This window comes from Morganella sp. BCCO 40_0007 (assembly GCF_032989665.1).
GTDB lineage: Bacteria > Pseudomonadota > Gammaproteobacteria > Enterobacterales > Enterobacteriaceae > Morganella > Morganella sibonii.
The window spans coordinates 115,344-173,014 of the sequence record NZ_JAVBIN010000013.1; the positions used below are offsets into that span (position 1 = coordinate 115,344).

Here is a 57,671-nt window from a genome sequence, read left to right on the forward strand (position 1 = left end):
CTGTAACTCATCGCGCAGTCGCTGAATCAGGGTATTTTCAGACCAGTAATAGCCCGGTTTTTTGGTGAGATAATCGAATTCTTCCGGCACCGGCTCTAACTGCCAGGCGGGACGGGTATATTTCAGCACGCTGCCTATCTGGGCAAATGTCAGATTGAGTTTCAGCAGATGGTGCGCCATCCGCATTCCCTGGGCATTCCCCTCAAACTGACATAAATCGCGGCGCAGCTGACAGCGCAGATTATCCGCCTGCGGTGAACCGGTCAGGCGCAGTGCGGCAATCTGACAGTGATCTTCCCCGCCGGTCTGCGGTTCACCCAGCAGACTGCCGAACCATTTCTGAATCGCTGCCTCGCCGAAATGGCCGAACGGCGGGTTACCGATGTCATGCATCAGACACGCCATTTCCACCACACTTTCAAAAGCATCGGTGCGCTCATCCAGGCCGTATTCTTCCAGCTGTTGTGACTGTTTCAGCTGACTGAGGATGGTTTTGGCGATATAGCGCCCGACCTGCTGCACTTCCAGAGAGTGAGTGAGACGGCTGCGGACAGCGGAATTCTGCTCCAGCGGAAAGACCTGGGTTTTCTGTTGCAGACGACGGACAGCGGCGGAATTGATGATGCGCCCGCGATCACTTTCAAATGCCTGATTCACCAGAAACTCTTCTGCGGATTCCGCCGCTGAAGCACCAAACTGGCGGTGGAAATTCAGCTTCTTTTTAAAATCGATCACCGGCACGTCGCCTCCGTCTTTTTATCCGCACGGGAAAAGACACCGCCCGCCGGGATTCAGTGATAAACTGTTGCTAATCCGTTATTATGCAGTTCAATTTCTATTCAGGGAGTATGACATAATGAAAGTCGGTATCATAGGTGCGATGGAGCAGGAAGTAACCCTGCTGCGTGATCAGATTACCAACATGCAAACCCTCCGCCACGGCGGCTGTGAAATCTATACCGGTCAGATCAACGGTGTTGATGTCGCCCTGCTCAAATCCGGTATCGGTAAAGTGGCGGCCGCCATCGGTACCACCCTGCTGCTGGAGCTGTGCAAACCGGATGTGGTGATTAACACCGGTTCGGCCGGTGGTCTCGCCCCGCACCTGAATGTCGGCGATATTGTTGTCTCCTCGGAAGTCCGCTATCACGACGCGGATGTCACTGCATTCGGCTACGAGCCGGGCCAGATGGCACAATGCCCGCCTGCCTTTACCGCTGATGCCGGTCTTATTGCACTGACTGAGAAATGCATTCAGACGCTCGGCCTGAACGCCGTACGCGGCCTGATTTGCAGCGGTGATGCCTTTATTAACGGTGCAGAGCCGCTGGCGCGTATCCGTGCAACGTTCCCGTCCGTGGTGGCGGTGGAAATGGAATGTGCGGCTGTCGGCCATGTATGCCATCAGTATCAGGTACCGTTTGTGGTGGTGCGCGCCATTTCTGATGTGGCAGATAAAGCCTCTCACCTCAGTTTTGATGAGTTTCTGCCGCTGGCGGCAAAGCAGTCTTCCCTGATGGTGGCGGAAATCCTCGCCAATACTGATTCGCTGAAATGATCAGACGATCATTGCGCTTCGCCGGTCTGCTGTTTCTGCTGGCATCCGCCGGAGCACAGGCTGCGGCACAGCGGGTGATCGCCCTCTCCCCGTCACTGGCGGAGATGGCCTATGCCGCCGGTCTGGGCGATAACCTGGTCGGTGTCAGTGCCAACGCGGATTACCCGCCGGAAGCGAAAAATATCGAACAGGTGTCCAGCTGGCAGGGACTGAATCTTGAACGTATTATTGCCCTGAAGCCGGATCTGATCATGGCCTGGCGCGGCGGAAACCCGCAGCGCCCGCTGAGTCAGCTGGAACATCTCGGGATAAAAGTCGAGTATTTTGATCCGCGCAACCTCGGTGAAATTGCGGATGATCTGGATCGTCTTGCCTCTTACAGTCCGCAACCGGCCCTGGCGGAACAGGCTGCTTCAGATATGCGCAGCGGGATTGAAACCCTGAAAGCCCGCTACGGTGATAAACCGGAAAAACGGATCTTTCTCCAGTTCGGCCAAAACCCGATTTTCACCGCATCCGGCACCACCCTGCAAAGCGAAGTGGTCACACTGTGCCGTGGTAAAAACGTGTTTGCCGACAGCCCGGTTCCCTGGCCACAGGTCAATCGTGAGCAGGTACTGATCCGCAGACCGGCGATAATCCTGATCTCCGGGGATAACCGCGAAGTGGAGAATGTAAAACGCTTCTGGTCTCCGCAGCTTGATGTGCCGGTAATTACGATTAATGCCGACTGGTTCCAGCGCGGCACGCCGCGGCTGTTAAAGGCTGCGGAAGAATTGTGTGAAAAAATAAATAACACCTGATATGAATATATCATGTTAATAATATGCCGCTTATTATGCGGCATATTATATTTTTGTTTTATTTTATTTCACTCTTCATTTTAAATTCTTCCATATTTAATTCACTTTTATATTTCCTGTTATTATTACTTATTTCTCCGTGACTATTCTTATTCCGTAAACCCAAGAAAATTCCTATACCCGTCAGCGTCATAGCAGGCGACAATATTGCAGACTGAAATATAAAACGGACTGTAACGATGATTAAATACCTCAAAGGTGATTTACTGAGATCTGATGCGCAGGCATTGGTAAATGCCGTTAATTGTCAGGGCGTCATGGGAAAGGGAATTGCCTATCAGTTCAGACTGGATTATCCGGTCAACGCACACGCCTATGAAGCTTTATGCAAAGAAAATAAAATAGGCGCCGGTCAGTTGTCAGTTACGGACGAACACGGCCGGAAAGTGATCAACTTCCCGACCCGCGATAAATGGGACTCCCCTTCCGGTTATGAATTTATCGAAAGCGGACTGCGCGAGCTGAAAGCCCTGATTAAAAAACAGGGACTGAAATCCGTGGCCATTCCGGCACTCGGCTGCGGCAGCGGCGGGCTGGATTGGCGTCAGGTGGATAATCTGATCCAGACACATCTCGGCGAGTTAACAGATACCGATATTATGATCTATCCGCCGGTGAAATATATTGATGACAGCATCAGCCCGCATCATGTGCTGGTCTGGTGGATTGATAACTGCCTGCTGATCCCGTCACGCTACAATCTCTATATTGCCATTTATATTTTACAGCGCCTGAACGGCATGAATCTGTTTAATTTCAGCGGCACGATCAGCACGCTGTATTCCGATGATATTGATCGCTATGTCAATGATCTGCGCGACCGGATTGCACACTACGGTATTGATTTTAATACGGTGATCGATGTGCAGATCAAACTGAACCGCGAGCTCCCGGAAAACCCGCTGCCAATCTTTGATCACTACCTCAACCGGGTGATGGGTTCACTCAATCCGCTGACCTACCGTGATCAGTCTCTGCTGCTGGCGATGATGATTGACGGATTATTGCAGGGTAAGGCGATCAAGGAAATCACCACTATTCTGCGCGAGCGCTATCAGGCACGGGATATTGATTTTGTGCTGTTCCAGGCCAAAAACGGCGGATTGCTGAAAGATAATATTTTAGGGGATGTCATTCTTACCCGCTGATAAAAAATCCGGACGTAAAAACGTCCGGATTTTTGTTTCATACCGCGTATTACCCGCCGAGCGAGAAGAACACCACACGCCCGACCGCTTCACCGGCGAAGACACAGATAACCGCCAGTGCCATCATCAGCGTGCCGTTAGTGACCTGTGCATTTTTCTGACACAGCAGACGTCCGGCAAAGAACATTCCCAGTCCGATCAGCACCACACGGATAATATGCAGGTTCAGCAACCCTTCCGGCATAACCCGCGGAGTCATTCCGGCATAGATCGGCTCACCGATGTTACCGGTCAGCGGCAGCGCACTCAGCAGTATCAGCAGCAATCCCGCCACGCCCGCCGCAAGCGCAATCTTCACCACACGCTGAATCAGCACATCCTCACGGGCGTAACCCAGTGCAGTCACCAGCAGCAGCCCGGCAATCATCCCGCCGGTCAGCAGCACGGAACCGAAGAACCCGGTATAGGTAAACAGTCCGCCCCACAGATTAAACAAGGTGTTTGCGTACAGCGCGGACATCACATACATATACACCAGCCCCGCCACTGCACTTAACAGCAGCAGGAAGCCGTTCACTTTCTGTTTTAACAGCAGCAGCGCGACACTGAAGAACAGCAGCGCCATATAAACAGCCGTCGCCCAGACTTCACGGCTCATCCACGAGTCGGAAACGTGCAGCATGGTATAAAACATATGGAACGGATTCCCCATATGGAACAGGGAACCCAGCAGACCGGCACAGCCCAGCAGGAATGAGACGATCAGCGGAACACGCACCCATTTCATCGCGGTGCGGGCATCCGTACAGCCGAACAGGCGGAAGTAACAGAGTAACGTGATCACCAGACAGCCGACCGAAGCCTGCATAAATAAGGTGAATATAACAAGAGGCAGTTCATGCATGATCATTCTCCTTATCCTTTGGTGCCGACAACCAGGTTCGGCCGGGTAACGGATGAGTTAGGCAAACCGCCGATATCGGCATTGGTACCGTATTTTTTGCGCAGTTCGCTGATAAGACCGAACTCAATGGCGCGCATCGGGCAGGAATCCACACACATCGGATTGCCACCCTGCTCCCGCAGATCCAGACAGGTATCACATTTGGTCATCATACCGAGCGCAGGATCAAACTGCGGCGCCTCATACGGACAGGCCCAGGTACAGTAACGGCAGCCTACACACTTGTCATGATCCACCAGTACCACCCCGTCCTCTTCCCGCTTATGCATCGCGGTTGTCGGACAATGGCTGACGCACTGCGGATCGTCACAATGGTTACAGGCAATGGAGAGATGCCAGCGGCGCGGGCGCGGATATTCTCCGGCCTCGATATCATACACACGGCGGAAGTTACGCCCGACCTCAAGATCGTTCTTATCCTTGCACGCCACAACACAGGTTTTGCACCCGATGCAGGCGGCGACATTTATATAAAATCCAACTTGCTTATCCATGTCTGTGCCCCTTATCCGATAATCCGCTGCGGCAGACGCGCATCGTCAGTTAATTGCTCACCGTGCCATTTTTCGATATTACACAGCATCGTGTTCCACCCGGAGGTGCCCAGCCCGGTCGGTACCTGAATCGTCAGGGAGTTATCCGCCCCGGCCATATCGATCCCGGTGGTTTCATCCACATTGGTCCAGCTGCCGTGCGGCAGTGCAACCACACCCGGTTTCATGGTCTGGGTCACCAGTGCCGGACGCAGGATTTTGCCCTGCGGGCTGGTCACCAGAACCGTTTCGCCCTGTTTGATATCCAGACGTTTGGCATCGGAGGCATTAATATAGATAGGGCTCGGCCACTGCTCACGCAGCCACGGCACGTTATCCAGGGTACTGTGTGAACGGCGCAGATAGTGCGGGTTATAGACCTGGAACGGATAATCCCCTTTCTCTTTTTTGCTGAAATCTTTAAAACTGGCTTCATAACCGCTCGCAGACGGGATGTATTCGGCGATTGGCGGTAATTCTGTCCAGCCGCACTCTTTCGCTTTCTCCGTCAGCGTTTCACAGTAGATTTCAAACTTACCGCTTGGTGTCGGACGCGGATTCGCAACCGGATCGCGGATAAAGTCCTCATACGCAATATAACCGTAATTATCATCCGCGGTGCGCTCCACCTGATATTTCCCTTTGGTCAGGAATTCATTCAGCGTGATACGTCCTTCCTGCGGCGTGCCGGTCACCTGCCATTCATCAATATCCGCCTGTGTAATGGTGAACAGCGGCGCTTTGGTAACACCATCTTCGGTAATGATGGTTGCACCGTTGAGTTTGTTGAAGAACTGCTGCTTTTCAGAGATCGGGAAGATCTCATCCACATTGACACCCAGGCGTTTACCCAGCTCTTTCGCAATCCACTGGTCGCTTTTCGCTTCATACAGCGGCGGAGTCACATTCACCGCAGCAATGATTACTTCACGGTTACTCGGGTTAAGAATGGTTCCCTCGCGCTCCCACTCGGTTGTCACCGGCAGGATCACATCCGAATATTTCGCACAGGTATGCGGGACATAGGCTGCGGTCGCGATAAATTCCACACCGCTGCGGTAAGCCTCAATCCCCTGCATAATATTGGCGCGGGTCTGTAAGGTGGCGTTAAACGGATGAAAAATCATCTGAATATTGGCATCCACATCCCCGACACCACGCTGACGGAATTTTTTCTCCAGCAGAGCACGGTTCAGTTCGTTGTGGTTGATTTTCAGACTGACCGGGTTTTTCACTGCCGGTAAGCCGTTCGCACCGGCCATCAACAGGCGGGTGCCGTTGTTCCCGGCGGCATAGTGACAACACGCGCCGGTCATGCGGCCCGGGCGGCCCATATGGCCGGTCATAAAGCCGAGTGTTGAAAATGCCTGAACCCACCCCTCACCGTTATGAATACGCGCCGGTGCCCAGCCGGTTAACAACGCCACGCGCTGTGTGCCGCCAATCTGACGTGCCAGCGAGCGGATATCCGATGCGGAGATACCGCAGATATCTGCCGCCCATTCCGGAGTGGTCGGTTTGCCGGTGTAGGTACCCAGCAGATAATCTTTGAAGTTTTTCTTCGGATCGGCCCCTGACGGCATATTGCTTTCATCGAAACCGACAGTGCAGCGGCGCAGGAATTCCCAATCGATCAGCGGATTTTCCGGGCTGTCCATCTCCAGCAGCGCATGCATTATTCCCAGCGCCAGCGCGTGGTCTGTACCCGGGTTGATCGGATACCAGTCTGCATCCATCAGTTCTGCGGTGGCGGTATAGCTCGGGTCGATACTGATAAAACGCGCTCCGGCTTTTTTCGCCTGATAGTAGTTATAAGTCGGACTGCCCGGGCTGGACCACGCCGGGTTCGCGCCCCACATCACAATCAGTTGTGAGTTACGCATATCAAAACGGTCATTGGTGCCGAACGTGTAGAACCCTTCCAGCAGCCCCAGATGGGCAGGGGTTTCAAACCACGCTCCCCAGGAAGTTGTTCCCCAGTCACCGGTAAAACCGCCTGCGGCAGCGAATACACTCTGAAAATCCGTACCGTTACCGCCGGTAACCCACAGGGATTCATTGCCGTATTGTCCGGTGATACGTTTGGTTTCGGATGCCACAATATCCAGCGCCTCATCCCAGCTGATACGCACCCACTGATCGCGGCCGCGCAGGGTTTTATCCCCGCCGCCCGGTGCCCAGTTTTTGCGTTTCATCGGGTATTTCAGGCGATCTGCCCCGAACACCTGTTTGCGCTGGGAACGGCCGCGCAGACACCCGCGCTGCTGCGGGAAGTCCGGGGAATCGGCCACCACATCATCGGTTTTTTGTCTGATCACCACGCCATCAGCCACCAGTGCTTTATTAACACAGCGGCCGCCGCAGTTATGCCAGCAGGCGACAGGTTTCCACTGCCCTTTGGCGGCTGAAGGTGCCGCCGGGGTGGTCTGTGCCGGTGCCGGGGTGGCGGCATGAAGTTGTCTGCTCAGCGGCAGTGCCGCCATGGCGGATGCTGCCGACGTCCATTTCAGAAATGAACGGCGGGTTACGCCGGTTTTCTGTCTGTCTGACATTGCTCTTACCTCATCATCATGTTTTTAAATTATTATTGTAAGTTTATTAATTCATTGATTTTTTTATAATCATTCCGGACAAAGACTTCCAGAAGCGTACTGAGCTGACGATAAAATCCTGTTTCCGCGTGATTATTCAGTTCACGGCAGAACGGTGTGATAAACGCCAGCAGATGTGCCTGCATAAATTCAGATGAAACCGCCAGCAGTGCGGTAATGCGCTCACATATCGCCTGTTCACGATCAAGTTCCTGTGATGCCTGCTCACTCAGCTTCCACAGGAAATCCAGTTCATAGCCAATATGATCCGCCGCCTCATACTCCGTTTCCGGCAGATGAAAACCGTGCTGCTGATAAAAGGTTTTCACGCTCAGGGTGCTCTCCTGAAACAACAGTTTGTCGCGGGAGACATAAACTGACTCCCACGGCGGTGCAGGCGGTGATTCCGGTCCGATAAACAGACGTGTAAAGTCCCAGTGCAGCACCTCAAAATCAGATGCCCCCTGTTTAAGCATACGGGTGTTCAGATCATCCCGCATGGCATCAAGCGCACTCTGCATGGCGGGCAGCGAGTCATCTGCCGGAAACAGTGACAGCCCCTCATCACGCAGATAAACCAGCAGTTCCGCTGTCGGCTCGTCCGTCAGCAGACGGCGCAGAACGTCATAAGCAAACTGACGCGCATACAGATAATCCGGGTCCCGGTCATCACTGTTCACACATACCTCCGTGGATATCGTCGGGCGAAAATTCAGCGGGCGTGGTGAGTTCAACCCGCACTTCTTTAATCAGGGGATTGCCCTGCTCATCGGCCTCCGCAATATGGGATGTCAGCAGAACAGGCAGTTCAGGGGTGTCCGTCAGGTGCATAATCGATTCAGGACTGAATTGTAAAAAATCGTGCAGGAGATCTTCCCGGAAGGGGACATCTGCTTTGCGCAGCACCGCCGCGACAGCAGCGCAATCCTCACCGAACACCTTCGCACTTTTGAAAAAATAATCGCGGGGAGAAAAAAGGTAATACGGCTCCGCGCTGAGAAACGCGTTGCTCTGATACACCTGGCCGGTGTGTTTGTTCTCCAGTGAGCAGTAATGCACACCGGCGGAAAGCTGATTTTCGAGGGCAAATTTCAGTACCCGCAGACAGGCAAGTTCACTGTCCGCCACCGCCAGACCACCGGCATACCAGTAGTTGTAATAAACTTCGTAAGGCGGATTTTTCAGGGCAAAGCCCCGTTCCTGATAGGCCGGACTGTTGGTCAGCGGGAAACAGAATTCCAGCAGATTGATGCCGTCCACGCCGATAGCATCCAGTTTCACCAGCAAATCATACATCTGCTCTTCGCTGCCCGGGATCACCGGCATTTCCACCATCACATCCGGAAAAATCTCCCGTGCCAGCGCTATCCGGCTGAGCACTTTTTCAATTTTCTCCGGCGGATCATCAATTTTGATACTGAAACGCACCTCTTTCAGACCGGCTGCCGCCAGTGCCAGTGCCGTATTGCGATCCAGCGGATCACCGGCGGTATACAGCCGGGTATGAACGCCGGGCAGCTTCGCCTGTACCGTCTCAAAAAAACGGATGCTTTCCTGACGAAACAGCAGCGGCTCGCCGCCGGTCAGCGCAATGTGAGTCAGCGGATACTCCTCCTCAGCTATCGCATTCACCTCACCAATGGCATCACGCATCTCATGCTGAAAACCATCGTAATTTTCCTGATTCGGATTGAAGCAAAAATAGCAGTCGCGGTGACATTTCAGTGATAAAAATGTGGTGTAACTGCCCTCACCGGTGCGGCACTGCACACACGCGGATGACAGCCAGCGGCTGTGAATACTTTTGCCGTTATTGGCAAAAACCGCCCCCAGCGCTTTGACTTCACGGCGCAGTGCATCCGTTTCCGCCCGGCGGCGGTGTGGCGCTTCAAATGGTAATCCGTACTGCGCAATGGCCTGCTGTGTCTGTTTTTCAATATCGGCATAGCGCCGGACATACCGCTGCAACGCCGCATTATGCTGTAAAACCGGGGTCTGTTCTGTCAGCGGGTAAATCATCGGGATTCCTTAACGTACGCTGCCGGAAACGCTCCGGCGGGTATCACTGGCTGAGATAAAATAGTCCGGTATATTCCTGCATTTATTTCTCATATTTCAGGTGTGACCGATGTGAACAGGTAATATTTTTACATGTTCAGTGTAAATGAGTGAAATACCGGCATATTGAGCGGGATCAAGATGAAATCAATTTACCGCTATAGATATAAATATATAGCGATAATATAGTCAGCCAAGGCTGAATATAATAAAGCCAGGAGAAGGAAATAAAAAATGATTATAAATCAAAATAATAAACTGATTTCAGCACTGCATTAAAATGCCGTAAATGCGATTGATATTTAATAAATAATTAAATTAAAAACTATATAGCAATAAAAAATCCGGATTAAAAATATTAAATAATATATTTTTATTTCATTTTATTAATTCATCAGTTTATCTGACAAATAATATTAGTATTACACCGTTATATAATATAATCCGCCGTATTTATATGCTCCTGTTTCAGCCGGAGATCCTGATTTTTGCAGTGCAGCGGAATAAAATCATCCTGAATGACCGATTTTCTCTGTCTGAGGCCGGATATAAACAATTATCCTCTTTTATTGTATGGGTACAGGTTGCAGACAATAACCCTTCTTTCTTTAATGATACTTATCGGCATAAAAACAAAACGGGCGCAAAAGCGCCCGTTTTCAGGCCGTTGACAAACCCGCAGGGGTTGGCGACGACCGACAGTGGTTGTAAAAATAAACCAGGAAAATCAATTTATTGATTTTCGGCTAATAACACAAAGCAGGAAAAACCACGTTTTATCCTGCTTTGTCAGCAATCTCAAAACGGGCGCAAAAGCGCCCGTTTTATTTGTTATCTGCGGATAAATCAGATACTGAAAGATGAACCACAGCCACAGGTTGTTTTGGCATTCGGGTTGGTCACGATAAAGCGTGAACCTTCCAGCCCTTCGGTATAATCCACACAACCGCCGACCAGATATTGCAGGCTCATCGGATCAACCACCAGCGCCACGCCCTCTTTCTCGATGGTCATGTCGCCGTCATTGATGGCATCATCAAAAGTGAAGCCATACTGGAAACCGCTGCAGCCGCCGCCGGTGATATACACACGCAGACGCAGGTTCGGATTTTCTTCATCCGCGATTAATATTTTTACTTTTTTAGCTGCCGCATCAGTAAATTGCAGAGGCATTGCTGAATCATCGCTCATTTATTACTCCAGACTGGCCGCGACCAGTAAACACACGCAGAAGCTGACCGCTTCCGGACACTACCGGTGATTATCCACCACCTCCGGCAATCGTTCAAGTTTCGTCACACAGAAAGCACAGTATCCACATTATTAATAAGGATATAGTTATCATGAGGATAATGCGATAAGTTGGATTCACCGGCGCTCTCCTTTACAATAGCCGGAATTTCCCGCTCACCGACTGACAGGAGTCCTGCATGAGCCGTTCTGAAAATCTCTATACTGAAGCACAACATTTTATCCCGGGTGGCGTTAACTCACCGGTTCGTGCCTTTAACGGCGTCGGCGGTACTCCGCTGTTTATCGAACGCGCCAACGGAGCCTATATTTATGACGTCGACGGCAAAGCCTATGTCGACTATGTCGGTTCATGGGGACCGATGGTACTGGGACATAATCACCCGGCCATCCGCACCGCAGTCATCAAAGCGGTGGAAAAAGGACTGAGCTTCGGCGCGCCGACCGCCGATGAAGTGGAAATGGCCAAATTTGTCACCGAACTGGTGCCGTCCATGGATATGGTGCGGATGGTAAACTCCGGCACAGAAGCCACGATGAGTGCGATTCGTCTGGCGCGCGGCTACACCGCCCGCGATAAAATCATCAAATTTGAAGGCTGTTACCACGGACACGCCGACTGCCTGCTGGTCAAAGCCGGTTCCGGCGCACTGACCATCGGCCAGCCGAACTCACCGGGTGTCCCGGCAGACTTTGCCAAACACACGCTGACCTGCACCTATAATGATCTCAATTCTGTCCGTGAGGCATTTGAAAAACACCCGCACGATATCGCCTGTATCATTGTCGAACCGGTCGCCGGGAATATGAACTGTATACCGCCGTCAGCGAACTTCCTGCCGGGCCTGCGCGCCCTGTGTGATGAGTTCGGTGCTCTGCTGATTATCGATGAAGTGATGACCGGCTTCCGTGTCGCCCTCGGCGGTGCGCAGGCACATTATGATGTTGAACCTGATCTGACCTGTCTGGGTAAAATTATCGGCGGCGGAATGCCGGTGGGCGCCTTCGGCGGCCGTGGTGAAATCATGGAAAAACTGGCCCCGACCGGCCCGGTTTACCAGGCTGGAACCCTGTCCGGTAACCCGATCGCCATGGCGGCGGGCCTGGCCTGCTTACATGAAATCGCTCAGCCGGGTGTGCATCAGCGCCTGACCGAACTGACGGATATGCTGGCGGACGGCCTGTGCGAAAAAGCCCGTGAAGCGGGTATTCCGTTTGTGGTTAACCATGTCGGCGGGATGTTCGGCCTGTTCTTTACCGATGCACCGGCGGTCACCTGCTATCAGGATGTGATGAACTGCGACGTTGAGCGCTTTAAGAAGTTCTTCCATCTGATGCTGGAACAGGGCATTTACCTGGCGCCATCCGCCTTTGAAGCCGGATTTATGTCTGTCGCTCACAGTGATGAAGATATCCGTAAAACCATCGATGCGGCCGCTTACGCCTTCTCAAAACTGTAATACCGCATAACCCGTCACGCCCGGCATCTGTCCGGGCGTTTTTGTTTTTCGTCTTGCTTTCTTTTTTTTTCTGCTTAAAATTCCCTCTGTTAGCCCACTCTTTTTCCGTATTACCGCGGCTGCTGAACCCGGTAATTCAATTCTGAAAAAGAGAAAAAGATGGATAACACCCGAAACCGCGCCTGGCGCAGATTTAAAAAACGTATCAATAAATCCCGTGATCAGAAGCACGATGCATCGTTATATGATTATCCGGCAGAAAAATGCTGGAAAATGATGTACGGTCGCAGTGAAAAAATGATCCGGGCGGCTCAGTTGGGCATGGCATATCCGCAAATCAGTCAGGCGGTTCTGACGCGCAACGCCTGCGATGAGGAAGATAAAGTATGAATGTCCTGTTTATCTGCAGCCGCAATCAATGGCGCAGTCCGACTGCCGAACATCACTGGCGGAATCACCCGCAGTGGTCAGTTCGTTCCGCCGGTACCAGCCGCAATGCAAAACGCCGGGTTACCCCGGCGTTACTTCAGTGGGCTGATGTGATTTTTGTGATGGAGCAAAAACACAAAAACCGCCTGAAAGCGGAATTTACCCGCCTGTTGGATCACAAACCCCTTCATGTCCTTGAGATCCCAGATGATTATCATTACGGCGATCCGGCGCTGATCGCCCTGCTGGACGATCTGGTGCCACCGTATCTTTCCGCTGACTGAATCTTACCGGATCAGAATTCCCGCTGCTCTGTCAGCCAGCCGTTAAAGCGAACCGAGCACTCATCCTTGTCAGCCAGTCCGGAGGCGATAAAGATATTCTTCTTATTCTCTTTATTCACATACGTGATCCGCAAAACCAGGTTATACGCCGGGTTAGCGGAAAACAGTTTCTTATAGGATTCCGGTGAGCTTTTGGCTTTGTCTGTCAGGGCATCATAAGTTTCCTGTGCAAACTGAGAAATCAGCAATTCCCCGGCCGGTTGAGCAGACAGAATTTCTGTTTTGGTTTTGCTTTCATCGATCTGCTTTATATCAATATGAAGCGTATGCTCCATCACTATCTGCATTTCCCGGTCAACGGAACGGCCGGGTTTGCTGCATTCACTGACAATATCCGGTGCGGCAAATAACGGCGCACTGACCAGTACTAACAGCAACGGCGATAAATATTTCAGTTTCATTCGGCAATCAGCTCCGTATCACCATGATGATAAATTGGCAGCACTGTAACTCTGCAGAAAATTTAACTTAAGGAAAACCTCGCAGTACTGCAACAAAAAAATACGCCTCCGGAGAAAGAGGCGTATAAGATTACGAGCAATGTAATCAAACCTTATAACTGTGAATATTATGCTTTTATAAATGATTGTACGGTGGTCAGCGCCAGCCGGGTCAGTGCGGAGTAAAACGGGCTGTTTCCGTGGGTATCCAGCCGCTGTGCGTAACGCGGCAGCCAGTTCATCAGGTGCTGACTGAGCAGCGTGTTTACTGCCGCCGCCCGCATTTCAGAGGCCAGTACCGCCGCCTGAAATAAAATCAGTCCGATATGGTCAGCCGGTTCCGGATACGGAGTATTGAGTTTCAGTCGTTCCTGTTTTAAAAACGCACTCAGTGCAAGGGTTGAATCCCCCTGCAATAATCCTTCCGCATCCAGATATACCGAACCCCAGGGCGGAGCCGGTAACGCCCCCGGCCCGGCAAACAGTGACTGCCATGCAGATTTCAGCGTTTCTGTGCCCGCAGCAGCCGTACGGCTCAGTTGCAGGCAAAGTGTGTCATCCACCTCACACGGCCACTGCTGTGCAAATCCCGGCAGGGTAAACAGGCGCATGGCAGTCCGGTTGCTGTCATCATCCGGCGGGAACAGATAGCAGATCCCCAGCACGTTAAATGCAGCCGCATAGTGAGCTGTTCTGCTCATAACATCCCCCGTCAGATATGAATGTAATAGAACACATAGCGCAGCATAAACTCTGCCGCGATGGTCAGCAGACAGCCGCTGATAAACCCGCCGCAGACCGGTAAACCGCTGCGTGCTTTTTTCTGTGCCCGCACCAGAGAGATACCGCAGAGTACCACACCAATCACCGCCGCCATCCAGACACCAATCCGCAGCCCGGCAATACTGTCATACGCCTCAATCGGTGACAGCGGAAAGGTGATTGATTTGTGTGTCAGTTGCGTACGCGTCAGGTAATGCGCATAAAACGGCTGATACAGCAGGCGCCCGATCAGACTTACCGCCATCACACTCCACAGCTGCCATAATGATGATAATGACAGTGCGTCAGCAGGCAATGTCATCCCGGCCCGGTGTCCGGCTTTCCGGATCACCATCACCACCAGAACAAACAGGACAGCACCGAGTGTCAGTGTTGTGCCGTAAAACATCAGATAGGTGTTGATGTCATTCCAGGTCAGAATCGAGGTATAGCGGTAAATCGATGCCATACAAAAAATATCCGCCAGCCCGATCGCCATTGCCCCGCCGTATAACAGGAAAGAGAATTTTCCTGTCTTCCACAGCCAGAGAAAACTGACACCAAGCGCGCCGACAAACGCCGCCGTTACCACCACTTCCCGGCTGAGCCAGGCGCTGAACACATTATTAATCGCATTCGGGGCATTGAGCGGCACACCGAGGTGAGTAATTGATGCAACTGAGCCCGCACCGGCGATGCCACAGATAATAAAAATCGTCAGCATCATAAAACGTTTAAAACTGTCTGCCGGGAGGCGGCGGCTGAGATGCACGGCAAACACCCCGCTCACAACGCACAGCCCCGCCGCCGCATTCATCATGTAAGTGAAAATTAAAAGTGACCACTCATTCATTTTTCTTTTCTCTCACTGTTCATATCATCAAAATTTGCGCCCTGATGCGGATTGATCACCAGATTCGGATGTGTAATCGACGGATCAGGCAGCCCGGTCACGTAATCAAGGTCACCGTATTTCGCCCGCAATTCCTCAATCGGCCCGAACTGAATCGCCCCGAGCGGACAGGTGCTGACACACACCGGCTGCTCACCGTTCTGCTGAAGATCAATACAGAAATCGCATTTCGACATTTGTTTCGTTTCCGGATTCATCTGTGGCGCACCGTACGGACATGACCACGCACAGGCACCGCAGCCGACACATTTATCGGTATTGACCATGACGATGCCGTCCCCTTCACGCTTATGCATCGCAGTTGTCGGGCAGTTGCGCACGCAGATCGGGTCTTTGCAGTGGTTGCAGGAGATGGAAAGCGTATAGGCGAACACGTTATTGATCAGTGCACCGTTTTTATTGCGGCTGTAACCGCCGCCTGACATTTCATACACGCGGCGGAAGCGGCGGCCGACATCAAGATTATTTTTATCCTTGCACGCCACCTGACACGCCTTGCAGCCGGAGCAGCGGGCGGAATCAATATAGAAACCTAACTGTTTGTCGCTGACTGCCGGATAAACGATAAATTTGCTCATGCTTTTTCCACCTCAACTACTTTTTCCACCTCAACTAATAGTGTCTGGTGCGCATTGCCGTGGGCGAGCGCAGTACTGCGTGACGAGGTGAGCACGTTGGCACATCCGCCCTGATCGATGCCGTTACTGTCCGGCTGCCACCAGGCACCGGCCTGTAATGCCACCACTCCCGGCATAATGCGCTGTGTGATTTTCACCGGGATCATGGTGATCCCGCGCTCGTTATGCACTTTCACTTTTTCGCCGTCACCGATACCGCGATCCGCCGCATCCGCCGGGTTGATCCACAGCTCCTGGCGCTGCACTTCCTGTAACCACGGGTTGGCAAACTGGGTGGAGTTCGCACGGTTGCGCCCTTTCCAGGTGATCAGCTGTAACGGGTATTTCCCGGTCAGGCTGTCTTCCGGCCCTTCTGTTGCCGGAACATAGTGAGACAGCGCCGGGATCTCCGGATTGTGCATGTCATACAGGCGTTTGGAGAAAATCTCGATTTTGCCGGACGGGGTCGGGAACGGGTTGTTCTCTATATCCTGAATATTTTTCTCAAAGGCCACATTCTGCGTATGCGGGCGATGCGTTAATAAATGGCGGCGTTTAACCAGCAGTTCATTAAAGGTTGGGATGTTATCTTCCGGGCGCTTTTGTGCGGCATCATTAACGAGGAATTCTATCCAGTCGCGATCCGTTTCGTGACCTTCCGTAAATTCATCACGGACCCCCAGTTTTTCAGCAACCTCACACAGCCAGTCATAGTCCGTGCGGCGCTCAAACTCCGGTTCAATGGCTTTTTCAGACAGGATCAGGTAATCACCGTAACTCCAGGTACCGCCGATATTCCAGCGTTCGAGGAAACTGGTTTCCGGCAGCAGCAAATCGGCATATTTGGCGCTCGGTGTAAGATAGAGATCACTGCACACGATAAATTCGACTTTCGATTCGTCCTCCAGCACTTTCGCGGCATGAAGAATATCGGTGTTCTGGTTGGTCATGTAATTACCCGCCATCGAAAACATCATTTTGATTTCGGTGCCGAGTTTGTCTGCATTTTTCAGTCCGTTCTCCGGGGTCACCAGGGTTTTGTCTTCACACGCCTGCACCCAGTTGGTGATATTAATTTTGGCTTTGACCGGGTTATCAAACAGCGCCGGACCGGCGATGGTTTTGCGCAGTTCCGGGTTCAGCGCCATGCCGTAACCTGCCGCCCAGCCGCCGCGCACACCGACATTACCGGTGATGGTTGCCAGCAGCGTGGCACCGCGTGCACTCCGCTCACCGCAGATATGGCGCTGCGGTCCCCAGCCCTGCATCAGTACCGCCGGTTTGGTTACGGCATATTCACGTGCCAGCTGACGGATAGTGTCCGCAGGGACTTTGGTGATTTTTTCTGCCCATTCCGGGGTTTTGGCAACGCCGTCTTTTTTACCGGTCAGATACGCTGACAGCGATTCATTATCCGCGACGCCTTCCGGCATCTGGTCTTCGCTGAATCCCAGGGTGTATTTATCAATAAATGACTGGTCATGAAGATTTTCTGTCACGATGACATACATCATCGCGTCCATCATGGCGTTATCAGTTGTCGGCAGGATCGGTATCCACTGATCGGCCAGCGAGGACGCGGTATCGGAGTAGCGCGGATCAACGACAATAAATTTGGTGCCGTTCTTTTTCATCTTCTGAAAATAGTGGTTGCTGTGCCCGAAAATCGTTTCATTCGGATTATGCCCCCACAGGATCACCAGCGGGGTGTTTTCCAGGGTATCGAGCGTACTGCCGCTGGCGGCGGTTCCGTAGGTATACGGCGTGGCGGCCATGGTGTTACCGTTACTGACCGAGTGATAGTTTTCCAGGAATCCGCCGGTCAGATTAAACAGGCGGCGCAGCATGTTCGCGCCGGAAAAAATCCCGCCGGTCACCCCGGTACTCAGGCTGACAAACCGCGACGCCGGGCCGTATTTATCACTGATGCGCTGCCATTCGGCGGCAATCAGGCTGGTGGCCTCATCCCAGCTGATGCGCTCGAAACGTCCCTCACCGCGCTTACCGACCCGCTTCATCGGGTATTTCAGGCGATCCGGATGATAAATAAATTTCCGGTAACCGCGTCCGCGTACGCAGGCGCGCATGATCGGCATCTCTTCATTCAGATCCGCATCCGGCCGGGTCGTGATGCGGACAGCTTTTCCGTCTTTGATATGAGCGCGGATATCACATTTCCCGCCGCAGTCAAAGCTGCTGCAGGTCGGTACAATGCGCACGCCGTCATCCGCCTGATGAACCGGAATATGTGCCGGATCAGACGGCGCGGATGCAATACTTTCAGAGGCCAGAAACGGGACGGCAGATAATACGGAGCTGACCTGTATAAAACGGCGGCGGCTTATTTCGCCGGGCGCGGCGGATTTTTCATTATGGTGGCCGGATTGATGACTCATAATAGATTTACCCCGAGTGAGAAACACATTGCGGAATTTAACAATCAGAAAATAATAAATATTATTTAATTTTAAATAACCGGAAATAACATCACACCGCCGGTAATCAGTTAATAACCGGTAATAATGATAATCTGAACAAACAGAATGGCGGCAGCAAGATAGTAATAGATTAATATATTGCCGCCATGCGCAAATCAGACAACGACAATTGAATTCCGGCCTCTTTCCCGCTACTGTTAACTGAACGTTTTGTATTTGTTACCGTAAAAATACAGATGCGGCATCCGGTTCCGTTATTATCACAATAAGACCTGTTTTGCGGTGACGGGATCTGATATAACACCCGCCGGTTTTTCCTTTCAGTCAGATACGGAGCACAGCACTTATGAGAAATATTCCGTTAAAAAGCGTGGATAATATCGCGCGGGATGTCATTGCGCTCGGTACAGATTATCTGCCTGATACCCTGCTGGAATATCACGCTCACCGCCGGGCGCAGTTTTTGTATCCGGCCACCGGACTGATTGAAGTCAGCACCGCGGACGGTGAATGGGTGATCCCGCCGTCCTGCGGGGTATGGATACCGGAACAGGTCGCCCATGAAACACGGATGCTGAATGTCAGCACCCGCAGTCTGTATATCGAACCGGCAGCAAAACCGCGCCACGTCGTCAGTTGTGAGGTGGTGAGTGTTTCCCCGCTGCTGCGCCAGTTGCTGCTGGAAGCCGTGGATATCCCGGCGGAATATGATATTCAGGGGCGTGACGGTATGCTGATGCAGCTTATTCTCTGCGAACTGGCACGTATGCCTCCGCTGCCGTTTTTCGCGCCGATCCCGCGTGATGAGAAACTCGGCCGTCTGTGCCGCGAGTTTATGCGCAAGCCGGTGATTACCTCACAGCCCGGGGAATGGGCTGAGCAGCTGCATAAAAGCGAACGTTCTTTCAGCCGTTTTTTCCGTACCCAGACCGGGATGTCGTTTTCAGAGTGGCGGCAGCAGGCGTGCCTGCTTAACTCGCTGTCTCATATTTTGTCCGGGAAATCTATTACCGAAGTGGCCTATGAGCTGGGTTACAACAGTGCAGGTGCATTTTCCATTATGTTTAAAAAACAGATGGGGCAATCCCCTTCCCATTTTAAAAATGACGATTCGGATATCCGCCATTTTTAAATTGTTTTTTAACAAATATAATTTTGTTATGATGTCCGGAATACATTTGATTTATTTTCCTGTTTTCTCTTTTTATGTATTTTGTTTAATTGATCTGAATCAAATTTAAATTTACCTTACTACCACTTTGTGATTATTTACAAAACACTAAAAACCTCAATTAATAATTATTAAACATCAAAGTTCACTTTCATTGATTTCAGGCAATATAAATTCAACCTTTGCTGATATTCTCCTCACGATTTTTTACAAATAAATAAAAAAGAGGATGCGATGAATTTCAGCCGCAGACAGTTCTTTAAGGTTTGTGCCGGTGGTCTCGCCGGAACAACTGCCGCCGCTTTAGGCTTTATGCCGTCAGTAGCAATGTCCAATGTCCGGGAATACAAATTACTCCGTTCAAAAGAGACCCGTAACACCTGTACCTACTGCTCCGTCGGGTGCGGATTGCTGATTTACAGCATGGGCGATGGTGCCATGAATGCCAAATCAGCAATTTTCCACGTCGAGGGTGACCCTGATCATCCGGTTAACCGCGGAGCGTTATGCCCGAAAGGTGCCGGTCTGCTCGATTATATTCACAGTGAGAGCCGTCTGCGTTATCCGCAGTATCGTGCGCCGGGTTCTGATAAATGGCAGCGTATCAGCTGGGATGACGCGTTTGAGCGTATCGCCCGCCTGATGAAAGCCGACCGTGATGCTAACTTCATTGAAAAAAACAGCGAAGGCACTACGGTAAACCGCTGGCTGACCACCGGGATGCTCTGCGCCTCTGCCGCCAGTAACGAAACCGGGATGCTGACCCAGAAATTTACCCGTTCCCTCGGGATGCTGGCAGTCGATAACCAGGCGCGTGTCTGACACGGACCAACGGTAGCAAGTCTTGCTCCGACATTTGGTCGCGGTGCCATGACCAACCACTGGGTTGATATCAAAAACGCCAACGTCGTTGTGGTAATGGGCGGGAATGCTGCGGAAGCACATCCTGTCGGATTCCGCTGGGCGATGGAAGCAAAAAATAACAACGATGCCACACTGATTGTTGTCGATCCGCGTTTTACACGGACCGCATCGGTGGCAGATCACTACATCCCGATCCGTTCCGGAACCGATATTACCTTCCTTTCCGGTGTGATCCTGTATCTGATGGAAAACGGGAAATTCCACGACGAGTATGTGCGCCATTACACCAATGCGCCGTTACTGGTCCGTGAGGATTATGCTTTCAGCGACGGTTTATTCAGCGGCTACGATGCTGAAAAACGCCGTTACGACAAAACCACCTGGAATTACCAGTTCGGTGAAGACGGTTATGCCCTGCGTGACGACACTCTGCAACATCCGCAGTGCGTGTGGAATCTGCTGAAAACGCATGTCAGCCGTTATACCCCGGATATGGTGGAAAAAATCTGCGGCACACCGCAGGCAGATTTCCTCAAAGTCTGTGAAATTCTGGCGTCCACCAGCCCGGCCAACCGTGCGGCCACTTTCCTGTACGCCCTCGGCTGGACCCAGCATACCGTCGGTGCGCAGAACATCCGTACCATGGCGATGATCCAGTTGCTGCTCGGCAATATGGGTGTGGCAGGCGGCGGCGTGAACGCCCTGCGCGGTCACTCCAATATTCAGGGGCTGACAGACCTGGGTCTGCTCTCCACCAGCCTGCCGGGTTATCTGACTCTGCCGTCTGAGAAACAGACCGATATCGGCAGCTATCTGAACGCGAATACGCCGAAAGCCACGCTGCCGGGCCAGGTCAACTACTGGAGCAACTATCCGAAGTTCTTCGTCAGCCTGATGAAATCGTTCTACGGCGATGAAGCAACCAAAGAGAACCAGTGGGGCTATGACTGGCTGCCGAAGTGGGATCAGGCTTATGACGTGCTGAAGTATTTCGACATGATGAATAAAGGCGAAATCAACGGCTATATCTGTCAGGGCTTTAACCCGGTTGCGTCCTTCCCGGACAAAAACAAAGTGGTCAGCTGCCTGAGCAAACTGAAATACCTGATAACCGTTGACCCGCTGAGCACTGAAACCGCGAGCTTCTGGCAGAACCACGGCGATATGAATGATGTCGATACCGCATCCATTCAGACTGAGGTGTTCCGTCTGCCATCCACCTGTTTCGCGGAAGAAGACGGCTCGATTGCCAACTCCGGCCGCTGGTTACAGTGGCACTGGAAAGCGGCGGATGCCCCGGGAGAAGCCCGTACCGATGGTCAGATCCTTGCCGGTATTCTGTGGAAAATGCGCGAACTGTATGAACAGGAAGGCGGTCAGGGTGTTGATCAGCTGATGAAAATGTCCTGGGATTACAAGCAGCCGTTTAATCCGGAATCCGACGAAGTCGCCAAAGAGAACAACGGCGTGGCCCTTGAAGATCTGTATGATGCCAACGGCAATTTACAGGCGAAAAAAGGCGAACTGCTCAGCTCCTTTGCCCTGCTGCGTGATGACGGCTCCACCGCGTCCTCCTGCTGGATCTACACCGGCTGCTGGACCGAACAGGGTAACCAGATGGCGAAACGGGATAACAGTGACCCGTCCGGCATCGGTAATACCCTTGGCTGGGCATGGGCATGGCCACTGAACCGCCGTGTGATCTATAACCGCGCCTCTGCTGATCCGCAGGGTAAACCATGGGATAAGAACCGTATTCTTATCGAATGGAACGGTAAAAAATGGGTCGGTAACGATATCCCTGACTTCAATACCTCTGCACCGGACGCCGGTACCGGGCCGTTTATCATGCAACCGGAAGGTTTAGGCCGTCTGTTTGCCATCGATAAAATGGCGGAAGGCCCGTTCCCGGAACACTATGAACCGTTTGAAACACCGATTGGTACTAACCCGCTGCATCCGGAAGTCGTTTCCAACCCGGCCGCCCGTATCTTTGAGGACGACAAAAAACGTCTCGGAAATCATACGGAATTCCCGTACGTCGGCACGACTTATCGTCTGACAGAACACTTCCATACCTGGACCAAACATGCACGGCTCAATGCTATCGCACAGCCGGAACAGTTTGTGGAAATCAGTGAAACCCTGGGGAATGCCAAAGGGATCAGCAGCGGCGACAAAGTAAAAGTCAGCAGTAAACGCGGCTTTATCCGCGCGGTTGCTGTCGTCACACCGCGTCTTCAGACACTGATGGTGGATGGTAAGCCGGTCGAAACGGTCGGAATTCCGATTCACTGGGGTTTTGAGGGTGCCGCCCAAAAAGGCTTTATCAGCAATACGCTGACCCCGGGAGTCGGTGACGCCAACTCGCAAACGCCTGAGTTTAAAGCGTTCTTAGTTAACATCGAGAAGGCGTAAGGAGGAATTATGTCCATGCAATCTCAAGACATTATCAAACGTTCTGCGACCAACAGCATAACGCCGCCTCCTCAGGCCCGTGACGACAAGTTTGAAGTCGCCAAGCTGATCGATGTATCCACCTGTATCGGCTGTAAAGCCTGTCAGGTGGCCTGTTCCGAGTGGAATGATATCCGGGATGACGTCGGGTTCTGTACCGGGGTTTATGATAACCCGACCGATCTCAGCGCCAAATCCTGGACTGTCATGCGGTTCAGCGAGACCAAAGAGAACGGCAAACTGGAGTGGCTTATCCGCAAGGACGGCTGCATGCACTGTTCGGACCCGGGCTGCCTGAAAGCCTGCCCGTCTGCCGGTGCCATTATTCAGTATGCTAACGGTATCGTTGATTTCCAGTCAGAACACTGTATCGGCTGCGGCTACTGTATTGCGGGTTGTCCGTTCAATATCCCGCGTCTGAATCCGAAAGATAACCGGGTGTACAAATGCACACTCTGTGTTGACCGGGTCAGCGTGGGCCAGGAACCGGCCTGTGTGAAAACCTGTCCGACCGGTGCTATCCATTTCGGCACCAAAAAAGACATGCTGGAAGTGGCGGATGAGCGCGTGCAGAAACTGCAAAAACGCGGCTTTGCCAATGCCGGTATCTACAATCCGGACGGTGTCGGCGGCACACACGTGATGTATGTGCTTCAGCACGCGGATAATCCGGAGCTCTATCACGGGCTGCCGAAAGATCCGCAGATTGATACACCAATCGATCTCTGGAAAGGGGTACTGAAACCGCTGTCGGCTATCGGGTTTATCGCCACCTTTGCCGGACTGGTTTTCCACTACGTGGGGATCGGCCCGAACAAAGAAACGGACGATGAGGAAGAGGAGGAAACTCACCATGAGTAAGAAAAGCAAAATGATTGTCCGCACGAAGTTTATTGATCGTGCCTGTCACTGGACAGTGGTGATCTGCTTTTTCCTGGTCTCCTTATCCGGTATTGCGCTGTTTTTCCCGACACTGCAATGGCTGACGGAAACATTCGGGACACCGGCGATGGGACGTATTCTGCACCCGTTCTTCGGTGTGCTGATTTTCGTCGTGCTGATGTTTATGTTTTTCCGCTTCGTTAAGCACAACATCCCGGACAGAGAAGATCTGCCGTGGATTAAAAACATTATCGAAGTACTGAAAGGCAACGAGCACCATGTGGCGCGTGTCGGAAAATACAACGCCGGACAGAAAATGATGTTCTGGAGCATTATGAGCATGATCTTCGTCCTGCTTGCCACCGGGATCATCATCTGGCGTCCGTACTTTGCGCACTACTTCCCGATGTGGATGATCCGCTGGAGCCTGCTGATCCATGCAACGGCGGCCATCATCCTGATCCACGCTATCCTGATCCATATGTATATGGCTTTCTGGGTGAAAGGGTCGATCAAAGGTATGGTGGAAGGTAAAGTCAGCCGCCGCTGGGCGAAGAAACATCACCCGCGCTGGTATGAAGAAGTGGAAGCCGAAGAAGCTGCTGAGGAAGCGAAGAAGAAGTAAGCTGAAACATTCTGTATGACACCAAAAAGCGCACCTCAGGGTGCGCTTTCAGATTCTGTTTATTTATCCGGTGATGTATTACAAAAACCATCTTCTTCAGAAGAACCGTACAGCGTGATCCCCGAAATATCGATTTCCTTTTCCAGGCGGTGCAAATCATAATTTGCCTGTAAGCGCAGCCAGAATGCCGGGTTGCTGCCTAACGCTGCCGCTATCCGTATCGCCAGTGCCGGGGTCAGCGCCGTTTTACCTGATAAAAACCGGGAAACCGTTGCCGGTGTTACCCCGATATTTCCGGCAAACTGACGGACTCCCACCCCCAGATCAGTCAGTATATTGGCTACGATTGTACCGGGATGTGAAACAATAGCTTGTTTCATCAGTGATAATCCTCCAAATTTAAAATATACGCATCGCCATTTCTGAATTCAAATGTAATACGCCAGTTGGCTCTCACTGTTATTGACCAGATACCCACCCGATCCCCCCGCAGGGGATGTAATTTATAAATATGAATATTTAAATCGTCAATCATGGTTGCAGAATCAATAGCCTGCAAACGATCATTAATTCTGACAGCATCCTGAGCCGGAATCCCTGAAATAACACCGTTTTCAAAAAGTTGCTTAAGCCCTTTGTGTTTGAATGATTTGATCATCATTTCAGCTTCTGTTGCCTGACATGTAACACCGTATCATGGTGTTACTCATCATGCAACAGCTGGGCGTATACCCTAAAACAAAACCCGCCTTACGGCGGGTTTTTCACTGCTTCTCACAGAACAGGGGATTACTGTTCAAACATATCTTTCAGCCAGCCTGGGGCTTCTTCGCCCTGATGCTGAGCCGGGGCCTGCTGTCCGCACAGTGCCTGTGCATCTGTTGTCCAGACCGGTAATGTCCGGGTGACACCCACGCCGTTGCAGACAAAATTGCCGTCCGCATCCACTGCCATCTCTGCGATATCTTCCGGCGGTGTGAGGTTCAGCGCCAGCGGCGGCTGATTGTCCAGATAACGGCCGTAAAGCACCAGCGCACCGGAGCCACCGTACAGGCCGGACGGGCTGTTATCATCCAGTCCCATCCACGAAACGGTGACCTCTTTGCCGTCAATACCGACAAACCAGCTGTCGCGCATCAGGTTGGTGGTCCCGGTTTTCCCGGCCAGATGGTATTTACCGAATTTCGATCCCAGACGACGCGCTGCGGTACCGCGTTCCACTACCTGCTGCATACCGTAGAGCGTCATATACGCAGCCTGCGGGGCAACAGCACGCTGTGCCTGCGGGAAGCTCTGGTAAATCACCGTACCGTCTTCCGCAATCACGGAACGCAGAGCGGACAATGTCGCGCGGTTACCGCCGCTGCCGATGGTCTGGAACAGCTGAGAAACCTGCAATGGCGTCAGGTTTACCGCGCCAAGCAGCATCGCCGGAACTTTCTGGATATTTTTCGGCGGTGCGCCGAGACGGATAAAGGTATCAGCTACCGCATCCAGACCGACCGCCATACCGAGGTTAACCGTCGGCACGTTGATAGAGCGCGCCAGACCATCCACCAGCATCACACGGCCGCTGAAGGTTTTGCTGTCGTTACGCGGTGACCAGGTCCCGCCGCCGCCCGGGACATTGATGGTCAGCGGCTGATCGTCCAGCCAGGTATTCAGACGGTAAGAGTCCGGGATACCGAGCGCGGTAAGATAGGTCATCGGTTTTGCCAGTGAGCCGATAGAGCGCTCCGCTGCCATCGCGCGGTTAAACCCGGCAAACTGAGGCTGGGAGCCGCCGACCATCGCACGGACTTCGCCGCTGATGCGGTCAACCACCACCATCGCGCCTTCCAGCTCCGGTTTTTTACGTTCCGCACGGATAGCTTTCACGCCCTCTTCAACGGCATTTTCAGCCGCATCCTGTGAAACCGGATCAAGCGTGGTGAAGATTTTCACCCCGGACAGATCATCCACTTTATCGCCGAGCTTCTCGCGCAGTTCCTGGCGAACCAGCTGCATAAACGCAGGCTGCGGCGTGATCACACCACTTTTCTCTTTCACACCCAGCGGACGTGCGCTCAGGACATCATACATTTCCTGATCGATGACACCACCCTGGGTTTGCAGGAGTTTCAGCACCACGTTACGGCGCTCAAGCGCATTTTTCGGGTTACGCCACGGATTATAGACTGACGCCCCTTTCACCATACCCACCAGCAGTGCCACCTGGTCGAGGCTCAGCTCATCCACCGGACGGCCGAAATAATAGAGGCTCGCCAGCGGGAAGCCGCGGATCTGTTCATCCCCGCTCTGCCCCAGATACACTTCGTTGAGGTACAGTTCCAGGATACGGTCTTTGTCGTAACGATAATCCATAATGAGTGCCATATAGGCTTCATTGGCTTTACGCACCAGTGTCCGTTCGTTGGATAAGAACAGGTTTTTCACCAGCTGCTGTGTCAGGGTACTGCCGCCCTGTACCGCACGTCCCGCCGTCAGGTTTGCCAGCAGGGCACGTCCGATAGAGGTGATGCTGATACCGTCATGTTCATAGAAATTGCGGTCTTCGGTCACCAGCAGGGCTTTGACCAGCTCATCCGGGAAGCCGCTGCGGGCCAGGAACAGACGCTGCTCACCATTCGCGGACTGCATCATGGTGATCAGTTTCGGATCGAGGCGGAAAAAGCCGAATTCGCGGCCGTTATCCACGTTTTCAATTTTTTCCAGTCCGCTGCTGCCGAAGGTCAGACGGGCGTTGATCTGCCCCTCTTTACTGTCCGGGAAATCAAACGGGCGGCGCAGCATCTGAATGGTATTACCGGTCACAGAAAATTCACCGGCACGGGTGATTTTGGTGACTTTGCGGTACTGCATACCTTCCAGCAGTTTAACCATCTCATTCAGGCTGTAATCCATACCCGGCTCAAGGTTAACGGTGCGTCCGTAAACCGCGGCAGGCAGATCCCAGACTTTGCCGTCCAGGCGGTCACTGATTTTTCCGGCCAGATAAACACCGTAGATCCCCAGCAGGATAGCCATCACAATGCCGAGTTTGACCAGGAACCAGAACCAGCGCCAGCGTCGTTTAGGCGGCTTGTTTTTGCGCCCTTTTTTACTCATGCGCGCAGTATCCTCTTCATCGTCATAATCATCATCCGGCTCGTCATCACCAAATTCATCATCGTATTCAATATCATCGTCATAATCCTCATCCCGGCGGCGACGGCGGTCTGAGCGCCCTCTTTTTTTACCGGCAGAGGCTTTACTGCCCCTGCGGCCGGTGGGTTCACGATCAAAATCAGACATGGTCTCTCCCGTCAGTCTGTCTGCCGCACAGTGATGTGCCGGGCGGGACAGGCGGTTATTTCATCAGTCGCTATTGTCGCCGATTCCGGCAACAGACACAGTAAAAATCCGTTAAACAAAGGCTATCTTTGCATTTACATAAACTTTTTTACACGCTTTGTCGGCAGCGCGTTTGCCGGATCATCCGGCCAGAAATGTTTGGGATAACGCCCTTTCATCTCTTTCTGTACGTCCCGGTAACTCCCGCCCCAGAAGGCTTTCAGGTCAGCGGTCACCTGCAGCGGGCGGTGTGCGGGGGAGAGCAGACTGACCGTCACCGGCAGTCTTCCCTGCGCCACCACCGGCGTTTCACGGACACCATACATCTCCTGAATCCGGACTGCCATCACCGGCGGTTTATCCGCGGCATATTCTACAGGTATCCGGGTCCCGGTGGGTACTTCAAAATGACGCGGGAACTGTGCATCCAGCCATTGCTGCTGTGACCAGTCCATCCGCTGACGCAGCGCGCCGTACAGATCCAGCTTTGCCAGTTGCTGCTGATTGCGCACCCCGGTCAGATACGGCGACAACCACGTCTCAAGCGTGGCGAGCAGTGTATCATTATCTGCGGCAGGCAGTGTCTGTTCCGGAAACAGATCGTGTGCCAGCTGCTGGCGGATAAGTAACTGCTCACAGGCGTCACTGAACGGCAGAACAGACAATCCCTGTTCGCGGACCCAGCTGAGCAGAGCTTCGCGGACAACCTCATCAGACGGTGCCGCCAGCGGTTTGCGCTCAATAATCAGCTGTCCGCAGGTGACCGCCTGCCATGCCTGCCAGCTGCCTTTGTTTTCATCACGGGTAAGACGATTTTCGGTTTTCAGCAGATGCGGTGCCATTTCTGTCAGTTGTGACAGTGCAAACGGTACGGCTTTCAGTATCCGCGCATTAGCCTGCTGATCATTTTGCAGGATCAGCGGGGCGATAAGCCCCGGCTCATTGCCCAGCGGGCTGCTTTCATCCGTGACCGCGCCGGTGCCGTTTGCCAGCAGAAAGGTGCCGCCGCGTCCCCGGCTTCCGGCAATTCTGTCCGGAAAGCCCTGTAATAAGGTACGGCACAGCCAGCCACTGTCCGGATCATGTACCGGTTTTCTGACCGGCAGACCGGCGGCCTGTAATAGCTGTTGCGCCCGCTTATCCCACCGGGCGGAGGGATGAGTCAGATCATGCAGCAGATTACCGCTTCCCTCGCGGGAGGGTTCTTCCAGTGCCGCAATCAGCCGGGCAGCGTAATATATCTGTGCCGGTTCTTCATTAAGTGTGTACAGCCACAATGCAGAGAGGCGCGGTTCCGTGCCGGAAGCCGCCATCGCCTCACCTTTGGCGGTCAGTCCGCCCTGCGGCAGCAGACAGCCCATTTCTGTCAGTAATTTTTTCGCCACCTGTACCGCCACGGCGGGCGGGGTATCAAGCCAGGAGAGCTGAGATACTTCGCGGCAACCCCACTGCGCCAGATTCAGCATCAGCCCGGCCAGGTCACTGTGACAGATTTCCGGTTCACTGTGGGCAGCAGCACGTTCCGCTTCCGCCTGACCGCACAGGTGCAGGCAGATCCCCGGGGCAAGACGTCCTGCCCGACCTGCCCGCTGCGTCATTGATGAGCGGCTGATACGGCTGCGCACCAGACGGGTCAGACCGCTGCGCGGATCGAACTGTGCGGTTTTCTCCAGACAACTGTCCACTACCAGTGTCACACCTTCGATGGTCAGACTGGTTTCGGCGATATTGGTTGCCAGCACGATTTTGCGCATACCGGGCGGCGGCGGTTCAATCGCCTGCTGCTGCTCTTTCAGGGAAAGTGCGCCGTACAGCGGGCAGATAAGGGTATCCGCATCAGTTTTACCGGTCAGTTGTTCCTGTAACCGGCAGATTTCCGCCTGCCCCGGCAGAAATACCAGCACGGAACCTTCCTCCTGCTGATACAGCTGCAACACCGCACGGGCCACCTCACTGATAAAAGGCTGATGTGTACTGAGCGGCTGATAGCGTCTCTCCACCGGAAACGCACGCCCCTCTGCGGTGATCACTTCCGCCTGCGGCAGCAGAGACAGCAGTTGTTCATTATCTAAGGTCGCGGACATCACCAGCAGACGCAGATCATCACGCAGCGAGGACTGCACATCCAGCAACAGGGCAAGGGCGAGGTCGGCCTGTAAATTACGTTCATGGAATTCATCCAGAATAATGATACTTACTTCGGATAATTCCGGATCATGCTGTAACATTCTGACCAGAATTCCCTCAGTAACAACTTCAAACCGGGTGGCGGCACTGACCCGGGTTTCGCTGCGCATCCGGTAACCGACCGTTTCCCCCGGACGTTCGCCGAGCTGTGACGCCAGACGGTGTGCCACGCTGCGGGCCGCGATACGACGGGGTTCCAGCATGATAATCCGCCCGGTGACAGAAGCATCTTTCAGCATCAGCAGCGGCAGAACAGTGGATTTTCCGCTGCCGGTGGGTGCCTGTAACAATACCTGCGGGGCACTTCTCAGTGCCGTACTGAGTGCCGGATAAATGTTACAAACGGGGGAATATGTCACAAAAACCTCATCATTATCTGCTTAACTTTCGACGCACAACATTGTAGCATTGCCGCCCCCTGAAAAGTGCAGTCACATTGACAGGAGTTGTGATGGAATTTCATCCCCCGTTACAGGCGGGCACACTGGTACAGCGTTATAAACGTTTTCTTGCGGATATTATCACGCAGGACGGCCGCACAATTACTATTCATTGTGCCAATACCGGTGCGATGACGGGTTGTGCCACGCCGGGTGATACCGTCTGGTATTCCGAATCCGCTAATGCGAAACGCAAGTATCCGTACAGCTGGGAACTGACACAAACACAGGCCGGGCATCTGATTTGCGTGAATACCCAGCAGGCAAACCGGCTTGTGGCAGAGGCCATTGCGCAGAACCGAATCCCGGAACTTGCCGGGTATCAGACGCTCACGCAGGAAGTAAGATACGGCAGCGAAAACAGCCGGATTGATTTTTTACTGACGGACCCGGAGAAAAAGCCCTGCTATGCGGAGGTGAAATCCGTCACGCTGCTGGAAAACGGACACGGATATTTTCCCGACACCGTAACTTTACGTGGACAAAAACACGTACGTGAGTTACAAGCAATTGCTGAAGCGGGAAATCGTGCTGTTCTGTTTTTTGCTGTACTGCATTCAGGGATTGAGGCCGTATCGGATGCAGCACACATTGATAAAAAATATTCATCACTTTTGCAGAAGGCGTCACAATCCGGAACAGAGATTATTTGCTACAGAATGCGGATAACACCGGATGGCATCACTGCCGGAGAAAAGATACCCTTCTCATTCATGGGGTGAATATCAATTTTTTTAATAATAAATAGGATGTTTTGTAAGTTTCGGAGTAAATAAACACGCGGTTCTTCACACCTTACAAAACTAATGAGATCAAGGGTTGCATTATCCATAATCATCTGCTATCTATAGCGGCCTATTTTTCCCCTCTAAGGGATATTGTCAGACATGCGTGTGTAGGAGAAGCATTATGCAAGAAGGGCAAAAACGTAAAACCTCGTCCCTGAGCATTCTTGCCATTGCCGGCGTGGAGCCGTATCACGAGAAGGCAGGCGAAGAATACATGAACGAAGCCCAGTTGGCCCATTTCAAGCTGATACTTGAAGCATGGCGCAACCAACTCAGGGATGAAGTAAACCGCACTGTCACGCACATGCAGGATGAAGCCGCTAACTTCCCGGACCCGGTTGACCGTGCCGCTCAGGAAGAAGAATTCAGCCTGGAACTTCGTAACCGTGACCGCGAGCGCAAACTGATCAAAAAGATCGAAAAAACCCTCAAAAAGGTTGAGGACGACGATTTTGGTTTTTGTGAGTCCTGCGGGGTCGAAATCGGTATCCGCCGTTTAGAGGCGCGTCCGACCGCAGATTTATGTATCGACTGTAAGACACTCGCTGAAATCCGCGAAAAGCAGATGGCGGGCTGACAGGTTCACCACAGACGGCGCTTTAACAGCGCCGTCCGTTTTTCTGCCTCTTCAGATGATGGAATATTCTGCCGGCTCAGCGCCCGGTTATACCGGCCGCTTCGCACCCTCTCCCTCCGGTGCGCTTCATTTCGGCTCTCTGGTCACCGCACTGGGGAGTTATCTTCAGGCCCGTCATCTCGGCGGACGCTGGCTTCTCCGTATTGATGATATTGACCCGCCCCGCGAAGTCCCGGGTGCTGCGGATGCTATTCTGCGTATTCTTGATCACTACGGTCTGCACTGGGACGGCGATGTGCTGTATCAGTCGCGCCGCCATGACGCTTACCGTGATGTGATTGAACAGCTGAAAGCAACAGGACTGTGCTATTACTGTACCTGCACACGGCATGATATCCACGACAGCGGCGGCCACTACCCCGGTACCTGCCGTCAGCGCGGGCTGCCGCCGGATAATGCGGCGCTGCGGCTGAGAAGAACCCATCCGGTGTACCATTTTACCGATGGTTTGCGCGGAAATGTGTTTACGGATAACGCGACGGCAGAGGAAGATATCATTATCTTCCGCAAAGATAAGCTGTTTGCCTATAACCTGGTGGTGGTACTTGATGATGATTATCAGGGTGTGACCGAGGTGGTCAGGGGCGCGGATTTACTGTATCCCACCTCACATCAGCTCTCATTATACCGACAGCTCGGGCTGCCTGAGCCGCATTATCTGCATTTGCCGTTGATGCTGAGCCCGGCGGCGCGTAAACTCTCCAAGCAAAATCATGCCACCCCGGTGCCGCTCAGTGATCCGCGCCCGCTGTTATGGCAGGCGTTGCAGGTGCTCCGGCAGCCGCTGCCGGAGACAGATCCGCAGTCTCTTTCTCTGACTGAACTGCTGGCATACAGTGTGCAGAACTGGGATATTAGCGCCGTGCCACGTGATGATGTGGTGACAGACCGGGAATAATTCCGCAATATCCCGGGTAAGGCATTCTCAAAAAACCAAGTGTACGATATTATTAGTCGCTTATTTTTTAGATCATTTAATTGTTATACAGAGGTGTACCATTTTAAACCGAGTCGCAAAGTTCTGTCGCAGTCTGATTTCCCGCGAGAATAAAGCAGATTGCACAGAGGCTGCCAGTGAAAGGCCGGCCCCGGATGCTGACCATACGCAGCGGAATCCGTCACCCCGTGAAGCTTCCCCCGCGCGTCCTGCCGCTAAACGCAAAAAACCGGCAAAACATATGGATAACAGCGGGACAGTCAGCGCAACGGTAATTCCCCGCAACAGTCACTCTATTTCCCGCCAGGATATCAGCGAAAATGCGCTGAAGGTCCTGTACCGCCTGAATAAATCCGGTTTCGATGCTTACCTGGTCGGCGGCGGTGTCCGTGATTTGCTGCTGGAACGCAAACCCAAAGATTTCGATATCGCGACCAATGCCACGCCGGATGAAGTGAGAAAATTATTCCGCAACTGCCGCCTGGTCGGCCGCCGTTTCCGTCTGGCACACATTATGTTCGGACCGGATATTATCGAGGTCGCAACCTTCCGTGGTCCGCATGACAATAACGAACCGGCTGATGACGGCAAAGCCCGCTCTCAGCAGGGCAAAAACGGCATGCTGCTGCGTGATAATATTTTCGGCACCATCGAAGAAGATGCTGTCCGCCGCGATTTCACCATTAACAGCCTCTATTACAGTGTGGCTGATTTTACTGTCCGCGATTATGTCGGCGGGCTCGCGGATTTACAGCAGCGGATTATCCGCCTGATTGGTGATCCGGAAACCCGTTACCGGGAAGACCCGGTGCGTATGCTGCGCGCTATCCGTTTTGCCGCCAAGCTGGATATGACCATCGAGCCGAAAACGGCCGCGCCTATCCGTACGATGAGCACACTGCTGCGCGATATTCCGCCTGCACGTCTGTTCGAGGAAGTCCTCAAGTTATTACAGGCCGGTGACGGACACCGTACCTTTGAATTATTACGTGAATACGATCTGCTGGATATGCTGTTCCCGCTGGTTGCCGGACCGCTGAAAGAGAACCCGGACACCCCGCTGTCCCGTATCGTGGATCAGGTACTGAAAAATACCGACTACCGTATTCATAACGATCAGCGCGTCAATCCGGCTTTCCTGTTTGCCGTGATGCTGTGGTATCCGCTGTGTGAACATGCGGAAAAAGTAACTCAGGAGAGCGGACTGGCCTATTACGAAGCCTTCGCTATCGCCATTAATGACATCCTGGATGAACAGTGCCGCGCAATTGCCATTCCGAAGCGCCTGACCACCACCATGCGTGATATCTGGCAGTTACAGTTACGTCTGCCGCGCCGTCAGGGCAAACGCGCTGTCCGTCTGATGGAAAATCAGAAATTCCGCGCCGCCTTTGATCTGCTGGAACTGCGGGCCAATGTGGAAGGACGTCATGAATTGCAGGAGCTGGCTCACTGGTGGGCTGATTTCCAGCTGGCGAATGCCCCGCAGCAGCGCTCGATGGTAAGCGAACTGGGCAGTGATCCGGTCAAACGCCGTCCGCGTCCGCGCCGCCGCCATCCGCGTGCCCGTCAGGGTAACGGAAACAGCGAATCATGATTCCGGTCTATATTGCGATCGGCAGTAATCTTGCCGATCCTCTGGATCAGGTAAACCGGGCGATTGCAGCGCTGGATACGATCCCGCAAAGCCGCCTGGTGCGCCACTCTTCTTTTTACCGTACGGCACCGATGGGACCCGCAGGACAACCTGATTATCTCAATGCGGCTGCTCTGCTGGAAACCGATCTGACACCGCACCAGCTGCTCGACGCCACCCAGGCCATTGAACTGGCTCACGGCCGTGTCCGCAAAGATGAGCGCTGGGGTCCCCGCACATTAGACTTAGATATCATGCTGTTTGGTGATAAGGTCATCAGTGACGCGCGGCTGACGGTGCCGCATTACGGCCTGAAAGTGCGTGAATTTATGCTGTATCCGCTGGCAGAAATCGCCCCCGGGCTGATACTGCCGGACGGCGAATCACTGGCAGCGGTTGTTGCCCGTACCCCGGAAAACGGACTTGGCCTCTGGTCATCATCAGAGCCGGTACGCTGAACGCTCTGCTCAACAGACAGACAAAAGGAGACACTGATGCGGATTATTGAAACTGCGCTGATCCTGCGCAAAGAGATTGCCCGTCTGCGGACTGACGGCAAACGTGTTGCGTTTATCCCGACAATGGGAAACCTGCACGAAGGCCACCTGGCACTGGTAAAAGAAGCCCGCGCACAGGCGGATATTGTCGTGGTGTCTGTTTTTGTTAACCCGCTTCAGTTCCCGCGGGAAGATGATTTGCAGCGTTACCCGCGCACACTCCAGGCAGACTGCGAAAAACTGAGCAAAGCTCAGGTGGATCTGGTGTATGCACCGGCGGTCAGTGATGTCTATCCTCACGGATTCACTCACCAGACTCAGGTGATTGTGCCGCCGCTGGTCAGTCAGTGTGATGAACCTCATCAGCGAACCCGCCTGCGCGGAATCGCCACCGTGATGTGCAAACTGTTCAACCTGGTTCAGCCGGATATTGTTTTCTTCGGCACCAATGACCATCCGCGTTTCCTGACAGTCCGCCGTCTGATCCGTGATCTGAATTATGACATTGCGCTGGCCGCGATCCCGACCGTCAGGGAAAAAACCGGGCTGGCACTCAGTTCCTGTAATTCCCTGCTGGGCAAAGAAGAGAAAGAGGCAGCACCGCGCCTGTATCAGGTGATGCAGACTCTGGCAGATATGATCCGTGAACGCCCGAGCGCCATTGCCGAAAGTCTGGATAATGCACGTGATGATCTGAGCCGTGCCGGATTCCGTGATATCAGCCTGGAGATCTGTGATGCTGATGATCTGGAGGCTGTGCGGGTCAACAGCGGACAGGCTGTGATCCTGGCTTCCGCCTGGCTGGGGAATATCCGCCTGATCGACTGCCTGCACGTCAATATGCCGAACCCGGCAGACAGTGATACATCGACTCCGTCACTGTAAATAGCGTTCAATCTGCCTGAAAAGCCCGGTTTCCGGCGTGCTGCTGTAATGATGCAGCCGGAACCAGGCCAAAAGCCCGTCATAGCGGGCTTTTGGCCTGGTTCCGCCTGATAATACTGCTCCCGGGCATTTGCCACATCCTGCTGACTTTTCTGTCCCGCTGAATACCCTTTTTCCGCTGCGGTTACCAACAGCCCGGCAGCAGCAGCAGCCTGCTCCAGCGCCGCCAGCTGGACACCGCTGTGACGGAATACCTGATACTGACGCCTCAGATCACGCAGGCGTGTCTGCACCAGCGCATCCTGATCATACTGTGACTGCTGAATCTGAGCAGATGCTTTCCGCATCCCTGCCATATCCTTTCCGCCGCTGAACAGCGGAACCGAAAGATGAAACCCGGCACTGAGATTCCTGTAACGCTGCCCCACCGTGTCACTGCTGTCTGACTGAGTATCGGACCAGGCCGCAAAGATCTGTGCTGACGGCATAAATGCCCCGCGCTGCACCTCTGCCGCGGCTTTGGCCAGTGCGGTTTCATGTTGTGCCGCTTTGATTTCCGGATGTACTGTCAGCATCTGCCGCTCCAGCGCGGCATAATCCGCTTCCTTCAGTTGCGGCAGCCGGAACGCCCCCGGTTTCAGTACCGGAACATCCTGCATCCGCAACTGCGGAAGGCCGGTGAGATCCGATAAGGTGAGCAGCGCATTCAGGCTTTCCGCCTCTGTTTCAGCAAGTTGAGCCTGACGCTGACGCAGACGGGCCCGGGCTGATTCCACCTCTGTCATCGTTCCTTCCCCGAGCTTTAAAAGACGCTGTGCGGCGGTCAGCTGCGAGTTGTCCAGCGCCAGCCGGAGCCGGTCTGTTTTCTGTATTTCCAGGGCACAGGCCAGATTCAGATAGGCCGATACCAGCCGGTTCATCAGCGCTGCCTGCTGTATCTGCAATCCGCTTTCTGCGGCTGTACCGCGTATCTGTGCCGCCCGGTACTGATGATATGCGGTGTAATCCAGCAGCGGCTGCGTGACGACCAGATTGAGAGAGTGGCTGCGGTAACGCCGCTGATCCGTCACCGGTGCCCGCTGTGTCAGCCGGTTATACGGCGTACTCTGATAACTCAGTCCGGCTGAGGGCAGAAGGTGTGATTTCCCGGCGTCAGCCTCCGCCTGTTCCGCCTCATAGGCCTTACCTGCCGCACGAAATGAGAGATCGTTTTCCAGCGCAGGCTGACGAAGTTCTGATAATGTCACCGCCTGCACAGCGGCGGACAGCAAACACAACAGCGCCGCGCAAAAAATATTTGCAGGATACATACCCGTCACTCCTCTGTCAGCGCGAAAAAAAGCCTGTCAGTCACCGGCTTAAACAGATAGCTGAGCAGAGATCGCTCCCCGGTGCGGATAAAAATCTCAGCGGGCATCCCGGGTTTGATCACCTGAGCGGCGGCCGTTTCCGGCACCGCGATCTGAATCTGATAATAAGGCTCACCGGTTGCCGGATTTGTCAGACGATCGGCGGAGATCATCGTCAGTTCGCCGCGTAGTTTGGGTGTCAGGTTCTGATTAAACGCGGTAAACAACAGATCGGCGGTCTGACCGGGAGCCACTTTATCTATCCACTGCGGTGATAATTTGCCTTCAATAATCAGCGTCTGCTGTTCCGGCACCACGGACATCAGTTTTTCCCCTGCCCGCACCACACCACCGGCCGTAAACACCGATACATCCATAATAGTGCCGGTCACCGGTGCGGTGATGACATGCTGATCCAGCCGGTCATTCTCAATAACCTGCTGTTTTTTCAGCTCACTGCGCTGCACTGACAGACGCGATAACTCCTCGCGGATCCCGCTGTGAAAAGCAGCCCGCCGCTGTGTGATCTGTTCTGACTGAGCGGCTTTCTCTTCTTCCGCACGGCTTATCTGTATCCGGGTATCATCCGCCTGATTGCGCAGTGCCGCGCTTTCCCGCACGATTTCCTGGTAGCGGTGGCGCGGCAGATATCCCTCATCAGCCAGCGATTTCAGATTTGCAGCCTGTGCTGTCAGGCTGTCTGACTGCTGAATGGTGCTGCGGATAATCTCCCGCAGGGTAATAAGCCGCCGCGTCAGCCCGTCAATCACAACCTGACGGGCCTGAATGTCACTCTCCAGCTCAAGCCGCCGGTCAGCCAGCAGTGCATTCTGTGCCTGCAATTGTGCCTGCTGATAGTCAGGCGGTGCATAAAATATGTCTTCCGCCGCCGGTGTAAATGCCTGTTCACCGCGCAGTTCGGCCTCCAGCCGCCGCTGTATCAGCAGCGTGCTGTCGAGCTGCCCGGCCAGTGACTCCGCCTGCGCCAGAGCCTGCACCGGACGCAGCCGCACCAGCACCTGATCTTTCTCCGCCCGCTGACCATTCTGTACATAAATATCAGCAATCACACCATCCGCCGGGGACTGCACCTGTTTGATATTACCGGCAACCACAACGGTTCCTGAGGCGGCAACACCCTGATCCAGCGGTGCAAATCCCGCCCACAACAAAAAACCGGCAAGACCGGCGGCAATAACAAAACATCCTGCCCGCTGATATCCGCGTGTGTCTGTTTTTACCCCCGGCTCCGCTGAAAGCAATTTAGTTATCATTATTTTTACCCGCCTGATGATTAAGTGTTTCAATGACCTTCTCTGTGGGGCCAAAAAGCTGCATCCGTCCGCCGGATAACAGCAGCAGTTTGTCTGTCACCGACAGCAGTGGTTTATGGTGAGTAATCAGAACGATTGTTTTTTTCTGTGCTTTCAGTGTATTAACAGCAGATATCAGCGCATTCAGCCCGGCATCATCCAGGGCGGCATTGGGTTCATCGAGGATGATCAGTGCCGGTGAGCCGTACAGCGCCCGTGCCAGCGCGATCCGCTGACGCTGGCCACCGGAAAGCCCGGTGCCGTCTGCGCCGGTCAGGGTTTCATATCCCTGCGGCAGTTGCAGGATCAATTCATGTACCTGTGCCAGTTGTGCCGCACGGATAATACTTTCCGGGTCCGCATCCGGGTCAAAACGGGCGATATTATCAGCGATTGTGCCGGGAAAAAGCGCAACTTCCTGGGGAAGATAACCGATATACTGCCCGGATACGGCTTTATCCTGCTGACAGAGATCTGCCCCGTCGAGCCGGACAGCTCCCCGCCCGGCAGGCCACAACCCGGCGAGTAATTTAGCCAGCGCGGATTTCCCGGCTCCGGACGGGCCGATAATCCCCAGCACGTCTCCCGGTCCGAGGCTGAAATGCAGATTGTGTAACAGCGGTACGTCACAGCCCGGATAACCCGCCTGCATCACGGAAACAGACAAATTCCCTGCCGGATGCGGCAGTGCCAGCTTCTGAGGCGGCTGCGGATGAGCCGCCAGCAGTGCCGCGAGCCGCTGATACGCCAGTCTGCCCTCTTTCGCGCTTTTCCACACTCCGGTGACCTGCTCAACCGGCGACAGCGCCCGTCCCAGCAGAATCGACCCGGCGATCATCATACCCGGTGAAATGGTATTATCCAGCGCCAGCCAGCCGCCCAGCCCCAGCATCAGGGATTGCAGGATCAGGCGGACGGTTTTGGTGATTGCCATAATTTTTGCTGAATAATCACTGGCCCGCGTCTGCTCATGCAAACTGCCGCAGTGGCGGTTCAGCCAGCGCTGACGCAGATGCTGCTGCATCCCCATCGCCTCTGCGGGCTCCGGATGGGCAAGATGGCTGCTCTGCATACCCTGTGCAGCGGCAGACAAGCGGTTCGCGGCGGTCAGCGGCGGCCCGGAAAGCCGTTCATTAAGCAGTGCAAGCGCTATCAGCACCGCTGCGCCGCCGCAGGCAAATACGCCCAGCCACGGATTAAACAGCGCGATCACCAGCAGATAAAGCGGGAACCAGGGCAGATCGAGAAAGGCAAAGATACCGTTACCGGTTATAAACCGGCGCAGGATCATCAGGTCGCTCTGTGCCTGCTGCGGCAGATGGCCCGCAGTACTGTGCAGTTTTGCCTGAAATGCCGAATCATAGACGCGCGTATTCAGTGCCAGATCAAACTGGTTGCTCATGCGGATCACCAGCATATTACGCAGATAATCCAGACCGCCGGTCAGTGCCAGCAATCCGGCCATCATCAGTGTCAGCATCAGCAGTGTCATTTCATTGCCCGAGGGCAAAACACGGTCGTACACCTGCAACATATACACAGACGGCACCAGCATCAGCAGATTAATCAGCGCACTGAATAATGCGAGTGAGATAAACAGGGATTTTCGGGCGGCAATAAATGCCGTAATGTCATTTCTGGTTTTCCCGGAAAGCATACACAGGGACTCCGCCCGGCATACCCGCCGGGATGTAAGATGATTTGTCATAGAATAAAGAGAACCGTTACTCTTTCAGAAGATATGCACCCTTTTCATGCCAGATTTCCGCACGGTAACGGCCGGGGGATTCGGCAGAAAAGAAATAACGGGTGGTGCCGTCTGATGTCACAAAAGCAATGCCGTCCGGTGCCGGACGCCAGGCTGATATTTGCGGCTGTCCCGGAAAATGCAGCTGAAATCCTTCCGCTGTTTTATCGGGAACACTCGTCAGCGTGACAGGTTGTGTCTGCCCGTCTTCCGTGAACTGCCAGTTACCCTGAAGTTCTTCAGCGGCGGGAATTCTCTGACTGACTGCCGTGCTCTGCCCTGATAACAGCAGCGAAAACAGTAATAATGAGGGTCTGCTGATTTGCATGGTGACTTCCTGAATGCTGCGGACGCCGCACCGGCCGCGCCCGCCTGCTGCGTTAAACGATAAAGTCAGTGTGAACATTCACCATACCGGTGATATCCACTTTAAAATCAGGCTGACACTGATTTCCGCTGACATTAATCAGCAGCTCTGTCAGATTCCGCCCGCCATCATACTGCACGACCGCTTCACCGGCCGCACCGCTGAATTTATCGGTGAAATAGATAAATTTTTCCCCGTCACGGTTCTGATTCAGCCCCTGTAAATCGATCATGTCCAGACCGGTTGAGAAATCACGGATATGATCCGGACGGTCATACAGAGAATCCGTCACTGCCGAGAATACAAAGATATCACTCCCGGTGCCGCCCCAGAGCTGATCCTGTCCCGCTCCGCCGTACAGCACATCATCCCCGCCGTTGCCCTTCAGGATGTTGTTCTCGTCGTTGCCGATGATCACATCATTTCCGCGCCCGCCAAACGCATTTTCAATCTTCACACCATGTGCGATTGACACATTTCCGGTCAGGCCGCCGACATCCGAAAAATCGCCTTCCCGCAGCGAAATTTTCTGATCCTGCTTATAACGGGAGAAATTCAGGGTGTCATTTCCGCCGCCGTCCCAGACGGTGAAAATAAGCTTATCTGAGGTACTTTTTGCAGAGTAGTAATCTCGCCCGGTATTGGAATCAAAGCCATAAACGGTGTCACCGGTACGGGTGTGATAATTTGCACCGTACAGTTTCTGAATCGCGGTAATATCATCCAGCAGCGGCGCGGAAGCGTAATAGCCTTTATGATCCGCGCCGGTGATTTTCTCACTCCAGTAGCTCATTACACTGTACTGGCGCGTGTCCTCCGCATAATCCGCGTCTTTGTAAGAAGGCACGCCCTGACCCGCGTTATAATTGCCGGGATGATTTAATCCCAGGGTATGACCAATCTCATGAGTAAACGTCAGACGCCCGTAGTTTCCGGCCACCGGTGTCACGTTCAGCGCTCCGGGCTCCGAGCTGTACCAGGACTGACCGGAAACATCAAAGCCGCGGGCATCTGTGTATGGCCGGCCATAGTTATCTGTGGTGTGCGGCAGCCAGGCATATGCCTGTGTATATTTATCACTGATATACCCGAAAGTGATATTGGTGTAAATCTCCCCTCTTCCGGCCTCGACTTCAGTAAATGTAATGTTTGCCACATCTGCCCAGGACTGTAATGATAAGCGTGCCTGGTCTTTCTGATACTCGTTGAATCCCCGTAAACCGGTATTTCCTGCCGCGTTATAATAAATCCCTTCCCACGTCGGGAATGAATAAGTCACTTCAGCAGACTGCCCGGTAATCCCGGCACCATTCCAGCCGGTATTCGTTCTGGCAATATAGTTTCCGGCCTCAAAGGCATCATATGAGATTTTGTTATTAATCAGGCGCCCGCCTCCCCGCCCCGGACTGCTCAATACCTCATCGATAAGCGTCCACCCGTCTTCTGTGCCGTATGCAGCGATACTCATAAAAATATCTCCGTATGTAATAATAAAACAGAATGAAATTTATCCTTAAACATCAGTTAACCGCCGGAATTCACCAGCCCGCACACGATAGACACATTAATTTAATTAATCTATTTGGTAAGGAATAAACGCATACTAATTCTGTGATTTGGCTTTGGCACCGGAGGGAACGGGAGAAGGTCTGTATTAATCAGGGATAAACCGAGGAAAAATAATTACATAGCGCAAGAAAATAATAAGGACAGATACAAAAAGCCCGGCAACAATGTGCCGGGCTGATTATCAGAATACCGGATCAGGTTCTCAGGCCGCGTCCTTTTTCAATCAGACGCCAGGTCAGCAGGTAGAACGCCGCAATAAACAGGCTCAGTACCCCGAGAGTGGTGGTCAGAGAGACATCACTGATACCGAGGAAACCATAACGGAATCCGCTGATCATATAGACAATCGGGTTCAGTTTGGACACCCCCTGCCAGAATGCCGGTAGCAGTGTCAGCGAATAAAACACCCCGCCAAGATAGGTCAGCGGCGTCAGGACGAACGTCGGGATTATGCTGATATCATCAAAGCTTTTCGCAAACAGCGCGTTAAGCAGCCCTGCCAGCGAGAACAGAACGGATGTCATCAGCAGGGTTGTGATGATCATAAACCAGGAGTGGATCTGTAACGGCACAAAGAACAGCGACACCAGCGTGACTAAAATTCCGACCAGCACACCGCGCGCCACCCCGCCGCCGACAAAACCGGCAATAATCACGTGCGTCGGCACCGGTGCCACCAGCAGTTCCTCAATGCTTTTCTGGAATTTTGCCCCGAAAAACGATGAGGATACGTTGGCATAGGAGTTAGTAATCACTGACATCATAATCAGGCCGGGTACGATAAACTGCATGTAACCGACACCGCCCATTTCACCAATCCGGTTACCGATAAGATTGCCGAAAATAATAAAATAGAGTGACATGGTGATCACCGGGGGGATCAGTGTCTGAACCCAAATCCGCATAAAACGGGTGATTTCTTTGCGCCAGATTGTTTTCAGCGCCACCCAGTACAGCGACATCATTTCGCAGCCTCCAAATCATGATTCACCAGATGCACAAATAACTCCTCCAGCCGGTTCGCTTTGTTACGCATACTGAGGATATCAATACCCTGCGCATTCAGCTGGGCAAAAACACCGTTCAGCCCCTGTCCGCGACGGACATCCACCTCCAGCGTTGAGGTGTCGGTCAGCCGGAAAGCATAGCCCTCAAGCTGCGGCAGCGGATTTTTCGATCCCAGATCGAGGATAAAGGTTTCAGATTCCAGTTTGCCGAGCAGCTCTTTCATACTGGTATTTTCCACCAGCTCACCGTGCTGGATAATCCCGATATTACGGCACAGCATTTCCGCTTCCTCGAGATAATGCGTGGTGAGAATAATCGTGGTGCCCTGTGCATTAAGGGTTTTGAGAAATCCCCACATCGAGCGGCGCAGTTCGATATCCACCCCGGCTGTCGGTTCATCGAGGATCAGCAATTTCGGCTGATGCATCAGAGCACGGGCAATCATCAGACGGCGCTTCATCCCGCCGGACAGACGCATCGCGCGCTCATCACGTTTCTCCCACAAATCCAGCTGCGTCAGATACGTTTTCGCACGCTCCTGCGCCAGTTTGTGCGGCACCCCGTAATAGCCGGCCTGCTGTAAAACGATCTGCAGTACCGTCTCAAACGGGTTAAAGTTAAACTCCTGCGGTACCAGGCCGAGCTGACGTTTGGCTAAAACCAGGTCGGTATCGATGTCATAACCGAACACGGAGACTTTTCCGCCGGTTTTATTCACCAGCGAGCTGATAATGCCGATAGTGGTGGATTTTCCCGCGCCGTTCGGACCCAGCAGGGCGTAAAAATCGCCGGCACTGACTTTCAGGTCGATTCCCCGTAAAGCCTGCACGCCTCCCGCATACTGCTTGGTTAATTGTGATATTTCCAGTGCATAGGTCATAACAGAAAAATACCTTTTTAATTTAGAAATTTGGGTGCAATATAAGCCGCAATAATACCTGCGAACCGAAATCGGTTCTTGACAATTCGTCTTCTTTACTGAAATTATTTAATAACAATTTATTAAAATTTAAATTTTTTATACAAGAGATTCTAGCGAAAGGATCTGCAACAGGCTATCCGTCATGATGAAAAAAATCGAAGAACTGTTTGCGCATAACAAACAGTGGTCCGAATCTGTAAATGAAAAAGATCCGGAGTTTTTCAAAGAGTTAGCACAGGCTCAAAAGCCCCGTTTTCTCTGGATCGGCTGCTCTGACAGCCGTGTTCCTGCCGAAAAACTGATCGACGCCGCACCGGGCGATCTGTTTGTGCACCGTAATGTGGCCAACCTTGTCATCCATACCGATCTGAACTGCCTGTCAGTTATCCAGTATGCCGTGGATGTGCTCCAGGTTGAACATATTATCGTCTGCGGTCACTACAACTGCGGCGGTATCCAGGCGGCCATTGAGGGCACCGAGCTGGGGCTTATCAATAACTGGTTACTGCATATCCGCGATATCTGGTATCAGCACAGCTCCCTGCTGGGCGAACTCGCACCGCAGGATCGCATCAACCGCCTGTGTGAACTGAACGTGGTGGAGCAGGTCTATAACCTGGGTCACTCGACGATTATGCAGGCAGCGTGGAAACGCGGCCAGCGTGTGATGATCCACGGCTGGATCTACGGGATTAACAACGGTCTGCTGCATGATCTGGATATCAGCTCTGACAGCCGCGAGAAAATGGAACTGGTTTACCGCCAGGCCGTCGCCAAACTCTCGAACATGCCGTCGTCCTGATCACTGTAAAAGCAAACGGCACCCGCAGGTGCCGTTTTTATATTCACAACCGGAAAAATTACTCTTCCAGCAGTGTCACATGACCGATATACGGCAGGTGGCGGTAGCTCTGGGCGTAGTCGATGCCGTAACCCACCACAAATTTGTCTTCAATTGCGTAGCCGACCCAGTTAACCGGAACATCCACCTCACGGCGGGACGGTTTATCCAGCAGAGTGCAGATAGCCACGGAGTTCGGGCCGCGCAGAGACAGAATGTCACGTACACGGTGTAATGTATTGCCGGAATCAATGATATCTTCCACGATCAGCACGTCTTTGCCGCGGATATCTTCGTCCAGGTCTTTGACAATTTTCACATCACGGGTGGACGAGGTGCCGCTGCCGTAACTGGATACCGTCATAAAATCGACTTCATGAGGAACATCAATTTTACGGCACAGGTCAGCCATAAAAATAAAAGATCCTTTCAGTAACCCGACTAAGACCAGCTCTTTGTTGCTGTGACGATAGTGTGCGGAAATTTCGCTGCCGAGATCGGCAACGCGCTGCTGGATCTCAGCTTCGGAGATCATTGTATCTAAGGTGTGTTTCTTCATGATTTTTGTCGTCAACGGTACGCTGTTTCAGTGGTTCGGCATTAAACCCGGTTTAATACCGGTCAGAAAGCGCGTTAGTTTAGCATACCACGGACAGATAAACAGTATCCGCGCCATGACTGACGCGGATTGTCACCGGGTAATTTTATATTCAGGCCGTGACAGTAAAGCCCGTCATCATACCGGTATCTTCATGTTCCAGCAGGTGACAGTGCGCCATAAACGGATGCGCATTAGTGGCCGGATGGTCAAATTTCACCAGTACTTCGCTGACATTGCCCTCGATCCTGACCATATCTTTCCAGCCCTGCCGGTGAGCCGCCGGTGTACGTCCGCCCTCACTGAGAATACGGAAACGGGTGCCGTGGATATGGAACGGGTGCAGCATCATGTCGCCGACGCCGGAGATAACCCAGCGCTCCGCCTGTCCCTGCCTCACATCAAATGCGCTTTCCGTCATGGAGAACGGAATACCGTTGATACTGTTGGCGTTCATCAGATCAACATCGCCGGAGCCGCAGTGACCGCCGCCGTTGTGCATACCACGGCTCATTCCTTTCATTCCGCCCATATGTCCGCCGCTCATATGGCCGCCGCCCATGTTGCCGTGCATGCCCATTCCGGCCATCGCCTGCGGGCCGTATTTATCGGTCAGCATCATCATGCCCTGCATATCAAGGCGCATATCCATCATCAGACGAAATTCACGTACCGGCAGGCGGGAGGTATCGATCAGAGCCGGCATCGCCGCCAGCACATCCGGCAGTTTGCCGCGCGCGGCATCGAGTGTCGGACGGATGGACAGCACCGGCAGCGCCTCATCAAACGGTGCCAGCGTCATTCCCATCTGACGTACCGGTAAGGTGACAATATCAAAGACTTTTCCGTCTGATGTATCCACCAGCACTTCAAAACGTTCTCCCGGCAGCATCGGCAGTTCCTGCACTTTTACCGGTTCGGCCAGCAGGCCGCCGTCACTGCCGATCACATACAGCGGACGTCCGTCACCGGCCGCCATCCGCAGACTGCGGGCATTACAGCCGTTGAGCAGACGCAGGCGCAGCCAGCCGCGCGGTGCCATATGCTGCGGGTAAACCGCACCGTTGGTCAGCATGGTGTCACCAAACCAGCCGACTGCGGCGGACATCACATCCAGCTGATAATCAATTTTACCGTCTGCGGTCAGGCGCTTATCCTGCAAGACCACCGGGATATCATCCGTTCCCCACTCACCCGGCAGGCCGGTTGATGCGGTATTATCATCTTCAATCAGCACCAGTCCGGCCAGTCCCATTGCGACCTGATGGCCGGTTTTGCCGTGGGTGTGCGGGTGGAACCAGCAGGTGGCTTCCGGCTGATCCGGCGTGAAACTGACCGTACGGGTACTGCCCGGGGCGATAATGGCCTGCGGGCCGCCATCCTGTTCACCACTGATTTCCAGGCCGTGCCAGTGGACGGTTGTCGCTTCCGGCAATTTATTGACGATATCCACCGTAACCGGCTTACCGCGCCGCAGTTTCAGCGCCGGGCCCAGCAGGTCGCCGTTATATCCCCAGGTTTGGGTGGTTTTTCCGGGAATAAACACCATCTGCCCCTGCTGAATATTCAGGGTGATTTTTTGTGCATTATCCGCCGTTAACAGCGGCGGAATGCCGAGTGCCGGACGTTCCTGCGCCGCAAAGGCAAACCGGCTCCATGCCGGCAGCATCGTGGCAGCACCTAAGAATGCGCTATATTTCAAAAAATCGCGTCGTTGCATGATATGCTTCCTTTATCATCAGTGGTGATATGCTATGACAAAATGATTGGGTTCTGTTATAGCGCAGGCTAAACCCTGCCCTAAGGGCAAGGTCAATGTATTACCTTTGCGGGAATAAGGTCTTTACATCTCTTTAGTCAGCGGATGCAATCTGCGACAAAACTATTAAAATCTTCACATAAACTGACAGGCGATACCGGTAAACTACTCACTATGAAACTATTCTTTCACGCTTTATTCAGCTGTGTCCTGCTGCTTTCCCTTCCCGCGAAAGCGCTGACGCCGTCACAGGCTGAGGACCTCGCCGGACTGACTGCGGTTTTTATTTATCTGAAAAATGATTGCGGTTATGAAGATCTGCCGAATTCCCGTATCGAAAAAGCGATCTTACTGTTTGCCAAAAGTAACCGCTGGGATATGAGCAATTATGATACCCGGCAGATGGCGGCAATGAATAAAGAGAACTATTTCGACATCAAACAGATAAAGCTGCCGGAAAACTACAAATGCACCGCACTGGCACGTGATTCACTGCCGTTGCTTGCTTATGTGAAATAATTTCCCTGCAACCGAATCGGTTAAGCGGTAAAAAAACAGCCGGAGAGCGGATTTCTGTATGAATATCCTCGATTATCACCCGCTATATTGATATAACCTCTGTCAATAATTGATCCCTCTCTGCTGATAATACGCTGTCCGGACATGATAAAAATAGTGCTCATCGATGACCATATAGTTGTGCGATCCGGTTTCGCTCAGCTCCTGACACTGGAGCCGGATATCACTATCGCCGGACAATATGCCAGTGCAGCGGAAGCCTGGCCTGAACTGAGCCGTCCGGATATTGATGTGGTGATCATGGATATTTCCATGCCGGATGAAAACGGATTACAGCTGCTCGCCCGTCTGCGCGGGCGCAAAACCACGTTCCGTACCATTATCCTCAGTATTTATGATACCCCCGCCTTTGTGCAGAGTGCGCTGGATGCCGGTGCCGGTGCTTATCTCACCAAGCGCTGCGGCCCGGAAGAACTGGTGCAGGCGGTGCGTTCCGTGCATCAGGGCGGCTGCTATCTGTGTGCGGATGCCATGCGCGCACTGCGCCAGTCACCACCGGAAAACCGTGCGCTGGAAGAACTGACCCCGCGTGAGCGTGAGGTATTTGATCTGCTGGTGGCCGGGATTAGTGTGCGGGCTATTGCGGATAAACTGGCGCTCAGCCATAAAACCGTGCATGTCCACCGCGCCAATGTGCTGGGTAAACTTCAGTGTGAAAACACAATTGATCTGGTTCATTTTGCCCTGGCGCATCACCTGATCGCAGGGCAATAAGCCATGAGGCGCGGCGCTCGTCTGCTGTTACAGTCGGTGTTTCTGCTGTTTACCTATTCACTGACCTGGATAGGTCTGTGGATCATCGGTTTTTATCTCAGTCAGAACAGTGTGTTATCCGCGTTTTTTCTGCCGGAAGGCTTGCGGCTGGCGCTGATGATCCTGCTGTGGCGGCGTTTCTGGCCGAGCCTGTTGCTGGCGGAGCTGCTGCTGAATATCTGGCTGGCGCAGGAACAGTTGCTGTCGCAGCCGGTGATCCTGCTGTCGCCGCTGCTGAGCCTTATCAGCGCCTTTATTATCCAGACCACCTGGTGGCGCTACACCCTTTACTGGCAGCGGCTGTTACTGCTGATCGCCGGTGTCGGTATCAACAGTCTGCTGCACACCCTGGTGTTCAGCCTGCTGACCCCGCTGAGCGTCAGCCAGATTTTCCTCACCACGCTGACCGGCGGTATTCTGCTGACCCCGTTCGTCTATCTGATCTATGAATACCTCCATGAACAGCATTTCCGCCTGATCCTGGATTACGGCACACCTGATCCGCAGCTGCGCACCTCATTACTGATGTGGTGTTTTCTGTTTTGCCTGGCCGGGCTCAGCGCCCAGATCTTTTTTACCCCGGAAATTGAGCGCCTGCTGGTGCTGCTGGTCTTTATCCCCAATGTCTTTATGGCATACCGCTACGGCTGGCAGGGCGGTGTGCTCTCCGCTCTGCTCGGCAGTCTGATTATCACTTTTGCCCGCCAGTTTAACGGCGCATTTGCTGATTTGCAGGAATTACAGATGTTTATGAGCACCCAGGCGCTGATTGGTATCGGCCTCGGGATTGCCATCAGCCGTCAGCAGCAGTTGTCACGTAATTTACAGCGCTACCGCGAACGGCTGGAGCAGGAGTTACAGGCACGGCGGGATCTGATGCAGCAACTGGTGCACACGGAAGAGGATGTCAAAAAAGCCATTGCCCGTGAGCTGCATGATGAAATCGGCCAGAACATCACGGCAATTCAGATCCAGTCGATGCTGGTCAGAAAAACCGCACCAGATCCGCAAAGCAGCCGTGCGGCAGCACAAATCAATGACCTGGCACAGAAAATTCACCAGTCCACCCGCCAGCTGCTGCGTGAACTGCGCCCGCCGGTACTCAGTGAAATGTCTCTCGAAAATGCACTGCGCCATCTGATTACGGAATTTGCTTTCGGCGAAAACGGTATTCAGTGTGAGTTTCATTACGAACTGGAACAACAGCCGGAAAATGAAACGGTGCTGTTCACTCTGTACCGGCTGGTGCAGGAATTGTTAAATAATATCAGTAAGCATGCCGGTGCCACCCATATCCTCATCATCCTGAAACAGCAACGTGACACGATACAGCTTCATGTCTCTGATAACGGCATCGGTATCCCGGAGAGCAAACGCCGCGGTGGCTTTGGTCTGCGCGGTATTGAGGAGCGTGTCCGGGCGCTCGGCGGTGACTGGACACTGACCACCGCCGGCGGAACCCGGATTATTGTTAACCTGCCCACATTTTCTGATGAAAATCACGAAAACTAAGACTTATTCTTAGTCATCTACTACCTTCTCTCATCCTTTTTGTTGACAGATTGATTACATTTGCAGCCGGAACGGAAAATAACATAATGGCCGGAAAACAGACCGAAACCATGGATAAAACCTATCAATTCTGGCGCAACAAACTGATGCTATCGATGATAATCGGTTACGCCACGTTTTATCTGACCCGGAAGAGCTTCAACTTTGTGATGCCGGTGATGCAGACCGAACTGCATCTCGATAAAAGTGATATCGGTCTGATAGCGACCGCGTTTTATCTGAGCTACGGTCTGTCAAAATTTGTATCGGGTATTTTCCATGATATCACCGGTTACCGCTGGTTTATGGGGGCCGGACTGTTTATGACCGGTGTGCTGAATATTGTGTTCGCCTGGTGCCTGTCATTCCCTGCTCTGCTGATTGTCTGGACACTGAACGGATTTTTTCAGGGCTGGGGCTGGCCGCCGTGTGCCCGCATTCTGACACACTGGTATTCACGCAACGAACGCGGCTTCTGGTGGGGATTATGGAATATCTCCATCAATCTCAGCGGTATTACCCTGCCGCTGCTGACCGCCTGGCTGGCGACCCGTTACAGCTGGCAGACTGCCCTGATAGTTCCCGGTATTATCGGGATGGTCACCGGCCTGTGGCTGTGCGGCCGGTTGCACGGCACGCCGCAGGAGGAAGGATTACCGTCTGTCGGACAATGGCGGCATGACCCGTCAGAGCTGCGTCAGGAGCAGTTATCCCCGCCGCTGCCGATGCGGGTGATCCTGAAAGAGACAATTTTATGTAACCGGATGATCTGGTTACTCGGTTTTTCCTACATTCTCGTTTATCTCATCCGGATGGCGATCAATGACTGGGGAAACCTGTGGTTATCCGAAACACACGGCAGCAATCTGCTCAGTGCCAACGCGACGCTGTCACTGTTTGAACTGGGTGGTTTGCTGGGTGCGGTCTGTGCGGGCTGGGGATCGGATATTTTATTCCGTGGTCAGCGCGCCCCGATGATTCTGCTGTTTTCCCTCGGCCTGTTTATTGCTGTCAGCGCCCTGTGGTTAATACCGATTCATCATTACGGACTGCTGGCGGTGTGTTTCTTCAGTACCGGCTTCTTTGTATTCGGGCCGCAAATGTTAATCGGACTGGCGGCGACAGAATATTGCCATAAAAAAGCCGCCGGTACGGTAACGGGTTACCTGGGTCTTTACGCCTACTTAGGGGCGGCAATGGCCGGGTGGCCGCTCGCGCAGGTCATGGCACATTACGGCTGGCAGGGCATGTTTACCCTGCTGACCAGTGCCGCGGCACTGACGGGATTACTGCTGATGCCGCTGCTGATAGCCAATGTCAGCAAGCGGGAACATCTGGCAGGCTCTGTTTCACTCTCCGGTGACAGAACCCTACAATAAGGAATAAACTTATAATGAAACTCAAGACTCTCTCTGCTCTCGCCGCTGCCGGTTTATCGCTGGCTGCTGTTACCACATCCGCAAATGCCGCCGGTCGTCTGGTGGTTTACTGCAGTGCGACCAACGCCATGTGTGAAGCGGAAACACAGGCTTTCGCCAAAAAATATGATGTGAAAACCACATTTGTCCGTAACGGTTCCGGCAGCACCCTGGCCAAAATCGAAGCTGAAAAACGCAACCCGCAGGCTGACGTCTGGTACGGCGGCACATTAGATCCGCATTCACAGGCGGGTGAGATGGATCTGCTGGAAGCGTACAAATCCCCGAATTTAGATCAGATCATGCCGCAGTTCCGCGACCCGGCCAAACGCAAAGGCAACTACTCCTCTGCGGTTTATGTCGGCATCTTAGGTTTCGGTGTGAACAAAGACCGTCTGAAAGAGAAAGGCCTGCCAATCCCGACCTGCTGGAAAGATCTGACCAAGCCGGAATATAAAGGCGAAATCCAGATTGCTGACCCGCAGAGCTCCGGAACTGCTTACACCGCGCTGGCGACATTTGACCAGCTGTGGGGCACCGATCAGGCATTCGATTACCTGAAAAAACTCAACAGTAATATCTCCCAGTACACCAAATCCGGTATTGCCCCGGCGCGTAACGCCGCCCGTGGTGAATCCGCTATCGGTATCGGTTTCCTGCACGACTATTCTCTGGAAGTGGAAAACGGCGCGCCGCTGGAGTTAATTTCACCGTGTGAAGGCACCGGTTATGAGATCGGCGGCATCAGTATCCTGAAAAATGCCCGCAATATGGACAACGCCAAACTGTTCGTTGATTTCGTACTGTCCAAAGAAGCCCAGGAAATCAGCTGGAAAGAGGGTAAATCTTACCAGATCCTGACCAATACCACGGCGGAATCCTCGCCGATGTCACTGAAACTCTCTGATCTGAAACTGATCAACTACGATATGGATAAATACGGCGATGCAGATACCCGTAAGAATCTGATCAACAAGTGGGTCACCGAAGTCAAAATGAGTAAGTAATGTTGTCCGCCGCGCGGTGTCCTGCCGCGCGGCGTTATTTTAATTATAATTATTATATTGTTCTGACTCATTCGCCCGGATGAGAATGAGCAAGGGAGTGTCTTTATGTCTCAGACCCTGACTCTGTCTTCAAAACAGGGACGGGATTCCATCTTCTTATGGCTGCTGATCGCGTGGCTGGGCTTTGCCCTGCTGCCGTCCTGGAGCCTTGATTATGGTTTAACCGACTCCACACCAGATGAAATTTTTGCCGCTTACGGCTGGAACGGGCTGAATGTCAGCTGGCTCTGGTATCTTCTGCCGTCAGTGCTGTTTTTCCGTTCGCTGACACCGGCATCCCGCGACCAGCGGGGACGTCACTATACCGATATCGCTGTTGCCGTTCTGACGGCGGTGGTGGCGGTTGTCAGCGCTGTATGGGAAGGAAAAGGCCTGGGCTATTCCGCTATCGTGCTGTTTATCTCACTCGGCATGATTATGACACTCGCCCTTAAGCGCCTGGAATGGCTGGGCGGTGACCAGTTTGTTATCGGCTCGCTGATTGCGGTGGTCGGGCTGATTGCGCTGTTTATTGTGTTCCCGAGTGTCGCGATTTTTATTCCGATGTTCACCGACAATAACGGGGATTTTGCACCGTTTGCGTTTGTGTCGATTCTCACACAGTCCCATATTGTGCAGGTCATCTGGAACTCCGTGATGCTTTCGCTGGCGGTGGGTGCGGGCTGTACGTTCTTCGGACTGATTCTGGCGATTTATACCAGCCGTATCGCAAAACGCTCGGCGGTTATCGGCCGCGTGTTCTCCATCCTGCCGATTGTCACTCCGCCGTTTATTGTCGGCCTGGGTGTCACCCTGATGATGGGGCGTTCCGGTTATGTGACCGAATTCCTCGCTGCCTATGCGGGGCTGGAAAACACCAACTGGCTGTACGGCTTTACCGGGATCTGGCTGGCACAGGTGCTCGCCTTTACCCCGATGTCCTTTATGATCCTCGACGGTGCCATCAAAACCATTCACCCGTCGCTGGAAGAAGCGTCTTACACCCTGCGTGCCAATCGTTTCCAGACGTTCTTTAATGTCTTTATGCCGCTGCTGAAACCGGCGCTGGCCAACGCATTCCTGATCGTGATTGTACAATCCCTGGCAGACTTCAGTAACCCGCTGGTACTCGGCGGTAACTTTGACGTGCTCGCCACCCAGATCTATTTCTATATCACCGGTTCCCAGCTCGATTATCAGGCCGCCAGTACCCTCGGTGCGTCCCTGCTGGTCTTCTCGCTGCTGGTGTTCTGTGTGCAGTATATGTGGATCGGTAAACGCTCTTATGTCACGGTGTCCGGTAAATCGTACCGCGGGGATGTCCAGCCGCTGCCTGCCGCGCTGGTCGCTTTTGTTACCACTTTCCTCGCTATCTGGGTCATCTTCAACCTGGTACTGTACGGCAGTATTTTCTACGGCAGTTTCACCGTGAACTGGGGCGTGGATTACACCTTAACCCTGGATAACTTTATCAAGCTGTTCGGTCAGGGCATGAATGACGGCGCATGGCCTTCACTGCTCGACACCCTGCTCTACGCCGGGATCGCCGCACCGATCACTGCCGTGCTCGGTCTGCTGATCGCCTACATTGTGGTGCGCCAGGAATTCCGCGGCAAAAAGACCATCGAATTTACCACGATGCTCTGCTTCGCAGTGCCGGGTACGGTGGCGGGTGTGTCTTACATCCTCGCCTTTAACGATTCCCCGTTCTATTTAACCGGAACCGCGGCAATCGTGATTATCTCCATGACGATGCGAAATGTGCCGGTCGGTATCCGCGCCGGTATCGCCGGTCTGGGACAAATCGACAAATCCCTCGACGAGGCGTCACTCAGCCTGCGTGCCGGTTCAATGCGGACGATTTTCCACATCCTGCTGCCGCTGCTGCGTCCGGCGATCCTGTCTGCGCTGATTTACAGCTTTGTCCGCGCCATCACCACGGTCAGTGCCATTGTGTTCCTCGTGACACCGGATACCCGTGTGGCCACCGCCTATATTCTGAACCGCGTAGAAGACGGCGAGTACGGTGTGGCGATTGCCTATGGCTCAATCCTGATCGTCGTGATGCTGGCGATTATTTTCCTGTTCGACTTTTTGATTGGCGAAGCCCGTGTTTCACGTTCCAAAGCCAAAAATGCACAGTAATCATGGGGTAACCGACATGACACAACAAAGTTTTGTTGAATTAAAAAATGTGACTAAACGCTTTGGCACCAATACGGTCATCGACGATTTAAGTCTTTCTATTCCGGCGGGCAGTATGGTCACCCTGCTCGGTCCGTCCGGCTGCGGGAAAACTACCGTGCTGCGTCTGGTGGCCGGGCTGGAAAAGCCGACCGAAGGCAAAATGTTTATCGATGGCGAAGATGTCACAGACCGTTCCATCCAGCAGCGTGATATCTGTATGGTGTTCCAGTCTTACGCGCTGTTCCCGCATATGTCCCTCGGCGATAACGTCGGCTACGGGCTGAAAATGCTGGGACGCCCGAAGGCAGAAATTAAAGAGCGCGTGGAAGAGGCGCTGGAACTGGTGGATCTGGCCGGGTTCGGCGATCGCTTTGTCGATCAGATCTCCGGCGGACAGCAGCAGCGCGTCGCCCTGGCCCGTGCGCTGATCCTCAAACCGAAAGTGCTGTTATTTGATGAGCCGCTGAGTAACCTCGACGCCAACCTGCGCCGCAGCATGCGGGAAAAAATCCGTGAATTGCAGCAGCAGTTCAATATCACGTCCCTGTATGTGACCCACGATCAGAGCGAGGCCTTTGCGGTCTCGGATATGGTGCTGGTGATGAATAAGGGGAAAATCATGCAGCTGGGCTCACCGCAGGAGTTGTACCGTCAGCCGGCCTCAAAATTTATGGCAAGCTTTATGGGTGACGCCAATATCTTCCCGGCCACACTGACCGGTGATGCCGTTGAGATTTTCAGCTATCGCCTGCCGCGTCCGCCGCAGTTTGTCACGGAAAAAACCAATGTCACCGTGGGCGTGCGTCCGGAAGCCATTACTCTCAGTTTACAGGGTGATGAGAGCCAGCGCTGTACCGTATCTCACGTGGCATATATGGGGCCGCAGTATGAGGTGACCGTCGACTGGCACGGACAATCTATGCTGTTACAGATTAACGCCACACAATTACAGCCGTCTGTCGGCGACAGCCTGTTCCTGCAAATCCACCCTTACGGTATGTTTATTCTGCCGGAAGAGCAGTAATTTTCCGATGAATGCAAAACCGCCTCCGTAAAAAGAGGCGGTTTTTTTGTGCTTCTCACACTGACGGTCAATTATTTTTTATAGCGGTAACCGGCTGAGAAATTCTCACGCGCCTGTTCCTGTGCGGTATCGAAGAATGCAGCCACTTCTGCTGCTGTCTGTTCCGGCAGCTTTTTCGCCGCTTTCTGAATACGGTGCAGTGCTTCCGTCGCATCAGAACGGATTTTATCGGTATTCTGCTGTGTCAGCTGACCAAAACGTTTTTTCACATCCCCGTTGACGATAACGGTATCCACCCCGGACGCAGTGGTTTGCAGTACCACTGATCCCGCCGGATAACTCGACGGCACAAACGCCTCTTTCTGGGAAACGATAATAATATCTGCTTTTTTACCTTTGCTGATGGAACCGATTTCTTTCTCCATCCCCATCGCTTCCGCACTGCCGTGTGTTGCCCAGGTCAGCGCATCGCGCACACTCAGGTCAATCTTAGTGGTGGTTTTGCCGGTGCGGTTTGCTTCCGCTTCATTATCCATACAACGCTGGAACTGAAGACCCAGACGCATCTGTGAGAACAGATCACCGGAGCCGACACACACAATGTCACTGCTCAGTCCGGGTTTAAAACCGTGGTCAATGCTGGCGCGGAACGGCGGACGCCCCATCCCCATCTGCATTTCGGTTTCCGGTGCGATAGAAACTTTGCCGCCGGTCTCTTTCAGGATCTTCCATTCACTGTTATCGAGAGAAGTACAATGGATATGGAGATGGCCGGGCTTAAGCAGATTATTGTGTTTCAGCTCATGTAACCCTTTCAGAAGAATCGATTTTTCTGCCGCCCCGGTATGGGACGCCACAAAAATCCCCAGTTCATTGGCCAGCTCAATCTCTTTCGCGGTATCAGCAAACGGGATCGTACCGAAATCACTCAGCAGAACCCCCATCTGGTTGAGGCTTTTATTACTGTGACCGTAATAGTGCTGATGGATATTTTTCATCACATCCAGACGCTGCTGATGGCTGCGGAAGCGGTTACTGCCTTTATAATCATACGCCTGCATACCATAGGCATAGATACTGCGGATACCGGAGGCGCGCAGGGATTCAATCGCTGCCGGTGCATGATCCGGTGAGTTAACACAGTCACAACAGTCAAGAATGGTCGTCACCCCGGCGTTCAGTGCCTCCACTGATCCCACCAGCGCCGCCATGCGGATATCTTCCGGCTCCATGACCGAGCCGATACCGTAGAAGGTGGAACCGAGGAATCCGGCCAGTGACATATCTGCGGAGATCCCGCGCAGCAGTGACATCCAGGTGTGACGGTGACTGTCGATAATCCCCGGCAGAATAATCCCGCCGTCGGCATCAATCAGCTCCGCATCAACCCCGGCAAATTTAGACACCGGGCCGATATCGACAATCTTATCACCGTCAACCAGCACTGCACCGTCCGGAATATCACCGTATTTTTCATCCATAGTGATAAGATAGCCGTTATAAATCAGCTTATTACGCTTATCGGTTTTGATATAACGTTTATTTTTATCATCAGCCCCCGCCAGCACGGCATTGCCGCCCGCTAATGCAGAATGGCTGCCGAGTACACCTGCCGCCAGCCCCGCAGTACCAAGACCGGCATTTTTCAGGAAAGACCGTCTTGACGGGTCCTGCGCTTTCTCTGTCATTGAATTATTGCTCCTCACACAGTTAACAGACATCTATAAAATGTACTGCATAGTACACATTTAAAGTCTAACAAGACTGATTCGTATTAACCAGTACATATTGTGTGATTTTCTGTCCCGGCTGACACCGGACACAGTTTTTACCGTGCACTTTTTTTATACTGACTGATATATTTTCTGTCTGAATATCAGGGAAGAAACAATAGTGCGTCCGGCTTATTTGTTTGTCAGGGGACTGTCTGTA

General features: G+C 53.1%; 51 protein-coding genes and 1 pseudogene (2 of these 52 cut by a window edge). 26 read left to right on the forward strand and 26 right to left on the reverse strand.

Annotation, left to right across the window (positions count from 1 at the left end; all coding sequences use genetic code 11):
• Window positions 1-741, reverse strand: the beginning of a protein-coding gene (gene dgt / locus R5268_RS16245) for a dGTPase (RefSeq protein ID WP_317419771.1). It extends 771 nt beyond the left edge of the window; only the first 741 of its 1,512 coding nucleotides appear in the window; the start codon lies at window positions 739-741; its stop codon lies beyond the left edge, outside the window.
• A gap of 115 nt (window positions 742-856) precedes the next feature.
• Between dgt and mtnN the strand changes: the two genes are divergently transcribed.
• From mtnN to R5268_RS16260, 3 genes are all read left to right on the forward strand, one after another.
• Window positions 857-1,558, forward strand: coding sequence for a 5'-methylthioadenosine/S-adenosylhomocysteine nucleosidase (gene mtnN, locus R5268_RS16250; RefSeq protein WP_317419772.1), 702 nt, complete (start codon window positions 857-859; stop codon window positions 1,556-1,558).
• Window positions 1,555-2,361, forward strand: coding sequence for a vitamin B12 ABC transporter substrate-binding protein BtuF (btuF, locus tag R5268_RS16255; protein WP_317419773.1), 807 nt, complete (start codon window positions 1,555-1,557; stop codon window positions 2,359-2,361). The genes mtnN and btuF overlap by 4 nt, the downstream gene beginning before the upstream one ends.
• 239 nt (window positions 2,362-2,600) lie before the next feature.
• The gene (locus R5268_RS16260) at window positions 2,601-3,569 is read left to right on the forward strand and encodes a macro domain-containing protein (protein WP_166707117.1); all 969 of its coding nucleotides are present in this window, start codon (window positions 2,601-2,603) and stop codon (window positions 3,567-3,569) included.
• A 49-nt stretch (window positions 3,570-3,618) separates the two neighbouring features.
• Here R5268_RS16260 and R5268_RS16265 read toward each other — a convergent pair whose 3' ends face one another.
• Genes R5268_RS16265 through R5268_RS16285 form a run of 5 tightly spaced genes read right to left on the reverse strand, consistent with a single transcriptional unit; the run spans window position 3,619 to window position 9,676 of the window.
• Window positions 3,619-4,473, reverse strand: a complete 855-nt coding sequence (locus tag R5268_RS16265) for a dimethyl sulfoxide reductase anchor subunit family protein (protein WP_317419774.1) — start codon at window positions 4,471-4,473, stop codon at window positions 3,619-3,621.
• Window positions 4,474-4,484: 11 nt separating this feature from the next.
• On the reverse strand, window positions 4,485-5,027 hold the full coding sequence (locus R5268_RS16270; RefSeq protein WP_112550366.1) for a DMSO/selenate family reductase complex B subunit: 543 nt from the start codon (window positions 5,025-5,027) through the stop codon (window positions 4,485-4,487).
• Between the two features lie 11 nt (window positions 5,028-5,038).
• Window positions 5,039-7,618: a molybdopterin-dependent oxidoreductase gene (locus R5268_RS16275; protein ID WP_317419775.1), complete on the reverse strand. Its 2,580-nt coding sequence runs from the start codon at window positions 7,616-7,618 to the stop codon at window positions 5,039-5,041.
• Between the two features lie 32 nt (window positions 7,619-7,650).
• A complete protein-coding gene (locus tag R5268_RS16280; RefSeq protein ID WP_317419776.1) occupies window positions 7,651-8,337 on the reverse strand; it encodes a molecular chaperone TorD family protein in 687 nt (228 codons plus the stop codon).
• Window positions 8,327-9,676: a radical SAM protein gene (locus tag R5268_RS16285; protein WP_317419777.1), complete on the reverse strand. Its 1,350-nt coding sequence runs from the start codon at window positions 9,674-9,676 to the stop codon at window positions 8,327-8,329. Before R5268_RS16285 ends, R5268_RS16280 begins: the two co-directional genes overlap by 11 nt.
• A gap of 496 nt (window positions 9,677-10,172) precedes the next feature.
• Here R5268_RS16285 and R5268_RS16290 point away from each other — a divergent pair, with 496 nt between their 5' ends.
• Window positions 10,173-10,454 carry a hypothetical protein gene (locus R5268_RS16290; protein ID WP_317419778.1) on the forward strand — a complete coding sequence of 94 codons (282 nt, stop codon included), beginning with the start codon at window positions 10,173-10,175 and terminating at the stop codon, window positions 10,452-10,454.
• Window positions 10,455-10,561: 107 nt separating this feature from the next.
• Here the strand turns inward: R5268_RS16290 and erpA are convergent, their stop codons facing one another.
• Entirely contained in the window at window positions 10,562-10,906 is a 345-nt protein-coding gene (gene erpA, locus R5268_RS16295; RefSeq protein ID WP_004235975.1) for an iron-sulfur cluster insertion protein ErpA, read from the reverse strand.
• Window positions 10,907-11,145: 239 nt separating this feature from the next.
• Here erpA and hemL point away from each other — a divergent pair, with 239 nt between their 5' ends.
• The 3 genes from hemL (at window position 11,146) to R5268_RS16310 (ending at window position 13,139) form a co-directional block, all read left to right on the forward strand.
• Window positions 11,146-12,426 (forward strand): glutamate-1-semialdehyde 2,1-aminomutase, encoded by a 1,281-nt coding sequence (hemL, locus tag R5268_RS16300; RefSeq protein ID WP_218455101.1) that lies wholly within the window; start codon window positions 11,146-11,148, stop codon window positions 12,424-12,426.
• 159 nt (window positions 12,427-12,585) lie between these two features.
• Window positions 12,586-12,816 (forward strand): hypothetical protein, encoded by a 231-nt coding sequence (locus R5268_RS16305; RefSeq protein ID WP_218455100.1) that lies wholly within the window; start codon window positions 12,586-12,588, stop codon window positions 12,814-12,816.
• The gene (locus R5268_RS16310) at window positions 12,813-13,139 is read left to right on the forward strand and encodes a low molecular weight protein tyrosine phosphatase family protein (protein ID WP_046895115.1); all 327 of its coding nucleotides are present in this window, start codon (window positions 12,813-12,815) and stop codon (window positions 13,137-13,139) included. The genes R5268_RS16305 and R5268_RS16310 overlap by 4 nt, the downstream gene beginning before the upstream one ends.
• Window positions 13,140-13,150: 11 nt before the next feature.
• Here the strand turns inward: R5268_RS16310 and R5268_RS16315 are convergent, their stop codons facing one another.
• The 5 genes from R5268_RS16315 to R5268_RS16335 form a co-directional block, all read right to left on the reverse strand.
• The gene (locus R5268_RS16315; protein ID WP_317419779.1) at window positions 13,151-13,600 is read right to left on the reverse strand and encodes a hypothetical protein; all 450 of its coding nucleotides are present in this window, start codon (window positions 13,598-13,600) and stop codon (window positions 13,151-13,153) included.
• A 167-nt stretch (window positions 13,601-13,767) separates the two neighbouring features.
• Window positions 13,768-14,340, reverse strand: coding sequence for a Tat proofreading chaperone DmsD (dmsD, locus tag R5268_RS16320; RefSeq protein WP_052926397.1), 573 nt, complete (start codon window positions 14,338-14,340; stop codon window positions 13,768-13,770).
• Between the two features lie 11 nt (window positions 14,341-14,351).
• Window positions 14,352-15,254, reverse strand: coding sequence for a dimethyl sulfoxide reductase anchor subunit family protein (locus R5268_RS16325; protein ID WP_317419780.1), 903 nt, complete (start codon window positions 15,252-15,254; stop codon window positions 14,352-14,354).
• The gene (locus tag R5268_RS16330; protein ID WP_107680587.1) at window positions 15,251-15,892 is read right to left on the reverse strand and encodes a DMSO/selenate family reductase complex B subunit; all 642 of its coding nucleotides are present in this window, start codon (window positions 15,890-15,892) and stop codon (window positions 15,251-15,253) included. The genes R5268_RS16325 and R5268_RS16330 overlap by 4 nt, the downstream gene beginning before the upstream one ends.
• A complete protein-coding gene (locus R5268_RS16335) occupies window positions 15,889-18,327 on the reverse strand; it encodes a DMSO/selenate family reductase complex A subunit (RefSeq protein WP_317419781.1) in 2,439 nt (812 codons plus the stop codon). Before R5268_RS16335 ends, R5268_RS16330 begins: the two co-directional genes overlap by 4 nt.
• A gap of 388 nt (window positions 18,328-18,715) precedes the next feature.
• Here R5268_RS16335 and R5268_RS16340 point away from each other — a divergent pair, with 388 nt between their 5' ends.
• The 4 genes from R5268_RS16340 (at window position 18,716) to fdnI (ending at window position 24,368) form a co-directional block, all read left to right on the forward strand.
• Entirely contained in the window at window positions 18,716-19,501 is a 786-nt protein-coding gene (locus R5268_RS16340) for a helix-turn-helix transcriptional regulator (protein WP_317419782.1), read from the forward strand.
• 273 nt (window positions 19,502-19,774) lie between these two features.
• A complete protein-coding gene (fdnG, locus tag R5268_RS16345; RefSeq protein WP_317419783.1) occupies window positions 19,775-22,822 on the forward strand; it encodes a formate dehydrogenase-N subunit alpha in 3,048 nt (1,015 codons plus the stop codon).
• Window positions 22,823-22,831: 9 nt separating this feature from the next.
• A complete protein-coding gene (fdxH, locus tag R5268_RS16350) occupies window positions 22,832-23,722 on the forward strand; it encodes a formate dehydrogenase subunit beta (RefSeq protein WP_052926392.1) in 891 nt (296 codons plus the stop codon).
• Complete coding sequence (gene fdnI, locus R5268_RS16355; protein ID WP_317419784.1) at window positions 23,715-24,368, forward strand: formate dehydrogenase-N subunit gamma; 654 nt, start codon at window positions 23,715-23,717, stop codon at window positions 24,366-24,368. The genes fdxH and fdnI overlap by 8 nt, the downstream gene beginning before the upstream one ends.
• Before the next feature lie 59 nt (window positions 24,369-24,427).
• On the opposite strand, the gene R5268_RS16360 is transcribed toward fdnI, so the two are convergent.
• The 4 genes from R5268_RS16360 to hrpB all read right to left on the reverse strand — a co-directional run bounded on the left by R5268_RS16360 (window position 24,428) and on the right by hrpB (window position 30,247).
• The gene (locus R5268_RS16360; protein WP_218455095.1) at window positions 24,428-24,748 is read right to left on the reverse strand and encodes a HigA family addiction module antitoxin; all 321 of its coding nucleotides are present in this window, start codon (window positions 24,746-24,748) and stop codon (window positions 24,428-24,430) included.
• On the reverse strand, window positions 24,748-25,026 hold the full coding sequence (locus R5268_RS16365) for a type II toxin-antitoxin system RelE/ParE family toxin (protein WP_052926456.1): 279 nt from the start codon (window positions 25,024-25,026) through the stop codon (window positions 24,748-24,750). Before R5268_RS16365 ends, R5268_RS16360 begins: the two co-directional genes overlap by 1 nt.
• Before the next feature lie 131 nt (window positions 25,027-25,157).
• Window positions 25,158-27,662 carry a bifunctional glycosyl transferase/transpeptidase gene (gene mrcB / locus R5268_RS16370; RefSeq protein ID WP_218455094.1) on the reverse strand — a complete coding sequence of 835 codons (2,505 nt, stop codon included), beginning with the start codon at window positions 27,660-27,662 and terminating at the stop codon, window positions 25,158-25,160.
• A 134-nt stretch (window positions 27,663-27,796) separates the two neighbouring features.
• Window positions 27,797-30,247 carry an ATP-dependent helicase HrpB gene (gene hrpB, locus R5268_RS16375; protein WP_317419785.1) on the reverse strand — a complete coding sequence of 817 codons (2,451 nt, stop codon included), beginning with the start codon at window positions 30,245-30,247 and terminating at the stop codon, window positions 27,797-27,799.
• A 92-nt stretch (window positions 30,248-30,339) separates the two neighbouring features.
• Here hrpB and sfsA point away from each other — a divergent pair, with 92 nt between their 5' ends.
• The 6 genes from sfsA to panC all read left to right on the forward strand — a co-directional run bounded on the left by sfsA (window position 30,340) and on the right by panC (window position 35,708).
• Window positions 30,340-31,050 carry a DNA/RNA nuclease SfsA gene (gene sfsA / locus R5268_RS16380; protein ID WP_046895105.1) on the forward strand — a complete coding sequence of 237 codons (711 nt, stop codon included), beginning with the start codon at window positions 30,340-30,342 and terminating at the stop codon, window positions 31,048-31,050.
• A 187-nt stretch (window positions 31,051-31,237) separates the two neighbouring features.
• On the forward strand, window positions 31,238-31,693 hold the full coding sequence (gene dksA / locus R5268_RS16385; protein ID WP_004238923.1) for an RNA polymerase-binding protein DksA: 456 nt from the start codon (window positions 31,238-31,240) through the stop codon (window positions 31,691-31,693).
• 55 nt (window positions 31,694-31,748) lie between these two features.
• Window positions 31,749-32,651, forward strand: a complete 903-nt coding sequence (gluQRS, locus tag R5268_RS16390) for a tRNA glutamyl-Q(34) synthetase GluQRS (RefSeq protein ID WP_107680578.1) — start codon at window positions 31,749-31,751, stop codon at window positions 32,649-32,651.
• Window positions 32,652-32,751: 100 nt separating this feature from the next.
• A complete protein-coding gene (gene pcnB / locus R5268_RS16395) occupies window positions 32,752-34,287 on the forward strand; it encodes a polynucleotide adenylyltransferase PcnB (protein WP_182107558.1) in 1,536 nt (511 codons plus the stop codon).
• A complete protein-coding gene (gene folK / locus R5268_RS16400) occupies window positions 34,284-34,784 on the forward strand; it encodes a 2-amino-4-hydroxy-6-hydroxymethyldihydropteridine diphosphokinase (RefSeq protein ID WP_317419786.1) in 501 nt (166 codons plus the stop codon). Before pcnB ends, folK begins: the two co-directional genes overlap by 4 nt.
• A 36-nt stretch (window positions 34,785-34,820) precedes the next feature.
• Entirely contained in the window at window positions 34,821-35,708 is an 888-nt protein-coding gene (gene panC, locus R5268_RS16405) for a pantoate--beta-alanine ligase (RefSeq protein WP_218455090.1), read from the forward strand.
• A 161-nt stretch (window positions 35,709-35,869) separates the two neighbouring features.
• On the opposite strand, the pseudogene R5268_RS16410 reads toward panC, so the two are convergent.
• The 7 genes and pseudogenes from R5268_RS16410 to R5268_RS16440 form a co-directional block, all read right to left on the reverse strand.
• Window positions 35,870-37,018: pseudogene (locus tag R5268_RS16410) on the reverse strand (TolC family protein); the annotation flags it as partial.
• A 5-nt stretch (window positions 37,019-37,023) separates the two neighbouring features.
• Entirely contained in the window at window positions 37,024-38,331 is a 1,308-nt protein-coding gene (locus tag R5268_RS16415) for an HlyD family type I secretion periplasmic adaptor subunit (protein WP_317419787.1), read from the reverse strand.
• Window positions 38,321-40,027 (reverse strand): type I secretion system permease/ATPase, encoded by a 1,707-nt coding sequence (locus tag R5268_RS16420; protein ID WP_218455089.1) that lies wholly within the window; start codon window positions 40,025-40,027, stop codon window positions 38,321-38,323. The genes R5268_RS16415 and R5268_RS16420 overlap by 11 nt, the downstream gene beginning before the upstream one ends.
• A 67-nt stretch (window positions 40,028-40,094) precedes the next feature.
• The gene (locus R5268_RS16425; protein WP_218455088.1) at window positions 40,095-40,523 is read right to left on the reverse strand and encodes an AprI/Inh family metalloprotease inhibitor; all 429 of its coding nucleotides are present in this window, start codon (window positions 40,521-40,523) and stop codon (window positions 40,095-40,097) included.
• Window positions 40,498-41,952: a serralysin family metalloprotease gene (locus tag R5268_RS16430; protein ID WP_317419789.1), complete on the reverse strand. Its 1,455-nt coding sequence runs from the start codon at window positions 41,950-41,952 to the stop codon at window positions 40,498-40,500. The genes R5268_RS16425 and R5268_RS16430 overlap by 26 nt, the downstream gene beginning before the upstream one ends.
• 295 nt (window positions 41,953-42,247) lie before the next feature.
• Window positions 42,248-43,018, reverse strand: coding sequence for an ABC transporter permease (locus R5268_RS16435; protein ID WP_046895097.1), 771 nt, complete (start codon window positions 43,016-43,018; stop codon window positions 42,248-42,250).
• Window positions 43,015-43,941: an ABC transporter ATP-binding protein gene (locus R5268_RS16440; protein ID WP_046895096.1), complete on the reverse strand. Its 927-nt coding sequence runs from the start codon at window positions 43,939-43,941 to the stop codon at window positions 43,015-43,017. Before R5268_RS16440 ends, R5268_RS16435 begins: the two co-directional genes overlap by 4 nt.
• 184 nt (window positions 43,942-44,125) lie before the next feature.
• On the opposite strand from R5268_RS16440, the gene can reads away from it, so the two are divergent.
• On the forward strand, window positions 44,126-44,785 hold the full coding sequence (can, locus tag R5268_RS16445) for a carbonate dehydratase (RefSeq protein WP_025154028.1): 660 nt from the start codon (window positions 44,126-44,128) through the stop codon (window positions 44,783-44,785).
• Between the two features lie 58 nt (window positions 44,786-44,843).
• Here can and hpt read toward each other — a convergent pair whose 3' ends face one another.
• A complete protein-coding gene (hpt, locus tag R5268_RS16450; protein ID WP_171819759.1) occupies window positions 44,844-45,383 on the reverse strand; it encodes a hypoxanthine phosphoribosyltransferase in 540 nt (179 codons plus the stop codon).
• A 151-nt stretch (window positions 45,384-45,534) separates the two neighbouring features.
• Entirely contained in the window at window positions 45,535-47,142 is a 1,608-nt protein-coding gene (cueO, locus tag R5268_RS16455; protein WP_317419790.1) for a multicopper oxidase CueO, read from the reverse strand.
• A gap of 213 nt (window positions 47,143-47,355) precedes the next feature.
• Here cueO and R5268_RS16460 point away from each other — a divergent pair, with 213 nt between their 5' ends.
• The 7 genes from R5268_RS16460 to fbpC all read left to right on the forward strand — a co-directional run bounded on the left by R5268_RS16460 (window position 47,356) and on the right by fbpC (window position 55,739).
• A complete protein-coding gene (locus R5268_RS16460) occupies window positions 47,356-47,700 on the forward strand; it encodes a YacC family pilotin-like protein (protein WP_046895378.1) in 345 nt (114 codons plus the stop codon).
• A 144-nt stretch (window positions 47,701-47,844) separates the two neighbouring features.
• The gene (locus R5268_RS16465) at window positions 47,845-48,474 is read left to right on the forward strand and encodes a response regulator transcription factor (protein ID WP_317419791.1); all 630 of its coding nucleotides are present in this window, start codon (window positions 47,845-47,847) and stop codon (window positions 48,472-48,474) included.
• 3 nt (window positions 48,475-48,477) lie between these two features.
• Window positions 48,478-50,025 (forward strand): MASE1 domain-containing protein, encoded by a 1,548-nt coding sequence (locus R5268_RS16470; RefSeq protein WP_317419792.1) that lies wholly within the window; start codon window positions 48,478-48,480, stop codon window positions 50,023-50,025.
• 86 nt (window positions 50,026-50,111) lie between these two features.
• Window positions 50,112-51,443 (forward strand): MFS transporter family glucose-6-phosphate receptor UhpC, encoded by a 1,332-nt coding sequence (uhpC, locus tag R5268_RS16475; protein WP_046895381.1) that lies wholly within the window; start codon window positions 50,112-50,114, stop codon window positions 51,441-51,443.
• Window positions 51,444-51,457: 14 nt separating this feature from the next.
• Window positions 51,458-52,489: an ABC transporter substrate-binding protein gene (locus R5268_RS16480; protein WP_046895382.1), complete on the forward strand. Its 1,032-nt coding sequence runs from the start codon at window positions 51,458-51,460 to the stop codon at window positions 52,487-52,489.
• A gap of 105 nt (window positions 52,490-52,594) precedes the next feature.
• Window positions 52,595-54,673 (forward strand): ABC transporter permease, encoded by a 2,079-nt coding sequence (locus R5268_RS16485; protein ID WP_218455083.1) that lies wholly within the window; start codon window positions 52,595-52,597, stop codon window positions 54,671-54,673.
• Window positions 54,674-54,689: 16 nt separating this feature from the next.
• Complete coding sequence (fbpC, locus tag R5268_RS16490) at window positions 54,690-55,739, forward strand: ferric ABC transporter ATP-binding protein (RefSeq protein WP_317419793.1); 1,050 nt, start codon at window positions 54,690-54,692, stop codon at window positions 55,737-55,739.
• 71 nt (window positions 55,740-55,810) lie between these two features.
• Here the strand turns inward: fbpC and R5268_RS16495 are convergent, their stop codons facing one another.
• Window positions 55,811-57,427 carry an amidohydrolase family protein gene (locus R5268_RS16495; RefSeq protein ID WP_182107411.1) on the reverse strand — a complete coding sequence of 539 codons (1,617 nt, stop codon included), beginning with the start codon at window positions 57,425-57,427 and terminating at the stop codon, window positions 55,811-55,813.
• A 205-nt stretch (window positions 57,428-57,632) separates the two neighbouring features.
• Here R5268_RS16495 and R5268_RS16500 point away from each other — a divergent pair, with 205 nt between their 5' ends.
• A protein-coding gene (locus R5268_RS16500; protein ID WP_275902720.1) for a hypothetical protein crosses the window boundary here: on the forward strand, window positions 57,633-57,671 show its beginning. The gene runs 444 nt beyond the window's last position; 39 of the gene's 483 nt are visible here — the first part of the coding sequence; it begins with the start codon at window positions 57,633-57,635; the stop codon falls past the right edge of the window.

Excerpts from the sequence above, each read along its gene's own strand:
- R5268_RS16485 (WP_218455083.1), top strand. The coding sequence starts at position 52,595 with ATGTCTCAGACCCTGACTCTGTCTTCAAAACAGGGACGGGATTCCATC.
- R5268_RS16315 (WP_317419779.1), bottom strand. The coding sequence starts at position 13,600 with ATGAAACTGAAATATTTATCGCCGTTGCTGTTAGTACTGGTCAGTGCG.
- R5268_RS16265 (WP_317419774.1), bottom strand. The coding sequence starts at position 4,473 with ATGCATGAACTGCCTCTTGTTATATTCACCTTATTTATGCAGGCTTCG.
- R5268_RS16260 (WP_166707117.1), top strand. The coding sequence starts at position 2,601 with ATGATTAAATACCTCAAAGGTGATTTACTGAGATCTGATGCGCAGGCA.
- mtnN (WP_317419772.1), top strand. The coding sequence starts at position 857 with ATGAAAGTCGGTATCATAGGTGCGATGGAGCAGGAAGTAACCCTGCTG.
- erpA (WP_004235975.1), bottom strand. The coding sequence starts at position 10,906 with ATGAGCGATGATTCAGCAATGCCTCTGCAATTTACTGATGCGGCAGCT.
- can (WP_025154028.1), top strand. The coding sequence starts at position 44,126 with ATGATGAAAAAAATCGAAGAACTGTTTGCGCATAACAAACAGTGGTCC.
- R5268_RS16270 (WP_112550366.1), bottom strand. The coding sequence starts at position 5,027 with ATGGATAAGCAAGTTGGATTTTATATAAATGTCGCCGCCTGCATCGGG.
- R5268_RS16480 (WP_046895382.1), top strand. The coding sequence starts at position 51,458 with ATGAAACTCAAGACTCTCTCTGCTCTCGCCGCTGCCGGTTTATCGCTG.
- R5268_RS16365 (WP_052926456.1), bottom strand. The coding sequence starts at position 25,026 with ATGATCAAATCATTCAAACACAAAGGGCTTAAGCAACTTTTTGAAAAC.
- R5268_RS16325 (WP_317419780.1), bottom strand. The coding sequence starts at position 15,254 with ATGAATGAGTGGTCACTTTTAATTTTCACTTACATGATGAATGCGGCG.
- dksA (WP_004238923.1), top strand. The coding sequence starts at position 31,238 with ATGCAAGAAGGGCAAAAACGTAAAACCTCGTCCCTGAGCATTCTTGCC.
- folK (WP_317419786.1), top strand. The coding sequence starts at position 34,284 with ATGATTCCGGTCTATATTGCGATCGGCAGTAATCTTGCCGATCCTCTG.
- R5268_RS16330 (WP_107680587.1), bottom strand. The coding sequence starts at position 15,892 with ATGAGCAAATTTATCGTTTATCCGGCAGTCAGCGACAAACAGTTAGGT.
- hpt (WP_171819759.1), bottom strand. The coding sequence starts at position 45,383 with ATGAAGAAACACACCTTAGATACAATGATCTCCGAAGCTGAGATCCAG.
- R5268_RS16465 (WP_317419791.1), top strand. The coding sequence starts at position 47,845 with ATGATAAAAATAGTGCTCATCGATGACCATATAGTTGTGCGATCCGGT.
- R5268_RS16305 (WP_218455100.1), top strand. The coding sequence starts at position 12,586 with ATGGATAACACCCGAAACCGCGCCTGGCGCAGATTTAAAAAACGTATC.
- R5268_RS16495 (WP_182107411.1), bottom strand. The coding sequence starts at position 57,427 with ATGACAGAGAAAGCGCAGGACCCGTCAAGACGGTCTTTCCTGAAAAAT.
- R5268_RS16285 (WP_317419777.1), bottom strand. The coding sequence starts at position 9,676 with ATGATTTACCCGCTGACAGAACAGACCCCGGTTTTACAGCATAATGCG.
- R5268_RS16470 (WP_317419792.1), top strand. The coding sequence starts at position 48,478 with ATGAGGCGCGGCGCTCGTCTGCTGTTACAGTCGGTGTTTCTGCTGTTT.
- gluQRS (WP_107680578.1), top strand. The coding sequence starts at position 31,749 with ATGATGGAATATTCTGCCGGCTCAGCGCCCGGTTATACCGGCCGCTTC.
- R5268_RS16420 (WP_218455089.1), bottom strand. The coding sequence starts at position 40,027 with ATGCTTTCCGGGAAAACCAGAAATGACATTACGGCATTTATTGCCGCC.
- R5268_RS16360 (WP_218455095.1), bottom strand. The coding sequence starts at position 24,748 with ATGAAACAAGCTATTGTTTCACATCCCGGTACAATCGTAGCCAATATA.
- R5268_RS16440 (WP_046895096.1), bottom strand. The coding sequence starts at position 43,941 with ATGACCTATGCACTGGAAATATCACAATTAACCAAGCAGTATGCGGGA.
- R5268_RS16340 (WP_317419782.1), top strand. The coding sequence starts at position 18,716 with ATGAGAAATATTCCGTTAAAAAGCGTGGATAATATCGCGCGGGATGTC.
- btuF (WP_317419773.1), top strand. The coding sequence starts at position 1,555 with ATGATCAGACGATCATTGCGCTTCGCCGGTCTGCTGTTTCTGCTGGCA.
- R5268_RS16275 (WP_317419775.1), bottom strand. The coding sequence starts at position 7,618 with ATGTCAGACAGACAGAAAACCGGCGTAACCCGCCGTTCATTTCTGAAA.
- R5268_RS16425 (WP_218455088.1), bottom strand. The coding sequence starts at position 40,523 with ATGTTCACACTGACTTTATCGTTTAACGCAGCAGGCGGGCGCGGCCGG.
- fdxH (WP_052926392.1), top strand. The coding sequence starts at position 22,832 with ATGTCCATGCAATCTCAAGACATTATCAAACGTTCTGCGACCAACAGC.
- sfsA (WP_046895105.1), top strand. The coding sequence starts at position 30,340 with ATGGAATTTCATCCCCCGTTACAGGCGGGCACACTGGTACAGCGTTAT.
- hemL (WP_218455101.1), top strand. The coding sequence starts at position 11,146 with ATGAGCCGTTCTGAAAATCTCTATACTGAAGCACAACATTTTATCCCG.
- uhpC (WP_046895381.1), top strand. The coding sequence starts at position 50,112 with ATGGCCGGAAAACAGACCGAAACCATGGATAAAACCTATCAATTCTGG.
- dmsD (WP_052926397.1), bottom strand. The coding sequence starts at position 14,340 with ATGAGCAGAACAGCTCACTATGCGGCTGCATTTAACGTGCTGGGGATC.
- fdnI (WP_317419784.1), top strand. The coding sequence starts at position 23,715 with ATGAGTAAGAAAAGCAAAATGATTGTCCGCACGAAGTTTATTGATCGT.
- panC (WP_218455090.1), top strand. The coding sequence starts at position 34,821 with ATGCGGATTATTGAAACTGCGCTGATCCTGCGCAAAGAGATTGCCCGT.
- R5268_RS16335 (WP_317419781.1), bottom strand. The coding sequence starts at position 18,327 with ATGAGTCATCAATCCGGCCACCATAATGAAAAATCCGCCGCGCCCGGC.
- R5268_RS16290 (WP_317419778.1), top strand. The coding sequence starts at position 10,173 with ATGCTCCTGTTTCAGCCGGAGATCCTGATTTTTGCAGTGCAGCGGAAT.
- R5268_RS16430 (WP_317419789.1), bottom strand. The coding sequence starts at position 41,952 with ATGAGTATCGCTGCATACGGCACAGAAGACGGGTGGACGCTTATCGAT.
- R5268_RS16435 (WP_046895097.1), bottom strand. The coding sequence starts at position 43,018 with ATGATGTCGCTGTACTGGGTGGCGCTGAAAACAATCTGGCGCAAAGAA.
- mrcB (WP_218455094.1), bottom strand. The coding sequence starts at position 27,662 with ATGTCTGATTTTGATCGTGAACCCACCGGCCGCAGGGGCAGTAAAGCC.
- R5268_RS16310 (WP_046895115.1), top strand. The coding sequence starts at position 12,813 with ATGAATGTCCTGTTTATCTGCAGCCGCAATCAATGGCGCAGTCCGACT.
- fbpC (WP_317419793.1), top strand. The coding sequence starts at position 54,690 with ATGACACAACAAAGTTTTGTTGAATTAAAAAATGTGACTAAACGCTTT.
- R5268_RS16460 (WP_046895378.1), top strand. The coding sequence starts at position 47,356 with ATGAAACTATTCTTTCACGCTTTATTCAGCTGTGTCCTGCTGCTTTCC.
- cueO (WP_317419790.1), bottom strand. The coding sequence starts at position 47,142 with ATGCAACGACGCGATTTTTTGAAATATAGCGCATTCTTAGGTGCTGCC.
- R5268_RS16415 (WP_317419787.1), bottom strand. The coding sequence starts at position 38,331 with ATGATAACTAAATTGCTTTCAGCGGAGCCGGGGGTAAAAACAGACACA.